General features: G+C 33.2%; 51 protein-coding genes, 1 tRNA gene and 1 pseudogene (2 of these 53 running past the window's edge). 42 read left to right on the top strand and 11 right to left on the bottom strand.

What is annotated here, in order from left to right:
• From ABZA65_RS01430 to ABZA65_RS01365, 14 genes are all read left to right on the top strand, one after another.
• Window positions 1-2,744, top strand: partial view of a hypothetical protein gene (locus ABZA65_RS01430; protein ID WP_373069826.1) — the 3' portion only. The gene continues 169 nt to the left of window position 1, outside the view; the window shows 2,744 of its 2,913 coding nt (coding positions 170-2,913); its start codon lies off the left edge, out of view; its stop codon occupies window positions 2,742-2,744.
• On the top strand, window positions 2,741-3,172 hold the full coding sequence (locus ABZA65_RS01425) for a hypothetical protein (protein WP_373069824.1): 432 nt from the start codon (window positions 2,741-2,743) through the stop codon (window positions 3,170-3,172). The genes ABZA65_RS01430 and ABZA65_RS01425 overlap by 4 nt, the downstream gene beginning before the upstream one ends.
• A complete protein-coding gene (locus tag ABZA65_RS01420) occupies window positions 3,136-3,384 on the top strand; it encodes a hypothetical protein (RefSeq protein ID WP_373069822.1) in 249 nt (82 codons plus the stop codon). Before ABZA65_RS01425 ends, ABZA65_RS01420 begins: the two co-directional genes overlap by 37 nt.
• Window positions 3,385-3,386: 2 nt before the next feature.
• Entirely contained in the window at window positions 3,387-3,833 is a 447-nt protein-coding gene (locus tag ABZA65_RS01415) for a phage holin family protein (RefSeq protein WP_373069820.1), read from the top strand.
• Complete coding sequence (locus ABZA65_RS01410; RefSeq protein ID WP_373069818.1) at window positions 3,830-4,207, top strand: hypothetical protein; 378 nt, start codon at window positions 3,830-3,832, stop codon at window positions 4,205-4,207. Before ABZA65_RS01415 ends, ABZA65_RS01410 begins: the two co-directional genes overlap by 4 nt.
• Entirely contained in the window at window positions 4,191-4,385 is a 195-nt protein-coding gene (locus ABZA65_RS01405) for a hypothetical protein (RefSeq protein WP_373069816.1), read from the top strand. The genes ABZA65_RS01410 and ABZA65_RS01405 overlap by 17 nt, the downstream gene beginning before the upstream one ends.
• The gene (locus ABZA65_RS01400; RefSeq protein WP_373069814.1) at window positions 4,382-4,789 is read left to right on the top strand and encodes a hypothetical protein; all 408 of its coding nucleotides are present in this window, start codon (window positions 4,382-4,384) and stop codon (window positions 4,787-4,789) included. Before ABZA65_RS01405 ends, ABZA65_RS01400 begins: the two co-directional genes overlap by 4 nt.
• Window positions 4,790-4,798: 9 nt before the next feature.
• Complete coding sequence (locus ABZA65_RS01395) at window positions 4,799-6,358, top strand: hypothetical protein (protein WP_373069812.1); 1,560 nt, start codon at window positions 4,799-4,801, stop codon at window positions 6,356-6,358.
• Window positions 6,359-6,372: 14 nt separating this feature from the next.
• A complete protein-coding gene (locus ABZA65_RS01390) occupies window positions 6,373-6,540 on the top strand; it encodes a hypothetical protein (RefSeq protein WP_373069810.1) in 168 nt (55 codons plus the stop codon).
• Window positions 6,537-6,989, top strand: a complete 453-nt coding sequence (locus ABZA65_RS01385; RefSeq protein ID WP_373069808.1) for an N-acetyltransferase family protein — start codon at window positions 6,537-6,539, stop codon at window positions 6,987-6,989. Before ABZA65_RS01390 ends, ABZA65_RS01385 begins: the two co-directional genes overlap by 4 nt.
• Window positions 6,990-8,420, top strand: a complete 1,431-nt coding sequence (locus ABZA65_RS01380; protein WP_373069806.1) for a tail fiber domain-containing protein — start codon at window positions 6,990-6,992, stop codon at window positions 8,418-8,420. It begins immediately after the preceding gene.
• Window position 8,421: 1 nt separating this feature from the next.
• The gene (locus tag ABZA65_RS01375) at window positions 8,422-9,312 is read left to right on the top strand and encodes a hypothetical protein (RefSeq protein WP_373069804.1); all 891 of its coding nucleotides are present in this window, start codon (window positions 8,422-8,424) and stop codon (window positions 9,310-9,312) included.
• A gap of 9 nt (window positions 9,313-9,321) precedes the next feature.
• Entirely contained in the window at window positions 9,322-15,438 is a 6,117-nt protein-coding gene (locus tag ABZA65_RS01370) for an LPD38 domain-containing protein (protein ID WP_373069802.1), read from the top strand.
• Between the two features lie 182 nt (window positions 15,439-15,620).
• Window positions 15,621-16,010 (top strand): DoxX family protein, encoded by a 390-nt coding sequence (locus tag ABZA65_RS01365; RefSeq protein ID WP_373069800.1) that lies wholly within the window; start codon window positions 15,621-15,623, stop codon window positions 16,008-16,010.
• A 2-nt stretch (window positions 16,011-16,012) separates the two neighbouring features.
• Here ABZA65_RS01365 and ABZA65_RS01360 read toward each other — a convergent pair whose 3' ends face one another.
• A complete protein-coding gene (locus ABZA65_RS01360; protein WP_373069798.1) occupies window positions 16,013-16,570 on the bottom strand; it encodes a phosphatidylcholine/phosphatidylserine synthase in 558 nt (185 codons plus the stop codon).
• A 1,274-nt stretch (window positions 16,571-17,844) separates the two neighbouring features.
• Between ABZA65_RS01360 and ABZA65_RS01355 the strand changes: the two are divergent.
• The 8 genes and pseudogenes from ABZA65_RS01355 to ABZA65_RS01320 form a co-directional block, all read left to right on the top strand.
• Window positions 17,845-18,040: pseudogene (locus tag ABZA65_RS01355) on the top strand (methyl-accepting chemotaxis protein); the annotation flags it as partial.
• Window positions 18,041-18,425: 385 nt separating this feature from the next.
• The gene (locus ABZA65_RS01350) at window positions 18,426-19,637 is read left to right on the top strand and encodes a hypothetical protein (protein WP_373069796.1); all 1,212 of its coding nucleotides are present in this window, start codon (window positions 18,426-18,428) and stop codon (window positions 19,635-19,637) included.
• A 124-nt stretch (window positions 19,638-19,761) separates the two neighbouring features.
• Window positions 19,762-19,989, top strand: a complete 228-nt coding sequence (locus ABZA65_RS01345) for a ferrous iron transport protein A (protein ID WP_373069794.1) — start codon at window positions 19,762-19,764, stop codon at window positions 19,987-19,989.
• Complete coding sequence (feoB, locus tag ABZA65_RS01340) at window positions 19,986-22,121, top strand: ferrous iron transport protein B (protein ID WP_373069792.1); 2,136 nt, start codon at window positions 19,986-19,988, stop codon at window positions 22,119-22,121. Before ABZA65_RS01345 ends, feoB begins: the two co-directional genes overlap by 4 nt.
• A 30-nt stretch (window positions 22,122-22,151) precedes the next feature.
• Window positions 22,152-22,814: a response regulator transcription factor gene (locus tag ABZA65_RS01335; RefSeq protein ID WP_373069790.1), complete on the top strand. Its 663-nt coding sequence runs from the start codon at window positions 22,152-22,154 to the stop codon at window positions 22,812-22,814.
• Window positions 22,815-24,089, top strand: coding sequence for an ArsS family sensor histidine kinase (locus ABZA65_RS01330; RefSeq protein WP_373069788.1), 1,275 nt, complete (start codon window positions 22,815-22,817; stop codon window positions 24,087-24,089).
• A 23-nt stretch (window positions 24,090-24,112) separates the two neighbouring features.
• Window positions 24,113-25,558, top strand: a complete 1,446-nt coding sequence (gene mltF / locus ABZA65_RS01325; RefSeq protein WP_373069786.1) for a membrane-bound lytic murein transglycosylase MltF — start codon at window positions 24,113-24,115, stop codon at window positions 25,556-25,558.
• 85 nt (window positions 25,559-25,643) lie between these two features.
• Complete coding sequence (locus ABZA65_RS01320) at window positions 25,644-27,092, top strand: OprD family outer membrane porin (RefSeq protein ID WP_373069784.1); 1,449 nt, start codon at window positions 25,644-25,646, stop codon at window positions 27,090-27,092.
• Window positions 27,093-27,105: 13 nt separating this feature from the next.
• Here the strand turns inward: ABZA65_RS01320 and rsfS are convergent, their stop codons facing one another.
• On the bottom strand, window positions 27,106-27,435 hold the full coding sequence (gene rsfS, locus ABZA65_RS01315) for a ribosome silencing factor (protein ID WP_373069782.1): 330 nt from the start codon (window positions 27,433-27,435) through the stop codon (window positions 27,106-27,108).
• Window positions 27,419-27,904 (bottom strand): nicotinate (nicotinamide) nucleotide adenylyltransferase, encoded by a 486-nt coding sequence (nadD, locus tag ABZA65_RS01310; protein WP_373069780.1) that lies wholly within the window; start codon window positions 27,902-27,904, stop codon window positions 27,419-27,421. The genes rsfS and nadD overlap by 17 nt, the downstream gene beginning before the upstream one ends.
• 63 nt (window positions 27,905-27,967) lie before the next feature.
• Between nadD and gap the strand changes: the two genes are divergently transcribed.
• The 6 genes from gap (at window position 27,968) to ABZA65_RS01280 (ending at window position 34,504) form a co-directional block, all read left to right on the top strand.
• On the top strand, window positions 27,968-28,969 hold the full coding sequence (gap, locus tag ABZA65_RS01305; RefSeq protein ID WP_373069778.1) for a type I glyceraldehyde-3-phosphate dehydrogenase: 1,002 nt from the start codon (window positions 27,968-27,970) through the stop codon (window positions 28,967-28,969).
• Between the two features lie 11 nt (window positions 28,970-28,980).
• The gene (gene pgk / locus ABZA65_RS01300) at window positions 28,981-30,174 is read left to right on the top strand and encodes a phosphoglycerate kinase (RefSeq protein ID WP_373069776.1); all 1,194 of its coding nucleotides are present in this window, start codon (window positions 28,981-28,983) and stop codon (window positions 30,172-30,174) included.
• Between the two features lie 2 nt (window positions 30,175-30,176).
• Window positions 30,177-30,887: a triose-phosphate isomerase gene (locus tag ABZA65_RS01295; protein WP_373069774.1), complete on the top strand. Its 711-nt coding sequence runs from the start codon at window positions 30,177-30,179 to the stop codon at window positions 30,885-30,887.
• A gap of 9 nt (window positions 30,888-30,896) precedes the next feature.
• Window positions 30,897-31,715, top strand: a complete 819-nt coding sequence (fabI, locus tag ABZA65_RS01290; protein WP_373069772.1) for an enoyl-ACP reductase FabI — start codon at window positions 30,897-30,899, stop codon at window positions 31,713-31,715.
• Window positions 31,716-31,962: 247 nt separating this feature from the next.
• Entirely contained in the window at window positions 31,963-33,348 is a 1,386-nt protein-coding gene (locus ABZA65_RS01285; RefSeq protein ID WP_373069770.1) for a hypothetical protein, read from the top strand.
• Between the two features lie 196 nt (window positions 33,349-33,544).
• Window positions 33,545-34,504, top strand: coding sequence for an ABC transporter permease (locus ABZA65_RS01280; protein ID WP_373069768.1), 960 nt, complete (start codon window positions 33,545-33,547; stop codon window positions 34,502-34,504).
• Window positions 34,505-34,744: 240 nt separating this feature from the next.
• On the opposite strand, the gene nusA is transcribed toward ABZA65_RS01280, so the two are convergent.
• Window positions 34,745-35,893 carry a transcription termination factor NusA gene (nusA, locus tag ABZA65_RS01275; RefSeq protein WP_373069766.1) on the bottom strand — a complete coding sequence of 383 codons (1,149 nt, stop codon included), beginning with the start codon at window positions 35,891-35,893 and terminating at the stop codon, window positions 34,745-34,747.
• A 173-nt stretch (window positions 35,894-36,066) separates the two neighbouring features.
• Here nusA and ABZA65_RS01270 point away from each other — a divergent pair, with 173 nt between their 5' ends.
• The 8 genes from ABZA65_RS01270 to ABZA65_RS01235 are packed head-to-tail and all read left to right on the top strand — an operon-like array spanning window position 36,067 to window position 41,616.
• Window positions 36,067-36,312, top strand: coding sequence for an HP0268 family nuclease (locus tag ABZA65_RS01270; protein ID WP_373069764.1), 246 nt, complete (start codon window positions 36,067-36,069; stop codon window positions 36,310-36,312).
• A 10-nt stretch (window positions 36,313-36,322) separates the two neighbouring features.
• A complete protein-coding gene (miaB, locus tag ABZA65_RS01265; RefSeq protein ID WP_373069762.1) occupies window positions 36,323-37,624 on the top strand; it encodes a tRNA (N6-isopentenyl adenosine(37)-C2)-methylthiotransferase MiaB in 1,302 nt (433 codons plus the stop codon).
• Window positions 37,608-38,240, top strand: coding sequence for a lysophospholipid acyltransferase family protein (locus ABZA65_RS01260; protein WP_373069760.1), 633 nt, complete (start codon window positions 37,608-37,610; stop codon window positions 38,238-38,240). Before miaB ends, ABZA65_RS01260 begins: the two co-directional genes overlap by 17 nt.
• On the top strand, window positions 38,230-38,685 hold the full coding sequence (locus tag ABZA65_RS01255; RefSeq protein ID WP_373069758.1) for a hypothetical protein: 456 nt from the start codon (window positions 38,230-38,232) through the stop codon (window positions 38,683-38,685). The genes ABZA65_RS01260 and ABZA65_RS01255 overlap by 11 nt, the downstream gene beginning before the upstream one ends.
• Entirely contained in the window at window positions 38,666-39,511 is an 846-nt protein-coding gene (locus ABZA65_RS01250) for a tyrosine-type recombinase/integrase (RefSeq protein ID WP_373069756.1), read from the top strand. The genes ABZA65_RS01255 and ABZA65_RS01250 overlap by 20 nt, the downstream gene beginning before the upstream one ends.
• Window positions 39,511-40,536: a hypothetical protein gene (locus ABZA65_RS01245; protein WP_373069754.1), complete on the top strand. Its 1,026-nt coding sequence runs from the start codon at window positions 39,511-39,513 to the stop codon at window positions 40,534-40,536. The genes ABZA65_RS01250 and ABZA65_RS01245 overlap by 1 nt, the downstream gene beginning before the upstream one ends.
• A complete protein-coding gene (locus ABZA65_RS01240; protein WP_373069752.1) occupies window positions 40,533-41,087 on the top strand; it encodes a hypothetical protein in 555 nt (184 codons plus the stop codon). Before ABZA65_RS01245 ends, ABZA65_RS01240 begins: the two co-directional genes overlap by 4 nt.
• Window positions 41,080-41,616: a hypothetical protein gene (locus ABZA65_RS01235; protein WP_373069750.1), complete on the top strand. Its 537-nt coding sequence runs from the start codon at window positions 41,080-41,082 to the stop codon at window positions 41,614-41,616. Before ABZA65_RS01240 ends, ABZA65_RS01235 begins: the two co-directional genes overlap by 8 nt.
• Here the strand turns inward: ABZA65_RS01235 and tilS are convergent.
• Together tilS and rimO are read right to left on the bottom strand one after the other, a co-directional pair.
• Complete coding sequence (gene tilS, locus ABZA65_RS01230; RefSeq protein WP_373069748.1) at window positions 41,580-42,569, bottom strand: tRNA lysidine(34) synthetase TilS; 990 nt, start codon at window positions 42,567-42,569, stop codon at window positions 41,580-41,582. The genes ABZA65_RS01235 and tilS overlap by 37 nt on opposite strands.
• An 8-nt stretch (window positions 42,570-42,577) precedes the next feature.
• Complete coding sequence (gene rimO, locus ABZA65_RS01225; RefSeq protein WP_373069746.1) at window positions 42,578-43,897, bottom strand: 30S ribosomal protein S12 methylthiotransferase RimO; 1,320 nt, start codon at window positions 43,895-43,897, stop codon at window positions 42,578-42,580.
• Between the two features lie 52 nt (window positions 43,898-43,949).
• Here rimO and ABZA65_RS01220 point away from each other — a divergent pair, with 52 nt between their 5' ends.
• Both ABZA65_RS01220 and ABZA65_RS01215 read left to right on the top strand, forming a co-directional pair.
• Window positions 43,950-45,098 carry an NAD(P)/FAD-dependent oxidoreductase gene (locus ABZA65_RS01220; RefSeq protein WP_373069744.1) on the top strand — a complete coding sequence of 383 codons (1,149 nt, stop codon included), beginning with the start codon at window positions 43,950-43,952 and terminating at the stop codon, window positions 45,096-45,098.
• 20 nt (window positions 45,099-45,118) lie between these two features.
• A complete protein-coding gene (locus ABZA65_RS01215; RefSeq protein ID WP_373069742.1) occupies window positions 45,119-45,709 on the top strand; it encodes an outer membrane beta-barrel protein in 591 nt (196 codons plus the stop codon).
• A 33-nt stretch (window positions 45,710-45,742) separates the two neighbouring features.
• Here ABZA65_RS01215 and ABZA65_RS01210 read toward each other — a convergent pair whose 3' ends face one another.
• The 3 genes from ABZA65_RS01210 to ABZA65_RS01200 form a co-directional block, all read right to left on the bottom strand.
• Window positions 45,743-47,023, bottom strand: coding sequence for a diguanylate cyclase domain-containing protein (locus ABZA65_RS01210; RefSeq protein WP_373069740.1), 1,281 nt, complete (start codon window positions 47,021-47,023; stop codon window positions 45,743-45,745).
• Window positions 47,023-51,117, bottom strand: a complete 4,095-nt coding sequence (locus ABZA65_RS01205; protein ID WP_373069738.1) for a response regulator — start codon at window positions 51,115-51,117, stop codon at window positions 47,023-47,025. The genes ABZA65_RS01210 and ABZA65_RS01205 overlap by 1 nt, the downstream gene beginning before the upstream one ends.
• Before the next feature lie 108 nt (window positions 51,118-51,225).
• Window positions 51,226-51,300: transfer RNA gene (locus ABZA65_RS01200), tRNA-Val, on the bottom strand.
• Window positions 51,301-51,425: 125 nt separating this feature from the next.
• On the opposite strand from ABZA65_RS01200, the gene pckA reads away from it, so the two are divergent.
• The gene (gene pckA, locus ABZA65_RS01195) at window positions 51,426-53,006 is read left to right on the top strand and encodes a phosphoenolpyruvate carboxykinase (ATP) (protein WP_373069736.1); all 1,581 of its coding nucleotides are present in this window, start codon (window positions 51,426-51,428) and stop codon (window positions 53,004-53,006) included.
• 287 nt (window positions 53,007-53,293) lie between these two features.
• On the opposite strand, the gene ABZA65_RS01190 is transcribed toward pckA, so the two are convergent.
• Both ABZA65_RS01190 and uvrB read right to left on the bottom strand, forming a co-directional pair.
• Complete coding sequence (locus ABZA65_RS01190; RefSeq protein WP_373069734.1) at window positions 53,294-53,860, bottom strand: DedA family protein; 567 nt, start codon at window positions 53,858-53,860, stop codon at window positions 53,294-53,296.
• Window positions 53,861-53,869: 9 nt separating this feature from the next.
• Complete coding sequence (gene uvrB, locus ABZA65_RS01185; RefSeq protein ID WP_373069732.1) at window positions 53,870-55,852, bottom strand: excinuclease ABC subunit UvrB; 1,983 nt, start codon at window positions 55,850-55,852, stop codon at window positions 53,870-53,872.
• A 152-nt stretch (window positions 55,853-56,004) separates the two neighbouring features.
• Between uvrB and msrP the strand changes: the two genes are divergently transcribed.
• The 3 genes from msrP to ABZA65_RS01170 form a co-directional block, all read left to right on the top strand.
• Window positions 56,005-57,003 (top strand): protein-methionine-sulfoxide reductase catalytic subunit MsrP, encoded by a 999-nt coding sequence (gene msrP, locus ABZA65_RS01180; RefSeq protein WP_373069730.1) that lies wholly within the window; start codon window positions 56,005-56,007, stop codon window positions 57,001-57,003.
• Window positions 57,000-57,551, top strand: a complete 552-nt coding sequence (locus tag ABZA65_RS01175; protein ID WP_373069728.1) for a sulfite oxidase heme-binding subunit YedZ — start codon at window positions 57,000-57,002, stop codon at window positions 57,549-57,551. Before msrP ends, ABZA65_RS01175 begins: the two co-directional genes overlap by 4 nt.
• Window positions 57,552-57,612: 61 nt before the next feature.
• Window positions 57,613-57,671, top strand: the 5' portion of a protein-coding gene (locus ABZA65_RS01170) for a WD40 repeat domain-containing protein (protein WP_373069726.1). The gene runs 1,606 nt beyond the window's last position; 59 of the gene's 1,665 nt are visible here — the first part of the coding sequence; the start codon lies at window positions 57,613-57,615; the stop codon falls past the right edge of the window.

Raw genomic sequence — 57,671 nt, 5'->3', positions numbered from 1 at the left:
ATTTAAAAACAGAAGCGGAAGCAATAGCTGCTGCAGTATCTGATAGTGCAAATAGTGCGGAAGATAGTAATTTAGAATCGCAGGATTGGGCTAACAAAATAGGTGGAGTTGTAAACACTTATATAGATGGTGTTGAACAAGCTGATGGTACAGAATATAGTGCTAAAAAATATGCACAAGATGCTGCTGTAAGTGCAGCTAGTGTTGATGCTGATAATATCATTCATAAAAATGGAAGTGGGCTACCTAATGAGGGTTATGATAAAGTAGAGATAGAAGAAAGACTAAGCACTAAAATTTCAACTGTTGCTTCATCAGTTTTACTTAATCCAACTTCATTAACTATGGAGTCATGGCTAGAAACAGTAGGTTTTGCTACTGTAAGTTATACTGGTCAAAATGCCAGTGCTACACTAACAGACAATGCTGATACTACTTGGAATATAGTTAATTCAATGAATACAACTGATTTTACAGTAGATGATAACACAAACTGTCCGACACTCACAACTTGTAAAGATAGTGCATCTTATGTAGGTCAAAAGATTTTCCATGATAGAAGCGTTACCCCTAGTGTAATTAAAATATGTACTGGTGAAACTAATGCAGGTGTAACAATTACTGGGGCTTGGACTGCTGACTGGGGAACTAATAAAGGTATAGCTGATGTTCACATTAAAAATAGGGATGCTGCGGATGTGCATCAAAGATTTGATGGACTGAGAGGTGCTACTAAATATTTAGATACTTCAAATACAACAATTGAAACTGCTGATGTAGATACATTAATATCTTTCAATAATGGCAGTGTGACGATTGGACAAGATGTTAAAGTTAATACATTAAATGAAAAATATGTAGCTTATTTTACTTTATACACTCACTTATCAGGTGGTAAAACTAATCAAGGTAAATTATATATTGAAGCATTTAATCCTATTATTAAACAAGGTATTGAGCTTTATAGAGGGAGTGGTTTAGCAGGGCATTCGTTACCTCATAGTATGGGTGTAAAGTTAGATTACTGGGATATTAAGAACTTAGAAAATGGTGTTATAAATTGGATAACACAAACGAGTTACCATGAAGATGGGTATCTTTCTTTAAATCTTCCAAATGCTTTTACTCCTAGTACATCTTATGCAGTAACAAATGACACTAATGTTCTAACACTTAATGCTAATACAAATACTAATACAGCAGATGAAGAACACATCATGTATTACAAATGTAAGTCCGAGAATTGGACTATCGTACTATTTCAAGGTACTGTAGCAGGCAACTTTATAGAAACTAAAGATGTTAATGGAGTACCTAGAAAACTCAGAAGATTTACTATTAAAGCTATAAGTGCTAGTAATGATTATATGACTGGTGATACGAATAGAGGGGATAATAAGTATATCAGATTTAATACATCTGCCATTGAAGATATTTCATATTCTTTTACTGTAACTTCAAATGGTATTACTATAAATGATACATCTGCTGTACATAATGGTAGTGGAGTACAATACATACTAATAGGTGAATTTGATACAAAAGCTGTAGCAGGTAGTCCTGATGATGGTTACTTTAACTTTCCAGTGGATGATGCAAACCTGACTTTAACCAATGCAGAATTTAATTACTGTGAGGGTAAAGATGAAACAGGTTATAAGCTCACAAGCGAGGCGGTAGCTACTAGACAACTAGACTTTGCTAATGTAAGTGATGGGTTCAAGTGGGTTAATAAGCTAAAAGGCTCAACTGGAAGTATTGTTAAAGAGTTTCCTGATATGACTGGTGATTTTGTAGCTTTTGATTATAAACCTAGTTACGGTCTATATGATAAAAAGTTTGCAGATGATAACAGATTAGTATTTAATAAAGATGATGGTAAGTGGTATTCTACTGCTGATGCTAATGCTTTTACAGAAGATTTTAGTACAGACTTGTCAGCTTGGACTATTGGTGGAACTACAACTCCATCTATATCTAGTGGTCAATGTTTGCTAACTGGTGCAGATGGATATATTGAAAAAGTACATACAGCTAGTGCAGGTGATAGAATAAGTGTTGATTTTACATGGTCTACTGGAACTCTAGTAGTAACTGATGGTACTACTTCTAAAACATTTACTGGAAGTGATACTTTTGAATTTGTAGCTCAAACAGATAATCCAACCATTACTTTTACTGCTACTGCTACTGGATATTTAGATGATATAGAAATCTACAAAAAAGAGGCAACACTAGATACAGCATTAACTACACCTATAAGTTTAATTACTCATCCTGTTATGATTAATAGTAATACTGCTCAGTACATAGATTACAATCAAAAAGTATCTGAAAATTTCATGGCTTATCCTGAATTATACAAACCAAAAATTCAAGGCAACAGAGTTATTAAAGAGATAGGCACTATTTATAATAATAACAGATATAAAATTGATCATAGATATTTCTTCCCTGATTATAGTGGTAATGCTGAGGATTATGAAGCTAAAATAGAAATTTACCATTCTGCTATTGATGAATGGGCTGAAACTGCAAGCGTAAGTTCAACATCAGGCGTTTCTACTGTTAATGCCTATGTTGGTGTGGAGGTAGCATCATTGAAAGAGGGAGTATGTGTTAGAACTGCATCTACATACCTAGCTGTTGATAGTTCTACTTATGGAGGTACATCTAGTGATGGGAGTGTTATAGCTTCAGCACCAGCTAGGGTAATTTTAACTTATGTAGGAGCTACAAAATGATTAAATTAGAAGTGTATAAAGACGGTGTAAAAACATTAATTGATAGAGATTTAGTACCTAAAGATGCTGATGGTAGAGAATTTGATTATATCTTATCTACCATGACAAGTGGTATTTATGATGTAGATACAACTAGACAAGGATTGGCTGATAAAGAAGTAGCTAGAGTTAATGCAAAGACAACTAGAGATAATTATTTACAAGCTATTACTCACACTTTAGCTGATGGTGCTATTGTACAAGTAAGACCACAAGATGTAATGAATTTTGAGATGGCTATATCTTTAGGTGTATCAAAAGATTGGGTACTTAAAAACAATACTATAAGAACTTTAACGGTTGCAGAAATGCAAGAATGTCTAAATAGCGGTATAGCACAAGCAGAAAACATTTGGACTACATATACAGACTTCTTAAAGGCTCAGTAATGAAAAAAGACTATTGTACTGCTTTCCCTGAAGTATGGAGAGGGATCAAAATATCATCATGCTGCAGACTGCACGACATGACTTGCAGTACATCAAAGTTCTTCGGATGTTTAAAGAAAAAGCTTGGAATATTCCACGCAACTTACATAACGCTAGGCGGTGCAATAGGCTGTTGGGCGAAATACACATCTAAGATGTTTAAAAGGGTTTAATGATGATAGCTGAAAGTTCAATAGCAAAAACTGTATTTAATTTTTTTACTGTTTGTGCTGCATCGTTCTTGGTGTATCTAGACATAGAGGTAGAGACTTATTCTATATATGCTGTTCTTTTGATAATAGACCTTTTTACAGGTTGGATCAAAGCAGGAAAACTTGGTGAGCCTAGAACAAGTGTAAGAATGAAATATGGAATACTCACAAAGCTTATGCTTTTGCTGATGCCTATAGTTTTGGCTCTTGGTGCAAAAGCTGTAGGAGTTGAGTTTAAAACTATACTTGATGTGTGTATGACTATCCTTGTTTTAAGTGAAGTTTACAGCATCATCGGAAATATGTACACAATCAAAAGTGGTGGAGAACTACCTGAATATGATGCCATAGCTATGATAGGTGGAAAGATAAGAACTTTTCTTATCAGACTTGCAGGTGAAAAAGCATGATAGACATTAAACAGTATCTATACATAGCCATTGGTTTATTGATCTTACTATATGTAGGACATAGAGAATACATGATCAGTTCTCTAAATACAGATGTGTCAAACTTGGAAAAAGCCCACCTTATAACAGGTGTAAACTTTACAGAGTGTGATGAAACGCTGACAGAACAGAATGAGGCTATACAGTTCTTAGCGATAGATGCAGACAAAACACGCAAAGATTTTGAAGCTTACAAGAAATTACCTCGTGAAGTAAAAGTCGAAACAAAAATCATCTACAAAGATGTAAACACTACAAAACCAAGAGAGGAGAGAAGCTGTGAAGAATACAAAACTATTGAACGCAATACTTATATGCTTGATTGGAATAAGTAGTGTTGGGTGTGCTAGTAAAGATCACATAGTTGTAAAGTATAAAAAAACATACATAACTGTACCATGTAAAGTTCCTAAAGTGGATTGTAACAGATTTAAGCATACAGGTAAATCACAACAAGAAGAATTGATGTTGTGTAATAGAGAGTTGATAAAAGCTAATGAGGGATGTAGATGAAATCTAAACATTTCAAAGTTCACGAATTAGTACCAAAAGCTATGTATGAAAAGTATGGAGAAAAAGCATGGCGATATGTTGATGTAAGACTGATTGAAAGTATAGACAAACTAAAAGAACATTTTAACTTAGGAACTATGACTATCAATAATTATTATTGGAATGGCAATCGTGAATGGAGCGGAATAAGAACACCGGACAGTCCACATTATAGCTATGGCTCACAACACTCTTTCGCTAATGCTTTAGATATTGTATTTAGTGACTATACAGCCGAAGAAGTAAGAAATTATATATTAGATAATTTAAAAGATTTTCCACATATCAAAGGAATGGAGCTTGGAGTGAGTTGGTTGCATATTGATGTGAGAAATGAAGATCAGATTGTTTTATTTACCGCATAGGAGCATAAAATGACAAGAGAAATAGCACTTTTTAACGGTGGTGTTAATAATTTAATAGATGCTCACCTTATAGCAGATAATGAATCACCAATTAGTATAAATGCAGATTTTCAATCCGGAAGCTTGAAATCCCAAAGATCAAAAAGAGAAACCACTACTACAATTAGTGGGAAGTATGGATTTTATTATAAAGAACAAAATCAACTTATTACTACAGATGAAGATAGATTTTTTGTAGAGTTTGGAGGGTTTTTGTATTGGTCCAATAGTGCAGGGATAATGAAAAGATATGATGGAACTACAACATCAGATTTAGGAAATCATGCTGCACCTACTACTGCTTTGGGAGCAGCAGCAGGAAGTCCAGGATTATTAAACGGTACTTATTGGTACACTTACACTTATGTGCATGACGATTTATTTGAATCTCCTCCTGCGGGATATGTGAAAGTTACTTTAACTGATACAGAAGCTAATATCACCTTTTCAGATTCACCACCAGGCACAGCAACACAAAGAAAGTTATATCGTTCCGGAGGTTTAAATCCATCTTTTAATTTAGTTGCTACAATCCCTATAGCCACTACAGCTTATACAGATTCTATTTACGACTTCTTTATAAGCAGAGAAGAATTAACAACGCATTTACATGATGCTCCTCCTGCAAACCTAGATATGCTAGTTCAGCAAAACGGAACATTTTTTGGTGCGTTAGGCAATAAAGTATATTTTAGTTTAGAGGGGCAGCCGGAGTATTGGAGTGCCTACAATTTTGTACCTGTTCCACAAACTATCACAGGATTAGGGGTAATTGGTAATGGTATAGTTATATTTACAGCAGATAGTATGTATTTGCTATCCGGCTCTAATATGTCTAACATATCACTTAATAAACTCCCATACAACTATGGTTGCAAAGATAAAAGATCTGTTCAGAATTTAGCAGGTAGGTTAATATGGCTATCCACTATAGATGATAACGATGCTATTTTATCTTTTGATGGTGCTAATGCAGTAGTATTAACTAAAACTGCTACTAACTTTAATGCACCTGTAATCGGTGAAAGTTGTTTTGATGATTATTCAACAGAAGTTTATAGCACTTTCAATTACGATTTTAAAAATTCTGCAGCAGTACACAATAAATATTATCTATTCACTAATGGCAGAACAATAATTATTGACTTCCAGGACAATGGAAAAATAAAATATGCAACAGATACAATAGATAGTGCATACTTAAAACAAGGCTCATTTTTCACTATTGAGGGTGGAAAAGAGTATGAATATTATCCGGATTATTCAAACTACAGATCTATATCATATCGCACAAAGCAATTCCACGATGGAACTTTCACACAAACAAAAGCATATAGAGTAGTAAGAGTAAATGCCACAGGAAACTACCAAGTTATAGTGCTTGTAGATGATAAGGAAATTATTACTACTATAACAGATAAAATATATCTGCCACAAGGCACAGTAGGAAAACATATTTCTTTCTTAATAAAAACTACAGAATTTGCAAAAGTAAAAGCAGTAGCTTATGATTATGAAGTTTTAAAATAGAGGAAACCGATACTATGAAACAGGCTAAAAACAAACTAAAATTTGTACAAGATAGTGTTATTAGGGGTATTTTATCTGAGATTATAGATGAGATAGAGAGAATAAAGTCTATAGAGCCTGTAAATGAAAACACAAAAACTATAGCAAGAGCAATCAATAAGATTACAGGAAAACTAAAGTGAATATTAGACAAGCCACTACAGCAGATTTTACAGAGTTGGTAGAGATGTTTAAAGACTTAATCAAGACTGTATATCACAGCAACCAACTTAAAGATGATATTTTTTTTCATGGTGCTGTTATGGATTGGTTTAGAAGCGGAAAAGATATTGTTATTGCAGAAAAAGATGATGAGATAGCAGGATTTACTTTAGCTTACATACAAGATCTAGGATATATAAATCCCTATTATTACGGTGATATAGCATACATAAAACCACACTTTAGAAAAACAAGAGCAGCATATCTTCTTTATAATAATGTTGTTAATTATGCAAAGCAATTAGGTTTAGAAGTAGAAGCAAGAGCTTTTGTAGGCAACGGAAATAAAAATAGCGTTGATAAAATTCAATCAAAATTTGGTACACCGGAGTTTATACACTTCAAAACAAATCATATCAAGGAGCAGTAGATGGGTGGCGGAAAAGGCGGAAGCACAAGTGTTCAAAGACCATTAACTCAAAATGAGCTAGATTTAATAGACACTAATAAAGATGCTATTAATTCTGTGATAGATATAGCCGGTAGGCAGCAAGATTTATCTGAGCAAAATCAAATGGATTGGAATAATACCTATAGACAGATGGAAACAGGCGGTGTTTCCACGAATGCTTCTAGGGAAAATGGATTTTCAAATGATAACATTCTTACGAGAGATGCTTATGAACAAGCTCAACGAGATTATAACAATACAAGAACTGCTAATGAGCGACAATTAAAACTCTTACAGAATAAATATGATAAAGCTATTGGTAATTATGATAAATCAAAAACAACAACACAAAGCAATCCTAATTATAATTTTGAACTGCTAAACAAAGGTCAAAATAATGATCCATTAGCTACTGATGCTAATTTTGAATTCCGAAACGGAATAATGGTTAGAAGAAATAGTAATCTTTTCAATAACAATTCTTCTAAAGATAATACTGTAACGTATAATGAAAAGTATATGCACCAGGCGAATAAATATCAAAAAGAAATAGATGCTTTAAAAAAGAAGATGAATGGCAATAAAACTTCATGGGAAAATAAACAGATCTACAATGCCGATCCAAATTCAAATCTTCGTGAAGCTATGCTACAAGCTAATGAGCAGCTAGGAACTGTAGACCAGGGTGTTTATGATAGACAAAAAGCAAACTTATTCAATGGTTTAGATTCAAACTATACACAAGCAGAAAATAACCTTACTAGCACATTAGCTAAAAGAGGTATAGCTAATAGCGGAATAGCTGCTAAATCATATACAGACTTAGCAGGACAAAAAGCCGGAGCTATGGCACAGGCTAATAATCAAGCATATAACCAAGCTGTTCAGTCAGGAGATGCTTACAGACAGCAAAGAGTAGCTAATTTAACAGGTTATACTCAATTAGGTCGTGGAATGTCAGGAACTGCACAAAACTATTTAGGACAAGCTAGTCAATCATATTCAAATGCTGCTAGTGGTGCAGGTAGTATGTTTTCAGGTATAGGTGGACTAAACAATCAATATAATTCTAGTATGTGGAATGCTGATGCACAAGCTGCATCTGGAAAAGGTGCTATGGGTGGATCATTGGTTGGAGCAGGTGCTACATTAGGTGCAGCTTCTATCATGGGTCCGGCTGCCGCTGCATCTGATGCTAGATTAAAATCTAATATTCAAAAAGTGAGTGAATATAACGGATTCAACATTTATGTGTGGACTTGGAACGATAAAGCTAAACAAATAGGTGTAGCTAATATTCCAAACATAGGTGTAATAGCACAAGAGGTTAAAGATGTTATGCCGGAAGCTGTAATTATGGCAGATGATGGCTACTACAGAGTTAATTATTCAATGGTACTAGGAGTATAGCATGGCATCTTATGGAAGCGGATTTGCACAAGGAATGAATGCAGGATCAAATATGATGAGCAATATAATAAATACTGCTCAAAGATCAAAGTTATTTAACCAAGCTCAACAAAAAGAAAAAACTACCAATAACCTCTTTAATGCTTATGGTGAAAAACAAGCTCAACTATACAATGATGCTAACTATCAAAGAGATCAAGAGTGGTATAACAATTTATCTGATGAACTAAGAGTAGAAGAAGATATACTACAGCAAAGAGCTACACAAGCACAAGAGCAATTAAAGCTATTTTCTAATGCTTCGCCTGGAGATATGACAAATTTAATAATGCAAGAGTATAAAGCTAATGGTGGAAAAATCAATGATAATACCTATATGTTAGCAAATGGTGTAGCTAATAAGCTTTTTGGTATCAAACAACAAGCTGCTAAATTAGAGCAAGACACTACACTCTTTGGTCTTAAAAAACAGAAGTATGAAAAAGAGATTAATACTTCACAATCAAATATTGGTAAACAGTTTGATGATTTTGGAATAGACAAAACAGAGGATAATTACAATAAATATAGTGGTCTATTCAGTCAAGGGAAAACACCTACTTCAATGACTGAATATAAATATGCTGTTAAAGATCATGGCTATAAAGGCACTTACACAGACTTCTTAAAATTTAAAAAACAAAGAGATAACGCTGCTCCATCATCTATAAGAGAGTATGACTATGCTGTTAAGAATCAAGGCTATAAAGGAACATATACAGACTTTCTAGCACTAAAAAAAGATCCTTTAACAGCATCTATCATTAATGAGATGGATGATAAGCAAGAAGCACCAAAACAAAAACCACAAACTAAGAAAAAAACGGTTGATGATATATTAAATAATTTATAGGAGTAGTATATGAGCTTATTACAAGAGACTATATACGATCCAAGATTTGAAAAACTAACACCTGAAAAGCAGGATGTAGCACTTAAAAGAGTTTGGGATTCATATACAGCAGATCAAGATTTTAGTGATGCAGATTTAGCAAAAATAGAAGATAAATTTAACAAAAAAGTTACTGAATATAAAACAGATATGGGCTTCAATAAGCCTATTGCAGAGATGGATAATCCTTTTAATCAGCTTCCACAAACTAAAGAAGAAGCAATATCTGCAGGTATAGAAGCAAAAAAACAGGCTGAATATCGCCAAGATTTTAATAGGTTTGAAGCTGAAAATCAGCCTTTACAAGATACTACACTTGATTTTGCCTTTGCTGCAGGTGGACTAACAAAAGCAGGAACAGGTTTATTCGGTAAAGCTATAGCTAAAACAGATGATGCTAGACAAGCAGCAGAAAAGTCAATAGCTGTAGGAAGTGCTTTTGCTAAAGGTGATATAGTAGGTAACGTAGCAGCTACAGGTGCTATAAATGCTACTAATGATCTTATGGGTAAAGACTTTCAACAAGAATACCCTCTTACTGCCGGAATTATTCAGATGGGTACAGGACTGTTATTTGGTGGCTATGCAGGTTACAAAGCTGAAAAAGCACACCTTGAAAAATATGCTAAATTGGGTGAAGCAGTAAAAAGTGGTAAAGTATCTCCACAAGATGCAGAAGAAGCACTACAAAACGAGGGTTTTGATGTAGCAGAGTTCCTAACTAAAACCAAAGCCACTAAAGCTAGTGATGATTTAGGATTGAACAATTTAGAGCCTACTTCTCAGACTATAGATCCTATAAATGTTCAAGCTAATGCAAATTTTGATACTAGAATAGACAACATCACTAAAGATGATCGCTTTAATGAGTTATTAGAGATGCGTAGAGGTGTATCTGCAAAAGAGAGCCAAAATCCTAACAATCTTATAACTGCAAGACAGATAAATACTCAAAACACCGGCAAAGGCTATGAAGTAGATGTTACACCGGCAACTTATGAAAAAAACTATAATTATGACTTCCACACTACAAAACAAGATGTGAAAGACTTTGAAAACGGAAAAATCACAGAGGACCTACTAAGTAAGCTAGAAGCGGATTTATCTACTTTAAAAAACGATCCTAATTGGAATCAAAAACCTGTTAATGAAATAGACTATAAAACTAAATTAGATGAGTTGGATGCAGAGCCTAATCCGTTTGATCAAGATTGGGAAAAAGCTAATATGCTCTTTAGCAGAGGGTTGGATAATGCAGCAGTAGCTACTTATGCCGGTGTAGAAATAGACGAAGATGGGAATATTACTTTAGATCCTGAAAAATTCATCATTGGTTTAGGTGGATATACTGTAGTAAAAACAGCACTTAAAAATAAGCAGGTTAGAGGTAAGCTAAAAGATATTCTAACTGATGCAGTAAACAAAGTGAATTTTAATCCAGAGATACAAAAGCAGGGCAATAGCTTAAATTCTATGTTTGTGGGTGCTAAAGGTGATGAAATTGGTGCTTTTAGTGATGTAGCTACCAAAAAGACTATGAGAGAGATAGATGATAATGCTGCTAAGTTCAAAGAAAATCTATACAAAGTAATTAATTCAGATCAAGAAGTAAAGTTAGGTGATATATTTCAACATGAAGAATTAGTGAATAAATACAACGATATAAATGATGTAAAAGTATCGTTTGATAGAAGTGCAGGAAAGTCCGGAGCAAGTTATAATCCTAGAGAGAATAAAATAACATTAAATGTAGGTGATTGGCAAGGCGAAAAAGATTTAAAATCTACACTCCTACATGAAGTGCAACACGCAGTTCAAAAACAAGAGGGATGGGCGAGAGGTGGCAGTCCTTTAACTTCAAGTGAGCAACTATCTAACGGTATGGAAAACTTCTACCGTAAAGAAATTTCAAGACTTGATAAAAAAGTTAAAGACGATTATGCTGCATATTATCAAGCTAAATGGGATGAACTAGATCAAAAGATAATAGATGAAAAATATCAAGAGTATAAATTCACAGAGACAGAACTTGAAGTAATAAGAGACGAGTTTCAAACCGCAAAATCTCATCAAAAATATAAAAATTATCAGAAACTATGGGGTGAACAACAGTCAAGAGCTACAGAACACCGTATGGATTATTCATCTAAACAGAGACAAGGTGAAGCATGGACTGAAACACTTGCTAAAGCAGAGGGTAAATATGAAGATCCTATCATTAAATATGATGATGGTGTAGCTATGATGTCACCTGTTAAATCAAAAGCTCAAAAAGAAAAAAGAGGTATCTGGAATGTAACATTTAATGGTAAAAATGCAACAGAAGTAAGAAAAAGCGATCTTGATTCAATAATTAAATACGAAAAAGGTTTTGAAAGTAACGGAAAAGGCTTTGGAGCTTTACATGTTGAAAAACACTTAGATAATGGAAGTGTAGGAGCAGTTAGCAAAGAGGAATTACTACAGATTGGTGAGGTAATTCGCAAAGGTGATATAAGTGAAAGCTACGGAAAAAATGTATATGAACTTACACAAGATGGCGTTAGCTTTAAAGTTGTAACAGGTAATACGAAAAATGGAAAAGAAAGAGTAATTACTTACTATTCTGATAGAAATATGGGAGAGGGTGCTGCTTCACCGGCAGCAATTACTTCAACCTCTCCTAATAAGACAATTATACCACAAAATAGCTTATTAGAGAAAAAGAAAGCTCAACGCTTAGAACAAGGACTTCCGGAGACAGGTGGAAGAAAGGTTTATTATCCGGATAGAGATAAAAACTACTTTTATCATCCAGAAAGTGATACTGTTTACTTTGAAGCAAGAGGTAAGTGGAGAGAGATGCCAAATGAAGATATTAGAAAAGACATTAAATATATCCATGATAACGGAGTTAAAGCCTTTAAAGAGAAGCAACTAGCGGATGATGAAGCATTTAAACAAGCAGTAAAAGAATCAGAAGCCAGAGAAGCATCAAAAAAAGATACTTACAAAATGGATCACACAGCTCCATCTAAAGATAGCGGAACTGCTGCACAAGACCTAACGGATGTTTATGGAGAAGATATATATTCTCCAAATGCTGCAAGATATTTTGGACATGGCAATAAAAATATGGATGATGAATCTGTAAAAATTATTCAAGCAGTAAGAGGTAAGCCATACGCTGATGTTACAATATATAGAGCAGTTCCTAAAGATCTTGATGTAAAAATAAATCCTGATGATTGGGTGACAACAAGTAAGACTTATGCTATAGAGCATGGGGATGGTCCTCTTAATGGAAACTATAAAATTTTAGAAATGAAAGTTAAAGCTAAAGACCTTTACACAGATGGAAACTCTATACATGAATGGGGATGGTCACCAGAAAAACAACCTGATGGAATGGTAGCTATGGCATCACCATCATTTAGTGGAGCTATTGCAGGTTTCGGTGAGGATGAAGATGGTAACTTAACTTTTGATCCAACTAAAGCACTTGCAGGTTTAGCAGTAACTGCAGGTGGCTATGCTTCATATAAAGCGTACAGAAAATTCAAAGCCGGTAAACTACCGGAAGCAGGTACACTTCCAGATGAGACTAAGCTGCAGTTTGCACAGCGTATGATGCAGGATAAATTCAACAGAGTTAAGCAGCTTATTAAAACAAAAGCAGGTAGTGATGAGATAGCAGATGCTATAAATCCTTATCAAACAGAAGAACTATATCATGGTAAAGTGGAAGCTAGAATATCAGACTTTGAAGCTGATACAGTAGAGCCTATTATGCAAAAGATAGCTGCTTCTAAAGTGTCTATAGATGATTTAGATGAGTATCTTCATGCAAGACACGCTATTGAGCGTAACAAACGTATATACGAGCTTAACGGAAAAGAGTTTGGTAGTGGTATGCGTGATGATTTAGCAGAAGCGATCATCAGAAAATATGCTGACAATAAAGAACTTAATGAAGTTGCTCAAATGGTTTACAAGATGAACAGTGACAGATTGAAACTTCTTTACACAGAGGGATTAGAGAATGAAGATTTTATCAGAAAAATAGATGAAACTTACGATAACTATGTACCTCTAAAGCGTATTATGGATAATAATGGTCCTGCTATGCGTACAGGTAGAGGTTTTGATGTAAAAGGTAAAGAGATCAAACGTGCTAAAGGTAGTGATAGAGCAGTAGAATCGCCACTTATGCACTCAATCTTAGCATACCAGGAAACAATCATAAGAGCAGAGAAAAACAAAGTTGGTAAGTCATTCCTAGACTTCATAGAAAAATACCCTGATCAAAGCTTATATGAAGTTAGCGGAGTAAGACACACACCTATGTATAATAATATGGGTGAGGTAGTAGGTATGAATCCTAACTACCAATTAGCTGATAATGTTATGCACGTTAAAGTAGATGGAAAAACTAAAGAGATAGTGATTCACGATCCTGCACTTGCAAGTGCTTTTAAAAACCTAAATGCTGAACAGATGGGTAGTCTAATGAGAGGGGTGCAAAAAGTAGTTAGATTTTTAGCATCTGTAAATACACAATACAATCCGGAGTTCGTAGTATCAAACTTTGAGAGAGACTTACAAACAGCTATGATCAATATGCCGGATAATATCAAAGTCAATAGAGCTAAGATATTAAAAGATGTAGGACCTGCAATAAAAGGTATATTTGGAGCAGAAAGAGGTAGAAACTCTAACGAGTGGAGCAAAATCTTCATGGATATGAAGCGAAACGGTGGTACTACAGGATGGTTAGAGCAGTACAATGTATCTGACATGAAAGCAAGAAGCCAAGCGATCATAGATAAATATAACGGAGAGTTAGCACCAAAACAAGCGTTTAAAGCAGTTCTACAATATGTTGATGATATGAATACTGCAGTAGAAAATGGAGTTAGAACAGTAGCTTATAAAATGGCACTTGATAGTGGACTAAGTAAACAAAAGGCTGCATCAATAGCTAAAAATCTAACTGTAAACTTCAACCGTAAAGGTGAAAAAGGTACTCTTATGAATACTATGTATATGTTCTACAATGCAAGTATTCAAGGTACTACCAGAATGTTCAAAGCACTAAAAGATAGCAATAAAGCAAAAGGTATAGCAGCAGCTATAGCCGGAACAGGATATGGATTATCTATGTATAACCAAAGTGTTAATGCTGATGAATACGACAAAATTCCAAGCTATGTAAAAGATACTTCATATATCTTTATGAATGAAGATGGAAGCTATAAAACTATCAAAATTCCATACGGATATAATGTGTTTAAATCTATGGGAGATATAGCTGCAGAGTATGAAAAAGGCGAAATAAAAGCAGGTGATATACCAAAAAGAGTTCTTAGTCTAATGGCTAATGCTTTTTCACCTATCTCTACTGCACCGGAATTAGAACAAATGTTTACACCTACTGTAGCAAGACCTTTTCAAGACCTGGCTATGAATAAAAACTTTTATGGTGGTAACATCAAACCAAATGATAATCCGTTTGCTATAAACAATAAAGCAGAAGCATACAACCATACTAAAAACGCTACAGAAGCATCTAAAGGTATAGCTAAAACACTAAATACTGCTACAGGCGGTGATCAGTTCAATAGTGGAGCTATAGACATATCACCAAATACATTAGATTATTTGTTTGAATATGCTACCGGTGGATTAGGTAAGTTTATAAGCAGATCTGCAGATGCTGCAGTAAAATCTTACAAAGGTGAGGACCTAGATGTAAATAAAATTCCTTTTGTGAGAGCAGCAGTCGGAGAGACAAGAGAAAAAGCTGCACTATACAAAGTGATCAATATGTATAAAGATAGCGGAACTAACATCTATACTAAAAATCAGCAAGATAGATTTTATCGTTTTGCTAAAGAAGCTGTTAAAGCAAAACACATGGATGTATCAAGCTATAAAAAAATGGTTAAAGGTTTCAGAGAGAATCAAGCTCTTAAAGAGTGGAGTAAAAAATGGAACATTCAAAGTTATGATGATGCTAAGAAAAATAAAGATGCGATCAGAGATGCAATAAAAAGTGGAGTAAAGATAAAACAGATTAAAGATTTTTATATAAAAAAGGATCAGTAGTGTACCTTTTTTGTACCTTTTTTTGTCAATAGAATGTCAAGAGAAATAAGTCAAAGTTGTTTATAGAGAATATTTGACTTTAAATTTAGGCTTTGTCTATGACAAATATTAAGGTATGTATTCTTTCCTTTTAGATATTATACATCAATAAATAAATTATAAAATGTTTTGAAGGAGTTAGAGTGTTTTATTCCCCAGATATCGCAAAGTTATTATTAAGAGTAAGTGTAGGTGTTTTGATGTTGTTCCACGGCTTTGAAAAAGTGATCAACGGTATTAGCGGTGTTCGTTATCTTACGACAAATGCAGGGTTACCGGAATTTTTTGCTTATGGAGTATTTATTGGTGAGCTTGTTTTTCCGGTGTTGATTATCTTAGGTTTATATGCAAGAATAGCATCAGTAGGACTAGCGTTTAATATGTTAATGGCTATATTGTTAGCTCATAGTTCAACTCTGTTTGAGCTTGGAAAACACGGTGCTCCTACTTTTGAACTCCCATTTTTATATCTAATTATGTGTATATCTATCTTTATGTTAGGTAGTGGAAAATATGCAGTAAACGCAAAGTAAAACTATAAATGTTTTACTTTGATCTTCGAATTTAAACTCCAACCAATTAAAATCATTATCCCCATAACTAAGTAAACTGGAATTACAGAATATATATACCCAAGATAAACAAGCCATAATAGTATAGCTCCAAGCGGAGTAGGTACACCTGTAAAGTAATTTTCAACTTGTCCTGCATCTGCATTTATATTAAAGTATATAAGACGTCTTAAACCTGATATAACGTAGTAGATACTTATTGCTCCAGCAACTATAATTAGATTACCAATATTTGCATTAGCATATACAGCTTCAAAAATTAAAAATACAGGTACGAGAACAAAACTTAAAAAGTCTGCAAAACTATCTAATTGAATTCCAAATTCATTTGACAAACCGTATTTTCTAGCTATTTTTCCATCAAATATATCGAAAGCTCCGCCTATCCATGCCATAATAATTGCTACAAAAAAGTTTTGTTCAGTTATAAAATAAACGGCTAATAGACCAGCTGTGATATTTACAAACGTAAACATGTTTGCAAGATTAAATTGAGAAGAAGAAGTAAAAAGAAATTTCATTTGTTACCTTGAAGCATTTTATCGCGTTATTATATCAAAAAGAGAGAAAAGTTTATTTACATATTTTAAAACATTAACAATATATGTTTAAGTTGAATGTAATATATTTAGGAATAAAATGTATAAGAAGTTTTAATAACATGGGAGTCTTAATGTTAAAAAATATAAAAATAAATACTGTTTTATATGGAGCAGCTGGAGTTGTTTTAGCTGTCATCATGATCAACTTAATACTAACTTTTACAAATGTTAATGATGTCAAAAATAAAATTGTTGAAAAAAGAACAGAGATATTGCCTCATGCATTTAATTTTTTAAATTTAAAAATAAATGTGATTCAGGTGCAGCAGTGGTTAACGGATATATCTGCTACAAGAGCAAAAGAGGGATTTGATGATGGGTTTAGTGAAGCCGAAAACTATTTTAATGCCGGTAATAAACTGCTTGATCATATGATAGCTGAGCATATTAAGTATCAAGAGCCTGAGATGGTTCAGGAACTAAAAGATTTTAAATCTAATTTTGCAAATTATTATAAAATAGGTCAGAAAATGGCGCATACCTATATTGACTTTGGTGCAGAAGAGGGTAACAAAATGATGTTAGAACTCGATCCTTATGCAGAAAAACTTTCAAACAAATTAGAATTCTGGATAAAAGAGCATATGGAGGAAAACGAAAAAGCTGCCGATAAAATAGCTCAAAGTAATGAGTATATTTTACATCAGACTTTAACAACAGGATTCTTGTTAATCGTAACTATAATAGCGGCATTTTTAGCAATAGGTGCAATTATAGTAAGTATAAAATCTATCCATGAACACTTAAAGAAGATGGAAGGACTAGACCTTTCTGAAGAATTGAAAATAGAAGGGAAAAATGAGATAGCAGATATTGCAATCTCATTAAATACTGTAACAAAAGAGATATCGAAAGTTCTATATTCTATACATCAGACATCTGAGGAAAACGTTTCAATATCAGAGCAGTTAACAAAATCTTCAATGGCTGTTGGAAATAATATAAAATTATCAAGTGATATTGTTATAGAGACAACTAATACTACGAAAGATATACAGGATGAAATAGTTGTCTATGTAGAAGAAGCTAAAAAAACAAAAGAAGAAGTAGTTAAGGCTAATGAAAAACTTAATGTTGCTAAAAATGAGATCATAAATATTTCTCAAAAAGTACATAAAGCTTCAGAGTTAGAAACTGAAGTTACACATAAAATTCAAACACTTTCTCAAGAAGCTGAACAAGTTAAAGAGGTTTTAACTGTTATAAATGATATCGCAGATCAAACAAATCTTTTAGCTTTAAATGCAGCTATTGAAGCGGCTCGCGCAGGTGAACACGGACGAGGTTTTGCTGTTGTTGCAGATGAGGTTAGAAAACTGGCTGAGCGTACACAGAAATCACTCTCAGAAATATCTGCAACAATAAACGTAATTGTGCAGTCTATAATGGAAATCAGTTCTGAAATGAATAGTAACTCAAAAGATATTGAAGAATTGTCGATAGTTTCTCAAAATATCCAAGCTAGTATAGGAGAAGTGACTGAGGTTATGAATAAAGCAGTTGAGTCAAATGATGAATCAACAAATAACTTCATAGTTACAGGTGAGCATATGAATAGAGTCAGGGATGAGGTTAATAAAATAAATGAGTTCTCGCAAAGCAATGCTACAAGTGCAAGTGAAATGAGTGATGCATCTACTCATTTATTAAATCTTACTAGTAAATTGAATGAGCAGATAGATAAATTTAAAACATAAATGATAATTACTATCAATATTAAGCATACTTTAATTTGATATTAATTATCATTACATAAATTAAAAGAGGTAAAGTTATGAAAAAAATAGTATATTCGATAGTTACGTGTAGCTTATTAGTAAGTTCTCTAAGTGCAGAACAAGATTCTAACTCGGTTGATAGTTTTAAAGCAATGTTTCAAGAGGGTAAAACAAGCGGTCAGCTTAGAGCTATGTATGTATCTCAAGATCCTAAAGAAACAGCTGCAACAGATACTTATGCTACAGCTGCAGGTGCTTATTTGAAGTTTGAAACAGCTAAGTACAATGGTATAAATGGAGCAGTTGCTTTAACATACTCTGAAGACATCAAAAAAGCATCTGGTGATTTGGATAAAAATAAAAGAAATGATGAACTTTCATCAAGCGATGGAAGATATGCACAACTAAGTGAAGCTTATTTAGCATATGAAGGGCGTTTTTTAGATTATAAGTTTGGTCGTCAAGTTATAGATACACCACTTGCAGACAGTGATGATATACGTATGGTACAAAACAGTTTTGAAGCTGTGACTGCTGAATATAAATCAGACAGTTTAAATGTATTTATGGGCTATCTTAACAGATGGCAGGGTGTTGATGCTGGGCTTGATGATGAGTGGGTGAATACTGGACATAATGGTACTACATTTATAGGTGCTTCATATTCAAATATTATAGATGCTCAGCTTTGGTACTACGGCATTAACGGAGGTGAAAATGCAAATCACGCTGTTTATGCAGAGTTGTCGTATACACATGAGTTTTCAGAAGATATAGGTTTATCTGTTGCAGCGCAATACTTGAATGAGTCTGAACAAGATAAAAGTGCAATTGAAGCAAATATATATGGTGCAATGGTAGAATTAAGTGTAAGTGATTTAACTGTTGGTGCAGCTTATAATGAGTCTTCAAAAGAGAAAAACAAAAGCAGTTTCTCAGGTTTTGGAGGTGGTGCATTATTTACGAGCATGGATATTATGATTCTTGATGAGATCACTGCAGACAGAGATGCTACTTCTTATGTTGGCGGTGCTTCATATGCATTGGGAGATTTTTCTCTATTTTATGCTTACGGTGATTTTAAAGGTGATCCGGATTCAGTTGGAGATAAAGCACATATTGTAGAACAAGATATGGGTGTAGAATACAATTACAATGATGAGTTTGCAGCTTATGTAATCTATGTTAAGAGTGAAGATAGACTAAGCAGTGTAACTAATGAAAACGACTGGGAACATGTAAGGGTTATGGCTAGTTACAGTTTTTAGGGAATACATATTGTATCGATAATATCAGTAATATAAAAAGTATAATTTTGAAAACTATTATCAATTTTTATCTTTTTTTAATATGATATTCATTATCATTATAAAAATACTTTAAAGAAACAAAATGAAAACACTATATGATTGTAAAAAAGATGACAAAGTAAAAGTTATTAAACTATATGCTGACACAGAATTAAAGCAAAGACTTATCTCTTTTGGAATTATGAAAGAGTCGATTTTAGATGTTTTAGAACATACGACTACAAAAAGCAATATCGAGATTAAAGTCGGTAAAACAAGACTAGCACTAAGAAGTGCTGAAGCGAAAATGATAGAGGTAGAAAAACTGTGAATACAGAACCAAAAGTTTGTCCTGTAACAGCTGACCATATAAAGGTAGCACTAGTTGGACAACCAAATGTTGGTAAGAGTATGCTTATCAACTCAATCTCAAATGCACACTTACATGTAGGTAATTTTACCGGTGTAACGGTTGAGAAATCAGAAGTACTTTTTGATTATAAAGATTACCATTTTACGGTAGTTGATCTTCCTGGTACTTATGCTTTTACAGATTATACGATTGAAGAGAGAGTTACTCATGACTATTTGTGTGATAAAGGGTATGACTTAATAGTCAATGTTGTGGATTCAACAAATTTAGAGAAAAACCTGCAACTTACATCAGAGCTTATGACTCTAGGTAAGAATCTGGTTATCGCACTAAATATGAGTGATGAAGCGGAAAAAGAGGGCATAAACATTTTAGAAAAATATATGTCTAAATTAGTCGGTGTACCTTGTGTAAAAGTATCAGCTGCTACAAAAAAAGGTATAGATGATCTACTAGAAGCGATTTTAGAAGAATCACAAAAAGAGATTAAAACTCCTAAGTTAATTTTTAGTGAGGCTGTCGAGCAGGAGATCACAACAATCGCTACTCATCTAGAAAAACATAAATTTGAGTCAAGAAACCTTTATAGAAATATTGCTATTAATCTATTAAAGAATAATAAACAAACGTATGCAAGACTTCATGATGATCCTGTTTGGACAGAGTTACAGCCTGTTTTACTTGAAGCAACAAAACACATAGAACTGCATCATGACAGTGATGATGTTAAAGAGGCGTTTGCAGAAGAATATGCTTCTTTTAACAGAGGTATAGTTGCAGAAGTTCTTATACAAGAAAAAGTCGAAGAAAAAAAGACTTTAACAGAAAAGATTGATAGTGTTTTGATCCATCAATTTTTTGGTATACCGATATTCTTATTTTTTATGTGGTCGTTGTTTCAACTAACATTTGAAATTGGTTCGATTCCTATGGACTGGATAGACTCTTTTTTTGGTTGGGCCGGTGAAACAATAGGTGCAACAATTGCAAATGATGATGTTCGATCACTTGTGGTTGATGGTCTCATTGCCGGAGTAGGGGCAGTTGTACTTTTTGTTCCAAATATTGTGATTTTATTTATAGGTATAGCGCTTCTTGAGTCAACAGGTTATATGGCAAGGGTAGCATTTTTATTAGATGGGTTTTTCCATAGATTTGGAATGCACGGACAGAGTTTTATACCACTTGTAACAGGTTTTGGGTGTTCAATTCCAGCGTATATGAGTGCAAGAATATTAAAAAATGATCGTGACAGACTTTTAACACTGTTTATTATAGGTTTTATGTCATGTGGTGCAAGACTACCTGTATATGTACTTTTCGCAGGAGCTTTTTTCTCTGAACAGATGGCAGGGAATGTGCTATTTGGAATATATATAGGTGGGGCTATACTTGGTTTAATAGCAGCTAAAATACTAAAACTTACTGCGTTTAAAGGTGTAGATGAGCCTTTTGTTATGGAGATGCCAAAGTATCGTTTGCCGTCATTAAAACTAATTTGGCACACGGTTGTTACAAAAACGTTGATGTATCTTAAAAAAGCAGGTACTTTTATAGCTGCTGCATCTATGTTAATTTGGTTTTTAAGTAACTACCCACATAATTTGGAACTTGAGAAGAGTTTTGAGTCTAAGATTGAGCTAGCTAAAAGTGACGATGAAGCCGCTCGATTAGAAAATGCTTTAGCTGAAGAGTTGTTAGAACAAAGTTATCTAGGTAAAATCGGTAAATTTACAGAACCTATATTTGCACCTTTAGGGTTTGACTGGAAGATGAATGTTGCACTTCAAACTGGACTTGCTGCAAAAGAGGTTGTTGTTTCGACTTTAGGAGTATTATATTCACTTGGTGATAGTGTTGATGAAGAAAACCGCTCCCTTAAAAATATAATTAAAAATGAAATTAGTTTTGCATCAGCAATGGCATTTATAGTAGTAGTTATGGTTTATCTTCCATGTTTAGCTGCATCTATAGTGTTTACTCGTGAAGCTGGACATGTAAAGTATTTCTTTTATTTGTTAGGATTTACATCAATAGTTGCATATCTGTTAGGATTTATAACTTATAATGTTGTTTCAATGTTAATTTGAAATAACAATTAAATAAGGTAGAATCTTTTCATGAAAAAAATACTAATGATAGAAGATGATCTTGAACTTGCTGAGATACTTACAGAGTATCTTGAGCAGTTTGAGTTTAAAGTTATTACAGAAGATGACCCTTTTAAGGCAGTAAGTATATTAAAACTAGAGCCTTTTGACTTGGTAATATTAGACCTTACTTTACCGGGAATGGATGGTTTAGAAGTTTGTGAAGCAATTCGTGAGCGTCAAGATATCCCTATAATTATCTCAAGTGCAAGAAGTGATGTTACGGACAAAGTAAAAGCTCTTGAACTTGGAGCTGATGATTATCTACCAAAACCTTATGACCCGAGAGAACTTGAAGCTCGCATTCAGTCGGTTCTACGTCGTTATGCTGCGAAAGTAGAAGCTAAAGAGGAATCAAAATCGGATTTTAAATGTGATAAGTCTTCAATGACGATCACTTATAAAAATAGAAATATTGAACTTACAAATGCAGAGTTTGGAATACTTTCATATATGATCTCAAAACAAGGTTTAGTAGTATCCCGTGAGGATTTAATCCATAATGTAAATGCAATTAATGAAGACTCTTCAAATAAAAGTATAGACGTAATGGTTGGGCGTATTAGAAATAAACTTGGTGATAAAACACTAATTGAATCAGTTCGCGGTGTCGGATACAAGCTACTTAAATAGATGATACAACGCCACGGAGTTTTAATAACTGTACTATTTGCACTTATAGTGTCTATTATAAGTGTAAGTGCAGTTTTTTGGGAGTTTCATAAACTTAACAAACAACAATACATAGACCATATTTTTACAAAACAAGCCATAATCTCTCAAATATTTAGACAACATAAACAACGTAGCACTTCAGAGATTATGCTTGAAGCAAACTTGGCTGTATATAAAATCAACATAATAGATCAAAATAAAATTGAAGATATTTTAGAAAAAGGTGAGTTCTTAAAACAAAAAGGGGAAAAGAGTGTAGATACCCAGATGCTAATGAATTCACAAGGTTTTTTAACAAAAAAAATTGTCCGTGACTACACAACCTCTATGTTCTCATATAAAAATACAATATATTTTTATCTTCAAACACCTGATAGTTCTCTTCTTTTACAGGATGAAGAGTTACAGCCTTACAGATATTTTAATCTATTATATACATATACGACAGTTTTACTTATTATATTTATCTCATTTTTTCTAATACTTCAAAGGTTACGCCCACTTATTCGTTTAAGAAGAAAAATTGCCGTATATGGTGATGGAAATATGAATATAAGTTTTAAGATGAAAGGGAATGATGAGATCGCTTCAATAGCAAATGAACTTGAAGCTACAAAAGACAAGATTAACAATATAATGGATTCTCGTACACTGTTTCTAAGAAATATTATGCATGAACTAAAAACACCTATTGCAAAAGGAACGATTGCAACACAGATGCTAAAAACCGATAAACAGCGTGACAGGTTTAGCTCAATATTTGGGCGACTGGAGTGTTTGGTTAATGAATTTGCTTTAATAGAAGAAGTTACAAGTTTAGGTGATAAAACAGAGTTTAAAGAGTATAGAGTTGTTGACATAATAGATGGTGCTATAGATATGGCTATGGTTGAGCGTGAGAGTGTTGATGTAGATATTGATACAAGTGTAAAAGTAAATGTTAACTACAGGCTTTATACTACGGCTATAAAAAATATGATAGACAATGCTATAAAATACTCACCGGATAAAAAAGTTAAGATAAGGATGATCAACAATGAACTCTCTTTTGAGAGTAAAGGTGAGTGTTTAAAACATCCACTAAAATTTTATATAGAACCGTTTACAAAAGAGAACCCTTCAAAAAATAGTTTTGGCTTAGGACTATACCTGGTAGACTCCATACTCAAGGCGCATAACAGAGTTCTAGCCCATGAATATGAAAACGGAATGAATAGATTTATATTTGCGTAAGAGTAAATGTGTAAACTAACGTAATGAGAAATTTAGCAAAATTAAGAAAACGCGTTAAATTCATTATATTTATCGTTTTCCCTCTTTCTTTTTTTATGTTTGGATGGCTTAGTCACTCTGCTTATTATCCTGTGCATGAGATCAAAAAACCTACAGTTTTAGACACAATTAAAAAAAATAAAGTTTTAAATGTTGTTCTGTTAAATGCTCCTAGTACATACTATATAGGTGCAGGCGGAGCACAAGGTTTTGAATATGATCTGCTAAAAGATTATGCAAACCATTTAGGTGTAAAGTTAAATATAACATCTGCAAATACTGTTAAAGAAGCAATAGAATTAAGTAAACAAGAAGATATACATATTACATCATCAGCTTTGGCAAAAACACCTCAAAGGGAAAAACGTTTTAACTTCGGTCCATCTTATTTTGAGGTTCAAGAACAAGTTATTTGTAACAGGGCTATGATTAAGTCCGGCAGGTTTCCGCGTACAGTTGAAGATTTAGACGGGCTAAAAATAATGGTAGGGGAAGATACAAGTTACAGTGAAACAATAGTATCTCTCCAAAATGACGGTTTTGATATAAATGCGAGTTTTACATCTGAGTATTCTACAGAAGAACTTTTAGAAATGGTAGCAAATGAGCAGATTGATTGTACACTGGCTGCTTCAAATATATATTCATTAAATCAAAGATATTTCACTGAGATAGCTTCAGCTTTTACTATAAGCGGACGTGAACAATTAGCCTGGGTATTGGCACCAAATTCAAAAGAACTTGAAGCAGATATGTATTCATGGTTAAATTCTTATAACCAAAGCGGTCGTATGGCCGAGTTAAAAGATCATTACTACTCACACATTTTATATTTTGATTACTACGATACAAAGATGTTTTATAAGCGTATTAAGTCAAGATTACCTAGATATGAAAAATATTTCCAAAAAGCTGAGAAGGAATATGGCATACCTTGGAAACTGATTGCTGCTCAGTCATATCAAGAATCACATTGGAATCCTAGGGCTAAAAGCTTTACAGGTGTTCGAGGACTTATGATGTTAACACTATCTACTGCAAAACATCTTGGTGTTAAAAACAGGCTTGATCCGAAACAGAGCATAATGGGTGGAGTAAGACATCTTAAGCAGATGATCAAAGCAGTACCGCCTGAGGTTGAGGGTGAAAACCGTATAAAGTTTGCATTAGCTGCATATAATATAGGTATGGGACACATTAAAGATGCACAAGTTTTAGCTGCTAAATTCGGTCTTGATAAAAATATTTGGAGTGATTTAAAAGCGGTACTGCCGCTTCTTTCACAAAAAAGATATTACAGATCTTTAAAATACGGTTATGCAAGAGGTAGTGAACCTGTGAGATATGTTGAATCAATCTATGATTATAAAGATATATTAGAAAATTATACAAATGAACAAGGTGATCAAAATATAAGTGTTAATCAATAAAGGTATACAAGCATAAGTTTTATTCAGAATCATTAAAACTTATGCTTGTATAATGCCATAATAATTAAAAAAGAGGAAAATAAAGATGAAACTAAAAAATTTAAACTTACTAGCTATTGGTCTTTTACTTTCAAGCAGTAATGCCTTAGCAGATTTAAAAAACGATAAAATAACTTTAAAACCAAATATGACTTTGCAATATAACAAAGGACAAAAATCAGTTGATTCAATAACTGATATGTTCTCAGAAGGTGAATTCTATGGAAGACTTAGAGTAAATACTTTCAAATGGGACTGGTCTAAAAGTGCAGCAGGCTTAGATAATAAAGCATTAGGTGTGGGAGGTAGTTTTGTGTATAAATCTGCTAAACTTTCAGGCTTTAGTGCAACAGTAGGTTTATACACTTCGCAAAATCCATCTTTTTATAGAATGGAAGTTCATGAAGTTGGTGATGTAAAAGCTGGTAAAGATACTTTTAGCCGCTACGATACTGATGCTACCGGAAAATTTGGAATGAGTGTACTTGGTCAAGCTTATTTACAATATGACGTTTCAAAAACATCACTTAAAGTTGGACGTCAACTTTTTGAATCTGTTTTTACAAAATCAAATGATACAAAGATGATACCAAATACATTTGACGGTGTTAGTGCTACTATAAAAGAACTACCTCAAACTACGATACAGCTAGCATATTTTACAGCACAAAAGCTTCGTGATCATACAAGTTCTCATGACGTCTTAGCAGTAAACGGATGGGTTGAAAATGATGATTCAGCAATTAATAAAAGTTTAACAACTACTTTGATTGGACATAAAAATGAACTAATAATCGCAACTATTACAAATACTTCTGTTAATAATTTAAAAGCAAACCTAAGTGTTGCAAATGTACCGGATGTTATTACAAACGTAACGGCAGAAGCCCACTATGCGATACCGGTAGGTAGTTTTAAAGTGGTTCCAGGTGTTAGATATATGCAGCAGTTCGATAACTTAGATACTACTGCAAACGTAGCTTGTTTAAAAGGTTTAGATGAGACAGTCGGTTATAAAAAACCAACAGATTTAGACTCAAGTCTTTTAGCCTTAAGATTAGATGTTAAAGATAAAGCATTTTTAGCAAGACTTGGTTACTCTGAAATTGCAGATGAAGCAGATATTATTGCTCCTTGGCGTGGATTCCCAACAGGTGGGTTTACTCGTGCAATGGCACAGTATAACTGGTATGCAAATACAAAAACTTATATGGCAAGAGTCGGGTATGATTTTGACAAAGCAGGAATATTAGACGGTTTTAATATTTTCGCACGTTACGCAATTCAAGATTTTGATGACAAAAAAGATAGTGTTCAGGCTGATACAAATATATTACATGTAGATGCTATGCAAAATATAGGTGATAATCTTCAGGCTAAAGTTAGAGTCGGTTTAGTAAGTGCGGATGATAAAATATTAAAGTCTAACGGGACATCATACAAAACAGATGTATCTTACAACGAATACCGTTTTGAATTAAACTACTTCTTCTAAAAAAAGAGCTCTTTTATAGAGCCTCTTTTGTTTCACCAATCTCGCTTAAAAAAGTTTCCATATCGTATTTTACACGATACTCGGGTGTCATTATGTGGATCAGTATATCTCCAAGGTCAACTACAACCCAGTCACCGCTTTCATCTACATTGCTGATTTTTTCATCAGCTTTTAAATCTTTTCTTAAATGGTCAAGAAGTGCTAAAGTATGACGGCCACCTAAAGATGTTGCTATAATCGCAGTATCTACTATGTATTCTTTATCGCTTAAGTCAAATACTTCTATTGATTCAGCTTTGTTTTTATCTAGAATTTCTACTATTTTTTTAACTCTGTTTTGCAATTTTACCTCTAATTTCTGTAGATGAAATATTTTCATCAACATTTAGTGTTATATATTTTTTTGGAATCTCAATATTATCTCTTGTAGCTACTATAAAAGTAACTAACTTTTTTAGTTGGTCATAATCCTGCCATTTATCTAATGAAGCAAGATTGTCGGCACCAATTATCAAGTATATCTTATCGTACGTTTTAAGCAGATGTTTTACAGTTACTATTGAAGCTGTTTTTTGTTTTTTTAAAACTTCAAAATCTGATACTTCAACATTATCATAATCTTTGAACATCTCTTTGACTAAGTTTAATCTTTGATCAGCTTTAAGATGAGATTTTGATTTAAAAGGGTTTAGATAGGTTGGCATAACTACCACCTTGTCAATTTCTTTTAAATTTTGTGCAGCTTCTACAATAGCTTTATGTCCGTTATGCGGGGGATCAAATGATCCACCAAAAAGTGCGATTGATTCCATATTTAAACGCAATTATAGCTAAGTTTTGCTAAAATTGGAGAATTTATTTAATCAGGATTTAAAATGGCACTTAAAATAGCAATAAATGGTTTTGGAAGAATAGGTCGTTGTGTTGCAAGAATAGCAGCTTCAAGAGCTGATGTTGAAATTGTAGCTATCAATGATATGGCTAGTATAGATATGATGTTGTATCTTCTTAAAAATGACTCAGTTCACGGTACGTTTAGTAGTGATATTGAGCAAGTTAATGAAAATACTATTTCAATTGATGGGCAAAATATTCGTATATTCAGTGACCGTGATCCTAAAAAATTGGATTTTGCATCTTGTGGTGCTGATATGGTTTTAGAGTGTACAGGTGTATTTTTAACTCAAGAATCTGCTCAAGTTCATATTGATAACGGTGTTGAAAAAGTTCTTTTCTCAGCTCCTGCAAAAGATAAAGAAACAGCTACTTTTGTTATGGGTGTAAATGAACATTTATATGATGGACAGAAGATAGTGTCTAATGCATCATGTACTACAAACTGTTTAGGTCCTGTTGCAAAAGTTCTTGATGATGCATTTGGTATTGAGAAAGGTCTTATGACTACTATTCACTCATATACTAATGATCAAAACATCCTTGATGTTAAGCACTCAAAAGATAAGCGTCGTGCTCGTGCTGGTGCCATCAACATGATCCCTACAACTACTGGTGCTGCAAAAGCAATCGGTTTAGTTCTTCCTCAACTTCTAGGAAAACTACACGGTCAGTCTGTACGTGTGCCTACACCTAATGTATCTATGGTTGATTTAAATGTTGTAGTTGGTAAAAAAACTACAAAAGAGGAAGTTACTGACGTATTTAACAAAGCGGCAGAGACTAACTTAAAAGGCCTTTTACTTATGGATAAAGATATGCGTGTATCTCAAGACTTTGTAGGTTGTGAGTACAGCTCAATAGTTGCAGAAGATCTAACTCAAGTGATCGATGGTGATATGGTAAAAGTTATGGCATGGTATGACAACGAATGGGGTTATTCTATGCGTTTACTAGACATGGCTGTACATATTTCAAAATAAGGGTTTAGGATTTGGAATTACTAAATATAAAAGATTTAGATTTAGAAAATAAAAAAGTATTTATACGTTGTGATTTTAACGTACCTATGGATGAACACTCAAATATCTCTGATGACAGACGTATCCGTTCAGCTATAGCTACAATTAACTATTGTTTAGATCAAAAATGTGCAGTTATTTTAGCTTCTCACTTAGGTCGTCCAAAAGGTGAAGTTGTTGAAAAGTTTTCATTGGCACCTGTCGCTCGCAGACTTAACCATCTTTTAAAAAGAGATGTTGTTATAGCTAAAGATGTAGTTGGTGAAGATGCAATTGCTAAAGCTAAGGCTCTAAAGAGCGGTGAAGTTTTACTTTTAGAGAATTTGCGTTATGAGCCAGGTGAAACAAACAACGATGAAGAACTGTCTAAAAAACTTGCATCTATGGCTGAGTACTATGTAAATGATGCATTTGGTGTATCACACCGTGCCCACTCATCTGTTGAAGGGATAACTAAGTTTTTCGACAATAAGCATAAAGCTGCAGGATTCTTACTATCTAAAGAGATTCAATTCTTTGGAAAAATCATTGAAAACCCTGTTCGTCCATTTGCTGCTATTGTAGGAGGAAGTAAAGTTTCAGGGAAACTTGAAGCACTTGTAAATTTACTACCAAAAGTTGATAAAATATTTATCGGTGGCGGTATGGCCTTTACTTTCTTAAAACAGTTAGGTTACGACATTGGTGCTTCGCTTGTTGAAGATGATCTTCTAGGAGAAGCTCAAAAAATTATGGATGAAGCTAAGAAACTTGGTGTTAAGTTTTATCTTCCTGTAGATGTTATTGCAGCTGAGAAGTTTGAAGCTGATTCAGTTATTAAAATAGTTACAGCTCAGGAGATTCCTCATGAGTGGATGGGACTTGATATAGGTCCTGCAACTGTTAGACTTTATCGCGAAGGTCTTAACGATGTACAAACTGTACTATGGAATGGTCCAATGGGTGTTTATGAGATGGATAGATTTGCTCGAGGGTCTAGCAAAATTGCTAACTTTGTAGCAGATAGCTATGCTACTACTGTTGTAGGTGGTGGTGATACTGCTGATTTAGTACAAAGAGTTGGTCTTGGTGAAGAGATGACTTTTATCTCTACAGGCGGTGGAGCATCTCTTGAATTATTAGAGGGTAAAGTACTTCCTGGTGTAGCTCAGCTTATAAAGGAATAAATATGATAATCGCATCTAACCTTAAAACTAATCTTACTCGTGAAAAAACTATATCTTACCTGATGGATGTAGAAAATTTTTTAGATAAGAATAACTCAGACCAAGAAATATATGTTTTTCCTGCACAGAGTTCACTAAATCCACATCATGGAAAAGTAGTTCAAGGTGCACAAAATGCTTATGCTACACAAAACGGAGCTTTTACAGGAGAGATAGGTTTAGAGCAACTAGAAGAGTTTGATGTAAAAACTATTTTAATCGGTCATTCTGAAAGACGCCATATACTAGGTGAGTCTCAAGAAAAGTTGGTTGAGAAATTTAACTTTTATAAATCACATGGATTTAAAATTGTATATTGTGTAGGTGAGCCTTTAGAAGTAAGAGAACAGGGTGAAGATGTAATGATGAAGTATCTTGAACTTCAGTATGAAGGGATTGATACATCTTACGATAAGCTGATAATAGCTTATGAACCTGTTTGGGCTATTGGAACAGGGCTTACACCGACTTTAGAAGATATATCAAAAATACATTTAAAGCTAAAAGAAAAATCATCTGCACCTCTTTTATATGGTGGAAGTGTAAAAGTTGAAACGGCTCGTGATATTCTTGCCTGTGATGGTGTTGATGGTGTACTTGTAGGAAGTGGTGCACTAAAAGTTGAAAATTTTTGTCAAATGATAAAGTTCGCTGAAGAACTAAATAACAATTAAGGAATATATATGATAATGAAGGGTAAAAAAGGTTTAATAGTAGGTCTTGCAAATAATAAGTCAATTGCATATGGTATAGCACAGGCTTGTGCAGCTCAGGGTGCTGAAATGGCATTTACATTTTTAAATGATGCTCTTAAAAAAAGAGTGGAGCCAATAGCAGAAGAGTTTGGAAGTTCATATGTATATGAGTTAGATGTATCAAATGAAGATCATATGGCTGGTATTGCAGATAAGATTAAAGCTGATATGGGTGAGATCGATTTTGTTGTTCATTCAGTTGCATTTGCTCCAAAAGAAGCTCTAAGCGAGCCTTTTATGAAAACTACTAAAACAGCTTTTAATATTGCTATGGAGATCTCTGTTTATTCACTAATTGATCTTACAAACCGTTTAGAGAGCGTTTTAAGTAAAGATGCTTCTATATTAACATTATCATATCTTGGTGGTCCTCAGTATGTTGCTAACTATAATGTAATGGGTGTTGCAAAAGCAGCTCTTGAATCAACTGTTAGATATATGGCAGTTGAGCTTGGTGCTAAAGGTCAAAGAGTAAATGCTATCTCAGCTGGTCCTATTAAAACTTTAGCAGCAGCTGGAATAGGTGATTTTAAACAGATTCTTTCTTGGAATGAGATAAATGCTCCATTAAAGAAAAATGTAACTATCGAAGAGGTAGGAAACTCTGCAATGTATCTATTAAGCGACTTAGCTAGTGGTGTAACTGGTGAGATTCACTATGTAGATAGCGGATACAATGTTATGGGTATGGCTGCAGTTGAGAAAAATTCTGAAGGAAAAACTGTCCTTTCATGGGATGAAAAATAAATATATAATTTAATACACACTATATTGAGTAATATAGTGTGTACTTTAGTAACAAATTATCATTATAAAAAATCTTCTTATAATAAATATAATAAATATCAATTTCTGTATTTTACGCTGTTTCAAAGATATAAAAATAGGATATACTTATAATTACCAAAAAACTGATTAAAAATTAATCAGTTTAATGTTTAAAACTACTTGACTTTTTATTATAATTTTTCTGACACAAAAACAAAGGAAGAAAATGAAATCGATTAAAATGAGTTTAGCAGCAGCTTTACTAGTAAGTACAAGTGCTTTTGCAGTTGATAATGTAGAGTTTAGTGGTGATTTAAATATTTTTTATCACACATCTGATGCTGGAGGTAGTAATGTAGGTACTACTGATGCTTTAGCTGGTAATACAAATGGATCACTTTTTAGCAAAAATTCAAGTGCAGCTGATGCTAGTCTTAACTTAAACGTAGCAGCTGATTTAGTTGAAAAAGATGGTATTAAAGTAGGTGGTGGACTTGGTTACTCAATGATATCTACTTTAGGATTAGAAAATAACTTCGTATCAAATGTATGGGGTAGTTCTCACAGAGCCGTAACTGGTACAGGTGCTGATTATGCTGGTGCTGCACATGGTAACGCTTTAGGTGGTGCAAAAGTTGAAAATGCTTCATGGTTAAATGAAGGTTATGTAACTGTATCAGCTGGTAAAACTACTGCAAAACTTGGTCGTATGGCACTAGATACTCCATTAGCTTTTACTGAAACATGGTCAATTGAGAAAAATACATTTGAAGGTGCTGCAATTATCAATACCGATATCCCAGATACAACTGTAGTTGCTGCTTATGTTGGTAATGGTAATGGTAATGAAACATTTGGACAAGACCTTACAAGTAATGTTGCTGGTTTAAGCTTAGCTTTTGGTGGTGTTGTAAATGCAGACGGTAAATTTGGTACTTTTGGTACTGATGGAGCATATGCAGCAGGTATTATTAACAACACTATTAAGCCTTTAACTGTACAAGCATGGTATTATGATGTATCAGAATTAGCTACAGCATATTGGTTACAAGCTGATGTAGCAATGGACGGTATTTTAGCTGGTGCACAATATACTTCTACTGATGTTGATGGTGCTGGAAAAACATTTCTTGGTTTATCAGACAAAGCTGCTAAAGCTTCTGGAACATTTGCTTTAATGGCTGGTTATGAGATGAAAGATACAGCAACTGTAAAATTAGCTTACTCTCAAACATCTGATAAAGGTGCATTACATGGTGCTAACGTTGCAACTGGTACTGGTGCGTCTAAATTATATACTGAAGCATGGTGGACTTATGGTCAAGTTACAAAAGCTGATACATCTGCTATTACTTTAATTGTAGAGTCTCCAGTAAACGGTATAGTTGATTTAGGTCTTTATGCTACTATGACTGATACTGATCAAAAAGATGCTGCAGGTTTACCTGTTGATCAAACAGAGATGACAGAAGTTACTATAACTGCTGGTAAAGAGTTTGGTCCTTTAGCTGCTACTTTAGCATACATCTATACAGATCTTGATGATAAAGATGCAACAACTACTGGTGATGACACAACTGCTATTCAAGCTTTTTTAACTTTAAGCTTCTAATTAGTAGTTAAAAATTACACATTACTATATGCATGTTTATAGCGGAATATAAAATGTATATAGTATAAAACAATTGCCGCCCTATGCTAGCATGGGGCGCAAATTTTTTTTCATTCAATTTGTTCCTATCCATAACCTGTTTTAAAGATTCGTCTTTTTTGTGGATAGGAGCCCCTAAATCTGCTATAATTTCTTCATGTCAAATTTACTAAAAAAAATTTCTTACATATTTTTTATGCTTGTTTTAATATCTATAATATCTTTTTTAGCAATTCATGCTGCTCCAAACAGCTTTTTAAGTGCAGGTGAGTTAAATCCAAATATGACAAAAGAAGCGATAGCTAATTTAAAAGCTGTATATGGATTAGATAAGCCTTTATTTGAACAATATATAGATTGGGTAAAAAATATATTTACTCTAAAATTTGGGATCAGTTTTGTAAGTGGTCAAGAGGTAAGTGATGAGATTTTAAAGCGTTTGCCAATAACGCTTATTATGAACTTTACTGCATTAATTGCAGTTTTTATAATATCTTTATATCTTGGAATAAAAGCAGCACTAAATTATGAGAAAAAAACTGATTATATCGTTCGTCAAATCTCTTTAGTATCTTTTTCCATGCCAAGTTTCTATTTGGCACTATTATTTATAATCTTTTTCTCTCTACAACTTGATTGGTTTCCAATAGCAGGGCTACACTCAATAGAGGCAAAAGAGGGTATATCTTATTATACAGATATGGTATGGCATTTGGTATTGCCTGTTGGTGTTATGATATTTGTTGGACTTGGAAGTATGGTAATATATATAAGATCACTTACTTTAGAGATATTAAAAAGTGATTATTACTATTTTGCACTCTCACGTGGACTGAATTCAAAAGAACTTTTGCGTTACTACATATTTCCAAATTTACTGCCACCGATAATTACACTTTTGGGTTTATCACTTCCTGGTCTAATAGGCGGTAGTGTTATTTTAGAGTCTATTTTCGGAATTGAGGGAATGGGGCAGTTGTTTTTTATGTCTGCACTCTCACGTGATTATCCAATTATTATGGGGATACTTATTATAACTGCATTTCTAACGTTATTAGGAAATATGGTAGCGGACCTAATACTTCTAAAACTAAACCCTTATATCAAGCGTGGTTAAAATCAAAATAATAAGGCATTTACTTCGTTAGCTCAGTCGTCACATACATCAAGTATGCTTCCTTCTTCGCACCTCGTAACTATATAATTCTTTTGATTTTTGGGCACCCGCCGTGAAGCCGTTTTGTGTACTTAGATATTTTTGGGGTAGATGTAAACTCCTAAAGGAGTAACTAAAGTTCATTTATAGTAATTTTACGGGCTACATATTTAAAAATATGTGCTCCTTAAATTACGAACTTTAGTTAAACAGAGCCTCTAGTGCATCAACACCGTCTTTTTTCTCTTCAGGTTCTGTACTCTCAGCTCCTTCAGTTGGTGTAGTAGCTCCATCGATTTCGTTAAGTTCTATCTCCATACCTGTCAGCATAGATGCTAAACGGATATTGATTCCGCTTTTACCGATAGCTTTTGATTTTTGATCAGCAGGAAGTGAAACGATTGCTTTTACAGCTTTTCCTTCTTCATCTTTTACGATCTCTACACTTGAGATAATTGCAGGACTCATAACACGGCTTAAAAACAGCTCAGGAATAGATGTGTATTCTATACAGTCAATGTTCTCACCTTGAAGTTCAGCACTTACTGAGTTAATACGAACACCTTTAACACCAACAGTAGACCCAACTGCATCAACTTGTGGATGAGTTGATATTAGTGCTACTTTTGCACGTTGACCAGGTATACGAGCTGATTTTTCAATAATAACAGCACCGTCTTTGATCTCAGGTACTTCAAGTGTTAAAAGCTCTTCTAAAAATTTAGGAGATGTACGTGAAAGCTCAATTGATATACCGTCATATTTGTCCATATTTACACGGCGAACTACTGCTTTTAAGTGATCCCCAACCTCAAAGCTTTCACCCTTAATACGGCTTTTCATAGGTAGTACTGCACGGATCTCATCAACATCTATAAAAGTAGAGTTTTGAGCATCTACACTTGTTACACGTCCTGTTACAAGTGTCCCTACTTTAGATTTATATTTGTTATATACATCATCTTCTACAGCACGCTGTACATGATATTCTATTTCGCGGTGAAGTTGAGATGCACCTGTACGACCGTACTCTTCTAAGTCATGTGGAACTTGTAATTGATCGTCAAGTTCAACCTGATCGTCATAGTCTCTTGCTTCACTTATAGCCATAAGTGTTGGAGCAATCTCCTCATCATTTAGTCTTTCATCATCATCGGCAACTACGGTAATAATTTGTACTAAATCTATTGTTTTTGTTGCATCGTTGATTGTAGCTTCGTAAGCAAAGTTTGGATCGATTACACGTTTGGCAGTTTGAATAAATGCTGTTTTTAGTGCCTCTTTTACTTTTTCTGGAGTTAAACCTTTTTCATGTGCAATAGCGTCTACGATATCTAATATTTTTTCCATTATAATAGTCCTTAATATAGGTCGTTCATAAAAAACAATGTTAAATAATTTAGGGGATTTCTTATGAAGTCTATAATTATACCAAAATAGTTATAAAATCATCTTTAATACGTTTTTTATCACTTTTTTTATATAATGCAAACAATATTAAGAAACACAATAAGGATGATAGAATGGATTTAAAATTTGCAAGAACAGAATTAGATGCAAAACCTAAAAAAGCTGATGTTAAGAAGATAGAAGAAAGTGTTGAAAAACACGGAAGTGTAATATTTTATTTTGACAGAGAGAACTCACATAAAGATCTTTTAGAACTTCAAGATTATTTTGAAGAAAAAGGTAAAAGCTTTTATATGAATGAAGTTAAATTCGGTCTTTCTGACAACGAGTACATGTACCAAGTTCATATCATAGACTAAGAGAGTATATTTGAGTAAAAAAGTATTTATTGAAACTTTGGGTTGCGCTATGAATGAGCGCGATACAGAGCATATGTTGGCTGAGTTAAATGAAAAGGAAAATTATTCACAAACAAGTGATTTTAAAGAAGCCGACTTAATTTTAATTAACACATGTTCAGTTAGAGAAAAACCTGTTTCAAAGCTTTTTTCTGAGCTTGGGGTATTTAATAAAAAGAAAAAAGAAGATGCAAAAATAGGTGTTTGTGGTTGTACGGCATCTCATTTAGGCAAAGATATAATAAAACGTGCACCTTATGTAGATTTTGTTTTAGGTGCGAGAAACGTTAGTAAGATTACAGAAGTACTTCATAAACCAAAATCAGTTGAAGTTGACATCAACTATGATGAGAGTGAATTTGCTTTTAAAGATTTTCGTACATCACCATATAAAGCATATATAAATATCTCAATAGGTTGTGACAAAAAATGTACATTTTGTATAGTCCCAAAAACACGTGGGGATGAGATAAGTATACCTTTAAAACTTATAGTTGATGAAGCAAAACGCGTAGTTGATAGCGGAGCTAAAGAGATCTTCTTACTGGGGCAAAATGTAAATAATTATGGTCGCCGCTTTACGGGTGAACATGAAAAAGTAAACTTTACAAAACTACTGCAAGAACTTAGTAAAATAGAAGGTTTAAAGCGTATCCGTTTTACATCTCCGCACCCTTTTCATATGGATGATGAGTTTATTGAAGAATTTGCCAAAAACCCTAAAATATGTAAATCTATGCATATGCCGCTTCAAAGTGGAAGTACGAAAATATTAAAAGAGATGAAGCGCGGTTACACAAAAGAGTGGTTTTTAAACCGTGTTGAAAAACTCCGTTCAATGGTTCCTGATGTTAGTATATCTACGGATATTATAGTGGCATTTCCAGGTGAGAGTGATGAAGATTTTGCAGATACTATAGATGTTATGGAAAAAGTTCGTTTTGACCAGATATTTTCTTTTAAATATTCACCGCGTCCAGAAACTGAAGCTGAGCATTTTACAAATACGGTAGATCCTGATGTAGCTTCACAAAGACTTACATTTTTACAAGACCTGCATACAAAGATCTTAGATGAGAAAATGGCTGCTAATCTTGGAAAAGTTTATGAAGTTTACTTTGAAGATCTAAATGCAGACGGATATGTAAGCGGAAGAAGCGATAACAACTTAGTTATTAAAGCTAAAGGAAGTGAAGACCTTTTAGGGGAATTTAAAAAGGTTAAAATAACTGCAATCGGTAGGAGTATTTTAAGCGGTGAAATTATTAACTAAAGCGCAAAAAAGAAAATTAGCACTTTTTACAATCCCTTTTATTGGTTCACTAATAATCAGACTTCTATATTTTACAAATAAAAAAAAGTTTCATGCTCCAGATACTCTTGGAGATGATAACTTTATTATGGCATGTTGGCACGGTGAATTATTACTTATACCATACGCGTATCTGCGATACAAAAAAATCCCGAATGTAAAACTTTTTATATCTGAACATTTTGACGGTGAGCTTATAGCTAAAACACTTGGTTTTTTTGGTTTTGGCACAATTAGGGGCTCAACTACGCGTGGTGGAGCAAAAGCTCTTATCCAAGCTATTAAAGATGTAAAAGGTGGCTCCGATATAGGGATAACTCCAGATGGTCCTAAGGGGCCTCGTCATGAAGTTCAAGATGGTATAATAGCTATAGCACAAAAAACAAAGAAAAAAATTGTCCTTGTAGAGATTAAACCGACTAAATATTGGCAACTGAACTCTTGGGACAAATTTGTTATACCTAAACCGTTTGGTGTGGTTGATTATTATATATCTGAACCGATAAATATAGATGGTTTAGAATTTGAAGAAGCAAGAAATTTAATCAAAGAGGGATTGCTGAAACATGAACATTAAAGTAACTATAGTTTTATTATCATTATCAACTATACTCTTTATGGGTTTGTACTTCTTTTTCAACCCTTCGTATCAAAAATCACTGCAGGCTAAATATTATTATGAGATGAGCGAATACGATGAAGCATATTCACATGCTAAAGAAGCTTTTGGTTTAGATTCATACAATCGTATGGCAGCTACTATTATGGCTCAGTCGTTAATCTCTTTAAAGTATGTTAAGTATATCAATGAAGCAAAAAAATATATGAAGCAGATTGATGAGATTGTAAATAAAGAGAAGATAGAAGACAGTGATAAAGCTAAGATTAGACTGATTTGTGAGATTATGAAAAGCTCTTACATAAAACTAGCTCCAAGCGTAGTTACAGATAAAGAGTTAGTAGAAAGCGCAGCGTATTATCACACCGGATTTGAGCAGTTACTTGAAAAAATTAATGGATAAAAAACGCATAGAGTTTTGTGAATATTTAGAAAATATAAGATCCTACTCCGAACTTAGCGTTAAAACTTATGATGATGCCATAAAAGAAGCGTTTAAATATATTGAGATTATAGAAGATGCGAATGAAATCATTTTTAATCTTATGCCCTATAGAATTAAAATTTCAGAATTAAATCCTAAAACAATTTCAAAAAAACTATCTGCTATTCGATCATTTACAGAGTATTTAAATGAAAAAGGAATGAAAATTGTTTTAAAGTCTGACAGTAGTGTAAAAGTCGCAAAAACTTTACCAAAACCTGTGTCTCATAAACATATTGTTGAAGCGCTATCACTTGCAAATGAACAGGAGGCTTTGGTGGTTTCACTTCTTTACACATTAGGTCTTCGTATCTCAGAGCTAGAGAGTTTAAAGCTTGATGATATTAGCAGAGGATGGGTAAGAGTTCTGGGTAAGGGTTCAAAGCAAAGAGATATACCTCTTTTAAAAAAAACTGGGGATATGATAGAGAGTTATAAGCAAAACAATAACCCAAAAGTGTTTCTTTTTGAAAAAAATGATGAACCTTTAAGCCAAAACTCACTAAGATATATAATCAATAAAGTTTTTAAAAGGATAAATTTGAAGGTAACTCCTCATCAGTTGAGACATTCATATGCAACAGAACTGTTAAATAATAATGCACCGATAGCTGATGTTAGTGAACTTTTAGGACATTCTTCAATGTCTACAACACAAATTTATACAAAACTTGGAACTGCACTTAAAAAACAAAACTACAATAATGCCCACCCGCTTTGTGGATTAAACGATGGAGTTAAATAGTGCTGGATAAGTTAAAGAAATATCTCTACAATAACATTTATATAAACATTGTTCAAAGCTCTAAAAATACTAAAATTTATGTAGAAGAAGTTAGTCATGACGGTTCTAGTGAAAATTACGAAGAGGTAATTAAAAGTTCGGAAAAATCAGATATATATGAATTTATTAATTTCTGTATGAGAAAATCTCCAATTAGCTATATATCTTTACTAGATCCATCACTTTCTCAAGGAGCTGCACCAACGTGTTCATTGGATGATATAAAAAAATATTGTGAATTAGACGATCATGAATATGTCTGTGTGGATAGTAATTGGACATACTACACTCCAAAACTTGATCTTTTAGAGATTAAGGGCCGCTATAAAAAAACAGGACTTGATTTTATTTTTTCACCGTTTTATATGTTGAAAAACTTTTTTGCCGATAAGGTAAAAGGGGAAATATCTCTTTATATTTTAGTAAATGAAGACTATATGGCCCTAAGTATATTTGATAGTTCCAAGTTAAAGTTCGCTTCTTTATTAGATATGCAGCAAGACGATGAAGGTGATGATGAGCTTGTTATGGATGTTGACGATGAAGAGGAGTTAATCCTTGAAGAGTTAGAAAACAACAGTGTAGATCTTGAAGGTATAGATGTTGATGACGATATAGATGCACTTGATGATTTTGATGATCTAGATGATCTTGATAGTTTTGATGATATAGACGATTTTGATGAAGAAGATGAAAAAGACGATGTCTTCGCATCAACGGAAAAACCTCTTGAGGATATAGTTGAACAAAATACTTTTGGTGAAGACTATCATAGGTTTTCTCTGATTCAAAGTGCGGTAAACACTTTTTATAAAGACCCTAAGTTTGACGGTGATTTTATCCAAAATGCTTTCATTGCAGACGGGATAGCATTAAGTCCTGAGTTTAAAAGATTTCTTGAAGAAGAGATGTTTCTAAATGTAGTTGTTAGAAAAATAGATATAGCACAAGAGTTGTGTGAACTTGCAAAAGCGGAGAAAAAATGAGATACAGTTATATAAAACCTCGTAAAAAATCTCTGTTAACTCCTGAGATGAAACTACTTTTTGCTTTTTTCTCAATGAGTCTTTTTATGCTTGTAGGTACTTATGGTTTTTTACTTTATAAAGATACGATGTTTATAGAAGATAAAAACAACATAGCTATGGAAAAAGAGAAGTTAGAAAAAAATATTAAAGACATGGAAGCAAAAATAGCCTACATAGAACAGCAAAATAACACATCTGCAAGGATCTTTACCCAAAATGCAGTATTAAAAGACTCTATTAAAAATTTATTTGATCTAGTTCCTCAAAGGATAACACTTTCACGTGCCAAGCTTTTAGAAAATGGTCTTGTACTTTATGGAATAACGCCAAATAAAGATATATACAACTTTATGTTAAATGCACCGCTTCGCTCAATATTTCAAAAAACATACAGCAGTTTTTATCCGGCTGAGGGTGGCTGGCTAAGATTTGTATCTACAAATTATATGGATGAAGATGAATTTGCAGAACTAACAGTTGATAAAAAGCCGGAGACATCAAATGAATAGTATATCAAGACAAAGTATATATATGCTGTTTTTGTCAATTATATTACTTGTTTTTGTACTACTATTTTCTTTTTCTGCTTTAATTCCTGAAGGTAAAGAGTATAGACTTCAGAGAGTACAACTTGCAAAAGAGTATAAAGATCTAAAGCGTTATCAAGAATACGATGCAAAAGTTTTTGAAGAGCTTAAAATACTTCAATCTAACCATAGACATATAATAACGGCATTTGATACAGCATTTGATAAAGATAGATTTATAAAAAAATATAAGGGTGTTTTTAATACTTTAGAGTTAACAAAGGCGGATAAAGATACAAAAGAGGACGGATTTACAGTTTATAATGTAAAAACAAGTTCAAAAATAAGTACACCGGCAACATTTTACAAGTTTTTAGATGAGATAAACAAAAGCGACTGGATAGTAGCTGTTACTTTTCCAATAGATTTTAAAAGAGAAGGGGATGTTATTAACTCATCATTTCAAATGAGAGTTTACGCTAACTCCAAAGATTCAAATATATCTGAGTGAGTATAAAAATAAAGTCTTAGTTTAGGGTCTATATTTAGCTTACGCATTTTATCTTTAAACTCTTTATTCATGCTAATTTCTTCATTGATATACGGAGCTATAAAGATATACTCTTTGTAAATTGAGATAATGTATTTTCTACCGACTACCAAACTCTCACTTGTTTTTAAAAGTTCCCTTTCATTTGCACTCATCATATAACCTATAGATTTTAGGTATTTATCGATCGTATATATATCTGATCTTTTATTCTTAGAACTTACAAAACAAGCAAAGTCATCTTTTACATTTACTTCGATTTGTTCTATAAGTGCGTCTACATCACTATCAATATACTCAAAGCTCTTTTTTATCCCGTCTAAATACTCAGAGATTAGAGGGTTTGTAAACTCGTGTCTGAATCTGTTTCTAGTGTATGACTTATCAAAGTTGCTTTGATCTTCATAGTATTTTATTTGTTTTGTTTTTAAATACTTTAACAGTTCGCTTTTATCAAGATGCAGTAGAGGTCTTATAATTGAGTAGTTATCTTTTTTATCAACAGTTTTCATTCCGGATAGTTCCACGCATCCTGCACCTTTGCAAAACTGCATCATAAACCATTCAAACCTATCGCCTAAATGATGAGCCGTTAAAAGGTTATCGTAGCCATGTTCTTTTATAATATTTTCAAAAAAGTCGTATCGAATTGCTCTTGCATTTGCTTCAAAGTTTGAATCTATTTTTTCACTAGTTTTTACAAAGCACTTTAAATTATGCTTCTCTGAAAGCTCTTTTGCATAAGACAGTTCCTCTTTGCTTTGCTCTCTTAAACCGTAGTCTACAATAGCTATGTCAAATTTAATTTTTGATTCTTTTAGAAGAAAAAACAGTGCAGTTGAGTCCACACCTGCAGAAAATGCTAAAAGATTTTTACTAGAGCTTAAAAAGTCTAAAGTGTTATTTTTTAGCATTAAGCTTCCTATTCTTTGTTATCGACCGTTGCAGTTAGGATATCACCGACAATAGATGTAATCTTAGCAGTGTAAACTTTTCCGTATTCGATCTCTGCTTCATCGTCAGTTCTATCGTTTACATAGATCTCACCGTCAATCTCAGGTGCCCAGATAAGCTCTTTTGCACTTAGTAAGAACTCATGTTCCTCACTCTCTCCATCTATTACGATCTCCACCTCTTTGCCGATTTCGGACTCAAGTGATTTTTGCAGAACTTCTGCCTGAACCTCTTCTAGTAATTCTGCACGCTCATGTATAGTATCTTCATCGATCTTCTCTTTCATATCATAGGCTGAAGTTGTCTCTTCATCAGAGTATTCAAAAATATTTATACGATCAAACCCAAAGTCTCTGGCAAACTCTTTCATCTCTTCAAACATCTCTTCGCTCTCACCTGGATGTCCTACTATGAAACTAGTACGGATAAAAGAGTTAGGAAGTGATTTCATGTACTCTAGCAGTTCAAGAGTTTTTTCTTTACCAAAACCACGTTTCATAATGCGCAGCATATCATCGTTTATATGCTGGATCGGCATATCGAAATAGTTATGGAAAATTTTTGATTTACCAATGTTTTCAAGCAGTTTTATAGTAGTAGTCGATGGGTAAAGGTAAAGAATTCTTGCACTTTTCACACCCTCGATAAGCTCTATTCTTTGGACCAGAAGTGAAAGTCCGTCTTTTATATTTTTATCTCTTAAATATGAAGAACTGTCTTGTGAGATAAATGAAAAATCATAATATCCTTGTTTAACTAAACTCTTAACCTCTTTGGCAACAGAATCAAGTGAACGCGAATTTAGTTTACCTTTAAATGAAGGAATTGCACAAAATGAACAAACTTGATTACACCCTTCAGAGAGTTTGATATATGCATGATACGTAGAGCCTGTAACCACACGTTCAGCCCCATCAATCAAATAAACTTCATCAGAAAATCTGCTTTCTTTTTTAGCTAGTAATTCATCAATTCTTTCATAATCACCAACACCTGTAAATATATCAACTTCCGGCATCTCTTCTGCCAACTCTTCACGGTAACGTTCACTTAAACATCCTGCAACTACTAGTATGCTGTCATCTTTTCTTTGATCATGAAGACTTAAAATAGTGTTTACAGATTCCTCTTTTGCCGCATCTATAAAACCGCATGTATTTACGATTATTACATCTGCCTCTGTTGCATCATCAGTCAAAGAGAAGCTTTTTAGTCTTCCCATCATTACTTCAGTATCAACTAGATTTTTATTACAGCCTAAAGAGACTACGTGGAGTTTGTTTGACATATTTTTCACTTATATATATTTTAGTGATGCAATTATACTATATAATTAGATTATGAAAATAAGAGACGTAATTATTTTAGGTGCAGGTGCGAGTGGACTAATGTGTGCATCATACTTGGATAAAAATTTGGATGTAGCCATAGTAGATGTTAATGATAAAGTAGCTAAAAAGTTAAAAATCTCAGGTGGCGGAAAGTGTAATATAACTAATAAGTATGTAGATGTTAAAAACTTTGACGGGGATGCAGTCTTAATTAAAAGTGTTTTAAAAAAGTTCAGCAGAGATGATATGCTGAATTTTTTAAAAGCCAATCAAATAGAACTTGAACTTAGAAAAAATAGATACTATTTTTGTAAAAGATCAGCCGATGATATTATAAATGTTTTAAAGAAAAAATCATCTTTTGCAAAGTTTTACCTAAATACAAAAGTTATCGATGTAAAAAAGCAGGATGATGTTTTTGAAGTTATAACAGATAAAGGCTCTTTAAAATCTTATGCACTTGTTGTCGCTACAGGTGGAGAGAGTTTTAAAAATATAGGTGCAAGCGATATTGGCTTAAAAATAGCAAAAAACTTTGATCTGGAAGTTAAAAATTTTACACCTGCATTAGCTGGACTTACTGTTCAAAAACAAGAGTTTTGGATGAAAGAGTTAAGCGGTCTTTCATGTTATGTAAATATTAAAGTAGATGATAGAGTTATTAATGAGGAGATGCTTTTTGCCCATAAAGGTATAAGCGGACCGGCTGTACTTTCAGCTTCGCTGTATTGGAGAAAAGGGAATATTTATATAGATTTTCTGCCAGATAAAAATATATTTGATCTGATTAAAGGGAGTAAAAAACTTATATCATCAGTTATTCCTCTACCTAAAAGACTCTCAAAAGCACTACTAAAAGCCTTAGATGTTAAAGACATAGAATGTAAAAAAATAGATGCTATAAGCAAAGAGAAACTATCTCTTATACACAATTATACTTTCGCACCAGCAGGAAATTTTGGATTTACTAAAGCTGAGGTTTCTCGTGGTGGAGTTATAGCGAATGAACTAGATTTTCAAACTTTTGAAGCAAAAAAAGTAAAAAAACTTTACTTTATCGGCGAAGTTGTCGATGTTACCGGTGAGCTTGGAGGATATAATTTCCAGTGGGCTTTTGGTAGTGGTATGATTTGTGCTAAAAACATACCAAGAAAATAATTTATACAAAGGAATGTTTAATGAGAAAAAAATTAAGTAAAATGTTACTAGCTGGTTTACTTATCGCAACTGTATCATATGCAGAAACAGATGATAAGTATATATATGATTCTAATTCTTTAGTTGGTATAGAGGGTGGTATGGCTACTTTTGATATTAAGGACACTACTGCTATAAAAAAAGAAGAAGATTTTAATATGGCCGGTTTTAAAGTTGGTGCTGAAACACGTGATTTTAGAATGTTCCTTTCAGCTAGAAAAGCTTTTATGAACGGTGATCACTATGATTGGGATAAAGCTTATATGTATGGTGCAGAGCTTCAGTACAAGTTTAATGTAATGGACAGTTTAAACTTTTTTATTGGTGGAAATATCGGTCGTGTAAGTTTTGAGTTTAAGGACCTAACAGCTGCCGTAAGAGAGTATACTACGAAATATATAGGTGGAGATGTGGGAATTAACTACCATATTAATGATATGTTTGATCTAGAACTTGGTGCTCGTCTTATGACTTTAAGTGATGATACTCATACTCTTGGTGGAGTTACATATACTTTTGATGATATTACAAACGGATATATGAGTTTAATCGTAAAATTCCAAATGGACTAAACAGATTAGTTAAAGCAGCTGCAGTTGTATTATTTACAATAAAACAACTTTGTTTCTGCCTTTAGCTTTTGCTTCATATACTGCCTCATCCGCTCTTTTAATTGTCTGTGAAATATCTTCATTATCTCTATATACTGTTCCACCGATAGAACAAGTTTTTTTGCCTACTTTATTGAACTCTTGAATCTCTATAACTTTTCTTAGATGCTCCAATGCTTTTTCTAAAGCTTCAAAGGAAGTAACTTTTAAAATAAAGATAAATTCTTCTCCACCCCAGCGGATTAAATAATCATCATTTCTTGAATATTTATTTATTGTATTCACAAACTGGATTAGTACTTCATCGCCAACATCATGTCCATATGTGTCATTTACATCTTTAAAATGATCAATGTCCAAAAGCGCTAACCCTAATTGATATCCTTGTTCTTTAAAATTATGGATTAACTTGTTGTAGTTTAGTTCAAAAAATTCACGGTTATATGCATCTGTTAGTTTATCATGTATGGCTTTCTTCTCAAGTCTTATATGCTCTAAAACTGTTTGTGATATATCTGTAAAGGTGACAATTAATGTGTTTTCATCATAGTGATTTGCCGTAACTGAAAATGCATGAGGGTTTAAGTCGTTTACCAACATGGAAACAATTCTTTCAGTATGAGGAAGTGTTTGTATTACATTTAGCCAGTTCTCGTCTTCTTTAATTTTTCCAAGATGAAAAAACCTGTCATTCTCAATAAAAAGTTCACATATACAGTTATGATATTTTTTAAATTGTTCTAGATTATCATAACCTAAATAATTAAAAAATTTTTTGTTTGCAAAAAGTAATTCTTCACCATCTGTAAGTATTACTATATTATCTTGAGAGTCTATAAACTTTTCCAAGTTTTTGTATGCAGACTCTAGTTTTTTTAATAATTCAAATGTTTTTAATTGGTTCTCAACTCTGACTTTTAACTCTTCAAAGTTAAAAGGTTTGCTAATGTAGTCATTGGCACCGAGTTTAAAACCTTTAATAATATACTCTTTATCTTGGTGGGAAGTTAGAAAGATGATAGGTATATCTTTTGTAGCTGGATTTTGTTTTATCAGCTTTGCACATTCAAAGCCATTCATATCAGGCATCTCTATATCTAAAAGTATTAAGTCTATGTCAAATTTTTCTAAAACTTTTAGAGCTCCTTTACCATTAAGAACACTTTTTATATTGTATGTACCACCAAGCATATTTGTTATAAGTTCTTGATTTAACTCCTGATCGTCTACTGCAAGAATCGAAAACTTATCTTTTATGCTTATTTCATCTTTCACTAAATTTCTCCCTGTAAACTTTGTAATGTAGTTTCTAATTGTTTAATCATTTTATCGTTGTCACCTTCATCGAAACTCTTACTAAGTTGTTTAAACAGTTCATCATTAACTCTTACTTTGATTATTTTTAGCAGATCATTTTTTCTACTGGATTCAATATATTCATAGTTATCTAAATCTTTAATCATATCATAAATCATTTGTTCTAACTCTTTTATATCAATATCCGTATTTGTAGCACTCTCAACTATAGGTATAAGTTTATTTTCTATTTCAGAGCATACTTCAGTTGTGATGTCTATTAGCTCATTAATAAGTTGGTATTCTTCATTATCATTTATTTTCTTTGATAGATCATATATAGCTGATATTCTCAGATTGCCACTGGCACCTTTTAGTTTATGTATATAGTTTTTAAGTTCATCTGAATCTTTTTCATAAGAATTTGTAGTTATTTTTATATCTTTAAAGTTTTTTGCAAATTCAAGATATATAGTATAAAGGTTTTTTATACTCATCTGTGTATCAGAGAGGACTTTATCCATATCTATACCTTCTATTTTTATTAATACATTTTCAGGCTCTAAATCTTCAGTTTCTATTTTTGTATCAAAGTATTTTTTTATAACTTTAAAAAGTTCATTTTTTTCAATAGGTTTAGAAAGGTGTTCATTCATACCTGCTGCTTGTGTCAACTCTTTATCTTTCTCCATTACGGCTGCACTCAAAGCAATAATCGGTATCTCTTTATCAAACTCTCTAATAATTTTACTTGCTTCAAAACCATCCATATTAGGCATTTGAAGATCCATAAATATTATGTTATATATATTTTCTTTACACATAGACACAGCTTCTAAACCATCTTTTGCAAGATCAACATCAAAGCCTATACCTTCAAGTGTTTTCTTAGCAACTATTTGATTTATATCGTTATCCTCAACAAGTAATGCACTCTTTTTAGTATTAAGTTTCAATGTTGTATTGGTATAGTCAAATGAGTTTTGAATATTTTCTTTATCAAACAATATATTATATATTGATGATGGGGTATATGGTTTCTCAAGTATTTTATCTATGTCGATCTTATTCTTTTTTGCTCTTTCTAATAATTTATTTTTATTGTGTGCCGTCAACATTAGTATATTAGGTATATTTATATTCTCATTTTGAAGCTTTTCAAGAAGTTCCAATCCATCAAGTTTTGGTATATTCCAATCAACTAAAAGATAATCAATATTTTCATTTTTTAATATCTCATAAGCTTCTTCACCATCTTTTGCTTGGTATGATTTTATTCCCCAAGATGTTAATATTGAGACTAAATAGGTTCTGTCTATTTTATTATTATCTATTACAAGAAACTTTTTATTTTCAACAAAGTTAGGTTTTGCATCTAAACAGTTGTTCTCATCTCCATATTCAAAATCCAATGTAAAACCGAAAATGCTTCCAAGGCCTCTATCACTACGGAAAAATATTTTTCCGCCCATCATCTCTACCAACTGTTTAGATATAGCCAGTCCAAGTCCGGTTCCACCAAATTTCTTTGTTGTTGAGCTGTCTTCTTGTGAAAAAGCTTTAAAAAGTTTTTCTTGATTTTCCCTTGCTATACCGATACCTGAGTCTTTTACTGAAAATTCTAATTTTAATAGATTATCTGTTTTTTCTTTAAGGGCTATATCAACATTAATAAAGCCCTCATGCGTAAATTTTATGGCATTTGCTATAAAATTATTTAGTACTTGTGTAATTCTAAGATTATCACCAATTAAAGAGTTACATATATTTGGATCTATTGTATAGTTAAATTCTAAACCTTTTTCGTATGTACTGTAACTAAAAATATGTGTAATATTTTGTAAGAGCTCATTAAGGAAAAATTTCTCTTTCACGATTTCAAGTTTTCCGGCTTCAATTTTTGAATAGTCTAGAATATCATTAATAATATGCAGAAGTGAATTTGATGATTTTTGCGCTTTTTGCAGATACTCTTTTTGCATATGGTTTAATGGTGTTTGTAATACAAGATCGGTTAAGCCTATAGTACCGTTTAGAGGTGTCCTTATCTCGTGTGACATATGAGCTAAAAATTCTGATTTTGCTTTATTCGCTTTATCTGCAGTTTGTTTTGCTTCTTCAAGTTTTTTAAGCGTGCTTTTTAGAGGAGTGATATCTGTAAACACGCCTATAGCTTCTAAATTATCTAAGTTGATAACAGTCATGCTGCCGAGTAATGTAATAGGTGTACCGTCTTTTTTAGCACACCGTAATTCTGTCGTGAAAACACCTTTTTCTTTAAGTATCTGATAACCTTTGCCAAAGTCTTTATAAGCTTGTTCATCTTCATATATTATATTAGTTTCTTTACCCAGTAGTTCATCTTTTTCATATCCAAGCATTCTCTCAAAAGCGTGGTTCATCCATTCAAATTTTCTGTTTTTTGTTTGAACTAGACCGGTAGTTTCGATCTTTAATAGAGCATTTTGTTGTTTTATACGTCTTTGCAGTTGTTTTTCTATACTTTTTTGGTCTGTAATATCAATAAGATATCCGATAAAGTGAACAATGTTTCCATCTTCGTCTTTTTGTGTAACTGTATAGTCTAAAATCCACTTTATGTTACCGTTTTTAGTAACTACTCTATATGGTTCATGTTTGAAAAAGTCCATGTTTTTTTCGATTGCTTCATGCACTTCATCAAATACTATTGATTTATCTTCTTCATAGATACAAGAACTATATGACACCTCTTTTTGTAAGAACTCATTTGTTTTATAATCTAATAGTTTTTCAACACTTGCAGAAACGTATTCGACATCCCAAGTAGAATTGTTTTTCCATTTAAATAAAACAGAATCTCCTTTGTCAAAAAGAGATAATAACACATTTTGCTCGTAAGATATTTTATTTATATCCTCTAAACTTTTAGATAGTTTGTCTTTTAAGCTCTTCTCTTCAGTTATATCTCTAACTGAGGCATACATATACTCTTTATCATTTATTCTTATTTTTACTGCATTAATTGAGGCAATATATGTTGAACCGTCTTTTCTTGTATGTTCTCTTTCAAGAAGTATTGGAGTATAACTCGTGTTACTAATGACTTCATGATATTGTTCTATAGATTCTATACCTTTATCCCAGTCAAATACTTTTAACGTTTTCATTTCCTCATCAGTGTAACCAAGCATTTTTTTTGCTTGTTGACTGTATTCAAGTAGTGTGCCGTTCTCTGAAGACATGATAAATATACCGTCTGAAGAGAGATTAAGTAGGTTCTCGTATCGTTGCTTTTGTTGTTTCATAGCATAAGAGGCAATTTTTTCTTCTTGTTCTTTTTGATTACGTTTTTTCAAATATAACAAGATAAAAACATTCCCTATAACAAATATAAAAGAAAAAACTAAAAACGTTGAATAGTTTTTTGAAACTTGTTTTTCTATGTCTTTAATGGAAGTAAGTGTTCTTTCATTAAGATTCATAGTGAAATCATCTATAGGGATCATGATTTTTTCTTTGGCCTTATAGTATTCTTTTGAATATAGAAGATCAATGGCAAGTTGTCTGTCTTTTGCTTTTAAAATTGTATATTTATTATTTTGATCTAAGAATTTTCCTTCCATTGCATTGAAAGCTTGTACTTCTAGGTTTACCAAGTCATTAGAATTATCTTCAGATTCGCGAAGTTTACTTAACTCATACTCACTAAATGGTAATTTGCCCATCAGATCTTTTAATGAAATACTTTCTTGAAGCGGATGTTTTTCATCTCGAAGTTTTTGTGGCAGGTCCCAATAAATTGCTTCGTAATGTAGTGGTCTTGGTTTATTACCGTTTCTAATGTCAAGTGTCGTAAAGTATTGTTTTTTAAATTTTTCATCTTGTGTAATTACATATGAACGTGCAAAATGTGTCAGATCATCAGAACTGTGACGAAGTTCATCTGCTAGTGATAGCATATCTCTACGTTGTTCAGATTTTATATTTAGTTCATTATATAAACGATCCATATAAATTAGTGAAGATATAGAAATAGATATGACAATAGCTTCAAAAGCCATGATCAACAAGTTTGCTTTTTGTTTATCCATTACAGTTCCAAAATGTTAGTAGTTAATATTTATTACAGATTTTGATTATATCATTTTTCAATGATGTGATGTATAAAGAATATTTTTTTGAATGCAGTGTTTTAAATATGGTGCTCGATACTGGATTTGAACCAGTGACCACCACCATGTCAAGGTGGCACTCTACCACTGAGTTAACCGAGCAAAAAATCACAAAATATTACATAAAAATTGCTTAAATTTTACTTCCTAAAATATTTGAATTTCTTTACTTTTAATTTAGGTAAAATTAGTGATAATTTCACATCTAAAATACCTAAAGGTAAATTATGAACGTTTCTGAATTGGAAAGTATTGGTCTAAAAAATGTTGGGAAGGTTTTTCATAATCTTAGTTATGATGAACTTATCCAACATGAAGTAGACAATGGAGAGTGTGCAGTTACTAAAAAAGGTGCAACTGCTGTTGATACAGGGATTTTTACAGGTCGTAGTCCTAAAGATAAATATTTTGTAGATCGTGATCCTTCAAATAGTCATATTGCATGGGGTGATGTGAACCAAAAAGTTTCAGCTGAGGTTTTTGACGAGTTACTAGCTGTAGCTCAAGAGCAACTCTCAGGTAAAGACCTGTATGTTACAGATGTATTTTGCGGATCATCTGCTGCTTCTAAACGTTCAGTTCGTTTTGTATCTGAGATAGCTTGGCAGTCTCACTTTGTAAAAAATATGTTTATCCGTCCAAGTTCAGCTGAGCTTGAAGTTTTTAAACACGATTTTACTGTTTTAAATGCTTGTAAAGCTGTTAATGACAAATGGAAAGAACACGGAATGAATTCAGAAGTGTTCGTACTTTTTGATGTTGAGAGAAACATGGCAATTATCGGTGGTACTTGGTACGGTGGTGAGATGAAAAAAGGTATCTTCTCAATGATGAACTACTGGTTACCACTAGAAGGTAAACTTCCAATGCACTGTTCAGCTAACGTAGGTAAAGACGGTGATACTGCACTTTTCTTCGGACTTAGCGGTACTGGTAAAACTACATTATCAACTGACCCTGAACGTGCACTAATAGGTGATGATGAACACGGTTGGGACAACCACGGTGTATTTAACTTCGAGGGTGGATGTTACGCAAAAGTTATCAACCTTGATGAAAAAAGTGAGCCTGAAATCTACGGTGCAATCAAAACTAATGCATTATTAGAAAATGTTGTAATGTACGGTGAAGGTGAAGTTGATTATGAAGATTCATCTAAAACTGAAAATACTCGTGTATCTTACCCTATAGAGCACATCGCAAATCATAAAACAGACTTAATGGCTAGTCACCCTAAAAATATTATCTTCTTAACTGCAGATGCTTTTGGTGTATTACCTCCGGTATCTAAACTAACACGTGATCAGGCAATGTACTACTTCCTAAGCGGTTATACTGCAAAAGTTGCAGGGACTGAGCGTGGTATTACTGAGCCTGTTGCAACTTTCTCTGCTTGTTTTGGAGAAGCTTTCTTACCACTACACCCAACAGTTTATGCAAAATTGTTAGGTGAAAAGATTGATCACCACAATGTTAATGTTTATCTAGTTAATACTGGATGGACTGGTGGTAAGTATGGTGTTGGTAGCAGAATGAGTATAAAAGATACTCGTGCTTGTATCACTGCTATTCTTGATGGAAGCATTAACAAAAGTGAATTTAACACAACTAAAACTTTCCGTCTTCAAGTACCAACAACATTAGGTGATATTAATCCTGATATTCTTAACCCACGTAATGCTTGGGCTGATAAAGATGAGTTTGACAGAACTCGTGATGAATTAGCTGAGATGTTTATAGAAAACTATAAGCGTTATACTGATGGGCATGAGGATTATTCTTCATTTGGTCCAATAGTAGGCTCATAATATAATAAAATTCTAGCTTTAGCATATCTTGCAAAAAAGCTAGAAACGGCAGGCTTCAAGCCTAGCCTTATTCAATCTTTTTCACAATCTATACCAAATCTAAATTTTAGTTCTTGTTTTGTTTTTTATCGAAGTAGTAGAAAAAAGTAATAATTCCAATTATTAAAAGTAAGAGTAAAAACCAGTGTTTGTCATTGTCTTGAACGTATGGAACATTTTTTTAAAATGTTCACGGGAGTTCAAAAACAGGACAATGGTACACTTTAGTGTCTATAGTTAATTAAGTACTATTTAGATTTCTTCTTAGTAGCTTTTTCCAAATAAAGCCATAAAAGTCCACCGAAAGTTACAAGTAAAAGTGGAGCTATCCAAGGTTTCTCACCTATAAGTTCAGCTGTTTTTATAAGCGGTGCACCAGAGTAGTAAGCACCAAGTCCGACAACAAGTGCCCAAACACCAGCAGAGATAAAGTTTAGAACTGCAAACTTTTTAAAATCATACTTTGTTAGACCTATTGCAATTGGTATAAGAGTTTTTATACCGTATACAAATTTTTGAAACAAGATGATCCATGAACCGTATTTTTTCATTAGTGCATGTGAAAGGGCAAGTTTACGTCTATGTTTTTTAAGGCCATCCATCATCATGCTCTTTTGGTATCTTGCCATATAAAAAAGTAGAACATCACCAAGAGCATTTGCTAAAAAAGCTATTGCAATTGAAGTTGTTATATCCATTTTACCCATGTACGATAGTACTCCTGCACCAAGTAGTGCTACGAAACCGCCTCCGAGTGAGTATAAAAAAAGTCCTATATATCCATATGTTGCTAAATTACTAAATGTATCTTCCAAAAAAATTTCCTATAGTTTTTTAATTTTTGCTATTTCATCTCTTAGACGGGCTGCTTCTTCAAACTCAAGATTTTTAGCCGCATCTTTCATTTTAAGTGATAGCTCTTTTATAATAGCTTTTCTTTCGCTTGCCGGCATTTTATCTAGTTTTTTATTCTTTTGGTAAATACCGCCATGATCTTCTAGTTTTAGATTTTCATCGAGTTTACGAATAGTAGTTCTTGGAGTTATTCCATGTTCTTTATTATATGCATCTTGAATCTCGCGTCTGTGTTTTGTTGTATTCATAGCACGCTGCATTGAACCTGTTATTTTATTTGCATAAAGTATTACGCGACCGTTAGAGTTTCTGGCACCGCGACCAATTGTCTGAATAAGTGCAGTCTCACTTCTTAAAAAACCTTCTTTGTCTGCATCTAAAATACCAACAAGGCTAACTTCAGGCAGGTCAAGCCCTTCACGAAGCAGGTTGATCCCGATCAGTACGTCAAACTCTCCAAGACGAAGCGCACGTATGATCTGGTTACGCTCGATCGTGTCTATATCTGAGTGCATATATTGAACTTTTATGCCAAGATCAGCCAAGTATTTTGTAAGAGCTTCTGCCATTTTTTTTGTCAGAACCGTTATCAAAACGCGCTCATTTTTAGCTGTTACTTTTTTAATCTCATCGTGTATATCTTCAACCTGATTATCTGAACTTTTAACTTCAACTATAGGATCAAGCAGACCGGTAGGACGGATTATTTGCTCAGCTTTAACGGCTGATAATTCTAGTTCATACTGAGCAGGAGTTGCTGAAACAAACAGATAGTGCGGAGCTTTATTTATATACTCATCAAGTTGCAGCGGTCTGTTGTCAAGTGCAGAAGGAAGGCGGAAACCATACTCAACAAGTACCTCTTTTCTAGCACGATCTCCTGCATACATTCCGCGGTATTGAGGAAGTGAAACGTGAGATTCATCAACTATTACCAGATAGTCTTTATGATGAAGTTCAAAATAATCAAGCAGAGTATATGGTGCTTCACCGGGCTTTTTATTTGTCAGTAACCTAGAGTAGTTCTCAACACCCTTACAGCTTCCGGTAGTCTCAAGCATCTCAAGGTCAAACTCTACACGTTGTTTTAATCTTTGATACTCCACAAGCTTATTCTCTTTTTGAAAGTACTCAAGTCTTTCATCAAGCTCTTCCTCTATACGTTTAATAGCTACAGCCATCTTCTCTGCCCTAACACTGAATTGACTTGTAGCATATATGGTAAAGCTTTTATGTTCTTCTAGCTTTTTATTATCAATCACATCGATTGTATATATAGCTTCGATCTCATCACCAAAAAACTCTATACGTATAGCTTCTTGTTCAAAGTATGGTGGATATACGTCCATAGTCTCACCGTTAACACGTATATGCCCGCTGTCAAAATAAGAATCGTTTCTGGTATAACCCATCTCAACTAAACGAAGCAGAAGTTTTTTCTGCTCAATCTCATCTCCAACCTCAAGAGCCTGAACCATGTTTTCATACTCTTCAGGATCACCAAGACCGTAGTTTGCAGAAACCGATGCAATAACAATCACATCATCATAAGAGAGTAGATTTGCAGTAGAAGATAGTCTCATACGCTCTAATTCATCATTTATTGCAGAATCTTTTTCAATAAACAAGTCTTGTCTAGGTATGTATGCTTCAGGCTGATAATAATCATAGTAAGATACGAAATACTCTACATGGTTATTTGGAAAGAATTGACGAAACTCTGAATAAAGTTGGGCTGCAAGGGTCTTATTGTGTGTCATTATGATCGTAGGTCTAGCAACTTTTTCTATAACACGAGCCATAGTATGGGTCTTACCGCTTCCCGTTACACCCTCTAGTGTTTGGTAACGGTTACCGTCTAATATTGATTTACTAAGTACTTCAATCGCTTTTGGCTGATCACCTGCGGGTTCATAGTCTGAAACTACTTTAAATTCTGCTTGCTTTTTCATTGGTGGAATTATAGCTAAATGAAGAAAATAGAGTGAGACTTTAATCTTTTCTAAGTTTTAGCCCTTAAGATCATATTATAAAAGAATCTTATATGGTAAAAGTATATTATTGCTAGTTACATGTGGGGTAGAAAATAGAAGAAGGATACTTCATGAACTATATAAAAAGAAAAGACTGGCAACTTAAAGAGAGTTTTGTAACGGATGAAAAGCTGTTTAAAAACAGAAGAAAGTTTCTAAAATTAGGAGCTGCCTTAGCTGTTAGTACATCTGCTGTAATGGAGCTTGCAGCTAAAGAGCTTACTCCATTTTTAAGCATGCAATACAAAACTGCCAAAGAGTTTATGCCATCATCAAATCTGCATTACAAAGAAGACCCAAACTTAAATAATCTGACTCCAAACTCCTATAAACAAATAACGTCATACAATAATTTTTATGAGTTTACTTCCAGTAAAAGTGGTGTTAGAACATTGTCTGAAAATTTTAAGTCTGAACCATGGAAGATATCTATTGATGGACTTGTTGAAAAAGAGATTGAGATAGATATGGATGAGCTTGTAAAAAAGTTTGCATTAGAGGAGAGAATATACCGCTTTAGATGTGTTGAAGGGTGGTCTATGGTAGTTCCATGGGTAGGATTTGAACTCTCAGAGCTTATAAAGTACGCAAAGCCACTTTTAAATGCCAAGTATATACGTTTTGAGACTCTTTATGATCCTAAACAGTTTCCACGTCAAAACAGCAATCTTGGATTTATAGACTATCCATATGTAGAGGGTCTGAGAATGGATGAGGCTATGAATCCTTTAGCTATTATTGCAGTCGGTCTTTACGGTCATACACTACCACCTCAAAACGGGACACCCATAAGACTTATAACACCTTGGAAATACGGCTTTAAAAGTATAAAATCAATTGTAAAAATAACCTTTACAGACAAACAGCCAATAAACACATGGAATAAAGCTGCACCTCATGAATACGGTTTCTATGCCAATGTAAATCCGAATGTAGATCATCCAAGATGGTCACAAAAGCGTGAACGACTGTTAGGTACTTTTTTCAAACAAGATACACTGATGTTTAACGGCTATGAAAAAGAGGTAGCCCATCTTTACAAAAATATGGATCTTAGGAAAGAGTTTTGAGCAAGCAGTTTTTTTTAGTCATAGCACTTTTAACTCCTTTGATGTTTTTACTCTACAAGTTATTTGTAGTAGGAGTAGATGATCCAATAAAGTATATCTATACTCTAACAGGTGCAACCGCTATAACTCTTTTGTATGCTACCACGACAATATCTATAGTTAAAAAAATAAAAAACTTAGTAAAATACCGACGTACAGTAGGGCTTTTTAGCTTTTTTTATGCTCTTTTGCATCTTCTTAATTTTATTATATTTGATATGGAACTTGATTTAGGGTTTGCAATAAGTGAGACTATAGACAAGCCTTTTATATATCTTGGGATGATCGCATTTTTAATATTACTTTTTATGGCTGTTACATCACTTAGAGTATTGTTTTCAAAGTATTTTAAATATCATAAGGTGATATATATAGCCATAATACTTGTTACCATACACTTTATAATGGCACAAAAGACACTAAGCCCTGAACAAATGGGTTATCTTTTTATAATGGGTATTATAATTGTATTTAAAGTTTTACAGCGCACAAACCTGATTAAAACATAGTTTAGACTAGGGTAAATCTGTGTTATAATAATTTATTCTAATATAAAAGTTAAATCTAAAGATGAATCCAACTAAAAAGCAAAATTATAGTAAATCAATTATATTATCTAAAGTTCTAGA

This window comes from Sulfurimonas sp. (genome assembly GCF_041583195.1).
Lineage (GTDB): Bacteria > Campylobacterota > Campylobacteria > Campylobacterales > Sulfurimonadaceae > Sulfurimonas.
This window is presented reverse-complemented; position numbering and strand designations above follow the sequence as displayed.

What these genes read in the sequence shown, in the direction of transcription:
- ABZA65_RS01425 (WP_373069824.1), top strand. Translation starts at nt 2,741, where the DNA reads ATGATTAAATTAGAAGTGTATAAAGACGGTGTAAAAACATTAATTGAT.
- ABZA65_RS01415 (WP_373069820.1), top strand. Translation starts at nt 3,387, where the DNA reads ATGATAGCTGAAAGTTCAATAGCAAAAACTGTATTTAATTTTTTTACT.
- ABZA65_RS01410 (WP_373069818.1), top strand. Translation starts at nt 3,830, where the DNA reads ATGATAGACATTAAACAGTATCTATACATAGCCATTGGTTTATTGATC.
- ABZA65_RS01400 (WP_373069814.1), top strand. Translation starts at nt 4,382, where the DNA reads ATGAAATCTAAACATTTCAAAGTTCACGAATTAGTACCAAAAGCTATG.
- ABZA65_RS01395 (WP_373069812.1), top strand. Translation starts at nt 4,799, where the DNA reads ATGACAAGAGAAATAGCACTTTTTAACGGTGGTGTTAATAATTTAATA.
- ABZA65_RS01390 (WP_373069810.1), top strand. Translation starts at nt 6,373, where the DNA reads ATGAAACAGGCTAAAAACAAACTAAAATTTGTACAAGATAGTGTTATT.
- ABZA65_RS01380 (WP_373069806.1), top strand. Translation starts at nt 6,990, where the DNA reads ATGGGTGGCGGAAAAGGCGGAAGCACAAGTGTTCAAAGACCATTAACT.
- ABZA65_RS01375 (WP_373069804.1), top strand. Translation starts at nt 8,422, where the DNA reads ATGGCATCTTATGGAAGCGGATTTGCACAAGGAATGAATGCAGGATCA.
- ABZA65_RS01370 (WP_373069802.1), top strand. Translation starts at nt 9,322, where the DNA reads ATGAGCTTATTACAAGAGACTATATACGATCCAAGATTTGAAAAACTA.
- ABZA65_RS01360 (WP_373069798.1), bottom strand. Translation starts at nt 16,570, where the DNA reads ATGAAATTTCTTTTTACTTCTTCTTCTCAATTTAATCTTGCAAACATG.
- ABZA65_RS01350 (WP_373069796.1), top strand. Translation starts at nt 18,426, where the DNA reads ATGAAAAAAATAGTATATTCGATAGTTACGTGTAGCTTATTAGTAAGT.
- ABZA65_RS01345 (WP_373069794.1), top strand. Translation starts at nt 19,762, where the DNA reads ATGAAAACACTATATGATTGTAAAAAAGATGACAAAGTAAAAGTTATT.
- ABZA65_RS01335 (WP_373069790.1), top strand. Translation starts at nt 22,152, where the DNA reads ATGAAAAAAATACTAATGATAGAAGATGATCTTGAACTTGCTGAGATA.
- ABZA65_RS01330 (WP_373069788.1), top strand. Translation starts at nt 22,815, where the DNA reads ATGATACAACGCCACGGAGTTTTAATAACTGTACTATTTGCACTTATA.
- mltF (WP_373069786.1), top strand. Translation starts at nt 24,113, where the DNA reads ATGAGAAATTTAGCAAAATTAAGAAAACGCGTTAAATTCATTATATTT.
- ABZA65_RS01320 (WP_373069784.1), top strand. Translation starts at nt 25,644, where the DNA reads ATGAAACTAAAAAATTTAAACTTACTAGCTATTGGTCTTTTACTTTCA.
- nadD (WP_373069780.1), bottom strand. Translation starts at nt 27,904, where the DNA reads ATGGAATCAATCGCACTTTTTGGTGGATCATTTGATCCCCCGCATAAC.
- gap (WP_373069778.1), top strand. Translation starts at nt 27,968, where the DNA reads ATGGCACTTAAAATAGCAATAAATGGTTTTGGAAGAATAGGTCGTTGT.
- ABZA65_RS01295 (WP_373069774.1), top strand. Translation starts at nt 30,177, where the DNA reads ATGATAATCGCATCTAACCTTAAAACTAATCTTACTCGTGAAAAAACT.
- fabI (WP_373069772.1), top strand. Translation starts at nt 30,897, where the DNA reads ATGATAATGAAGGGTAAAAAAGGTTTAATAGTAGGTCTTGCAAATAAT.
- ABZA65_RS01285 (WP_373069770.1), top strand. Translation starts at nt 31,963, where the DNA reads ATGAAATCGATTAAAATGAGTTTAGCAGCAGCTTTACTAGTAAGTACA.
- ABZA65_RS01280 (WP_373069768.1), top strand. Translation starts at nt 33,545, where the DNA reads ATGTCAAATTTACTAAAAAAAATTTCTTACATATTTTTTATGCTTGTT.
- nusA (WP_373069766.1), bottom strand. Translation starts at nt 35,893, where the DNA reads ATGGAAAAAATATTAGATATCGTAGACGCTATTGCACATGAAAAAGGT.
- ABZA65_RS01270 (WP_373069764.1), top strand. Translation starts at nt 36,067, where the DNA reads ATGGATTTAAAATTTGCAAGAACAGAATTAGATGCAAAACCTAAAAAA.
- ABZA65_RS01255 (WP_373069758.1), top strand. Translation starts at nt 38,230, where the DNA reads ATGAACATTAAAGTAACTATAGTTTTATTATCATTATCAACTATACTC.
- ABZA65_RS01240 (WP_373069752.1), top strand. Translation starts at nt 40,533, where the DNA reads ATGAGATACAGTTATATAAAACCTCGTAAAAAATCTCTGTTAACTCCT.
- ABZA65_RS01235 (WP_373069750.1), top strand. Translation starts at nt 41,080, where the DNA reads ATGAATAGTATATCAAGACAAAGTATATATATGCTGTTTTTGTCAATT.
- tilS (WP_373069748.1), bottom strand. Translation starts at nt 42,569, where the DNA reads ATGCTAAAAAATAACACTTTAGACTTTTTAAGCTCTAGTAAAAATCTT.
- rimO (WP_373069746.1), bottom strand. Translation starts at nt 43,897, where the DNA reads ATGTCAAACAAACTCCACGTAGTCTCTTTAGGCTGTAATAAAAATCTA.
- ABZA65_RS01220 (WP_373069744.1), top strand. Translation starts at nt 43,950, where the DNA reads ATGAAAATAAGAGACGTAATTATTTTAGGTGCAGGTGCGAGTGGACTA.
- ABZA65_RS01215 (WP_373069742.1), top strand. Translation starts at nt 45,119, where the DNA reads ATGAGAAAAAAATTAAGTAAAATGTTACTAGCTGGTTTACTTATCGCA.
- ABZA65_RS01205 (WP_373069738.1), bottom strand. Translation starts at nt 51,117, where the DNA reads ATGGATAAACAAAAAGCAAACTTGTTGATCATGGCTTTTGAAGCTATT.
- pckA (WP_373069736.1), top strand. Translation starts at nt 51,426, where the DNA reads ATGAACGTTTCTGAATTGGAAAGTATTGGTCTAAAAAATGTTGGGAAG.
- uvrB (WP_373069732.1), bottom strand. Translation starts at nt 55,852, where the DNA reads ATGAAAAAGCAAGCAGAATTTAAAGTAGTTTCAGACTATGAACCCGCA.
- msrP (WP_373069730.1), top strand. Translation starts at nt 56,005, where the DNA reads ATGAACTATATAAAAAGAAAAGACTGGCAACTTAAAGAGAGTTTTGTA.